This window comes from Pseudotenacibaculum haliotis (assembly GCF_042684245.1).
Classification (GTDB): Bacteria; Bacteroidota; Bacteroidia; order Flavobacteriales; family Flavobacteriaceae; genus Polaribacter; species Polaribacter haliotis_A.
On the sequence record NZ_JBHULH010000003.1, the window covers coordinates 57,672 to 114,305 of the forward strand.

64 protein-coding genes (2 of these 64 running past the window's edge) are annotated in these 56,634 nt (G+C 35.8%); 28 read left to right on the forward strand and 36 right to left on the reverse strand.

Going from position 1 to position 56,634, the window contains the following annotated elements:
- The 5 genes from ACFSRZ_RS05815 to ACFSRZ_RS05835 form a co-directional block, all read left to right on the forward strand.
- Positions 1-209, forward strand: partial view of a hypothetical protein gene (locus ACFSRZ_RS05815; protein ID WP_379665589.1) — the 3' end only. Its footprint begins 742 nt before the window's first position; the window shows 209 of its 951 coding nt (coding positions 743-951); its start codon lies off the left edge, out of view; the stop codon is at positions 207-209.
- 91 nt (positions 210-300) lie between these two features.
- Positions 301-1,842, forward strand: coding sequence for an L-piperidine-6-carboxylate dehydrogenase (gene amaB, locus ACFSRZ_RS05820; protein ID WP_379665590.1), 1,542 nt, complete (start codon positions 301-303; stop codon positions 1,840-1,842).
- Positions 1,843-2,128: 286 nt separating this feature from the next.
- The gene (locus tag ACFSRZ_RS05825; RefSeq protein WP_379665591.1) at positions 2,129-3,901 is read left to right on the forward strand and encodes a DUF6119 family protein; all 1,773 of its coding nucleotides are present in this window, start codon (positions 2,129-2,131) and stop codon (positions 3,899-3,901) included.
- A gap of 50 nt (positions 3,902-3,951) precedes the next feature.
- Complete coding sequence (locus ACFSRZ_RS05830) at positions 3,952-4,200, forward strand: hypothetical protein (protein ID WP_379665592.1); 249 nt, start codon at positions 3,952-3,954, stop codon at positions 4,198-4,200.
- Positions 4,184-4,516: a hypothetical protein gene (locus ACFSRZ_RS05835; protein ID WP_379665593.1), complete on the forward strand. Its 333-nt coding sequence runs from the start codon at positions 4,184-4,186 to the stop codon at positions 4,514-4,516. Before ACFSRZ_RS05830 ends, ACFSRZ_RS05835 begins: the two co-directional genes overlap by 17 nt.
- Positions 4,517-4,595: 79 nt before the next feature.
- Here the strand turns inward: ACFSRZ_RS05835 and ACFSRZ_RS05840 are convergent, their stop codons facing one another.
- Positions 4,596-4,805 carry a helix-turn-helix transcriptional regulator gene (locus ACFSRZ_RS05840; protein ID WP_379665594.1) on the reverse strand — a complete coding sequence of 70 codons (210 nt, stop codon included), beginning with the start codon at positions 4,803-4,805 and terminating at the stop codon, positions 4,596-4,598.
- 145 nt (positions 4,806-4,950) lie between these two features.
- Here ACFSRZ_RS05840 and ACFSRZ_RS05845 point away from each other — a divergent pair, with 145 nt between their 5' ends.
- The 18 genes from ACFSRZ_RS05845 (at position 4,951) to ACFSRZ_RS05930 (ending at position 19,947) form a co-directional block, all read left to right on the forward strand.
- Positions 4,951-5,136: a SymE family type I addiction module toxin gene (locus tag ACFSRZ_RS05845; protein ID WP_379665595.1), complete on the forward strand. Its 186-nt coding sequence runs from the start codon at positions 4,951-4,953 to the stop codon at positions 5,134-5,136.
- Between the two features lie 142 nt (positions 5,137-5,278).
- A complete protein-coding gene (locus ACFSRZ_RS05850) occupies positions 5,279-6,088 on the forward strand; it encodes a helix-turn-helix domain-containing protein (RefSeq protein ID WP_379665596.1) in 810 nt (269 codons plus the stop codon).
- 68 nt (positions 6,089-6,156) lie between these two features.
- Positions 6,157-7,875 carry a serine hydrolase domain-containing protein gene (locus ACFSRZ_RS05855; RefSeq protein ID WP_379665597.1) on the forward strand — a complete coding sequence of 573 codons (1,719 nt, stop codon included), beginning with the start codon at positions 6,157-6,159 and terminating at the stop codon, positions 7,873-7,875.
- Between the two features lie 93 nt (positions 7,876-7,968).
- Positions 7,969-8,361, forward strand: a complete 393-nt coding sequence (locus ACFSRZ_RS05860; RefSeq protein WP_379665598.1) for a helix-turn-helix domain-containing protein — start codon at positions 7,969-7,971, stop codon at positions 8,359-8,361.
- 40 nt (positions 8,362-8,401) lie between these two features.
- Positions 8,402-8,797: a VOC family protein gene (locus ACFSRZ_RS05865; protein WP_379665599.1), complete on the forward strand. Its 396-nt coding sequence runs from the start codon at positions 8,402-8,404 to the stop codon at positions 8,795-8,797.
- A 194-nt stretch (positions 8,798-8,991) separates the two neighbouring features.
- Entirely contained in the window at positions 8,992-9,861 is an 870-nt protein-coding gene (locus tag ACFSRZ_RS05870; RefSeq protein WP_379665600.1) for an AraC family transcriptional regulator, read from the forward strand.
- A 75-nt stretch (positions 9,862-9,936) separates the two neighbouring features.
- Positions 9,937-10,788: a sterol desaturase family protein gene (locus ACFSRZ_RS05875; protein WP_379665601.1), complete on the forward strand. Its 852-nt coding sequence runs from the start codon at positions 9,937-9,939 to the stop codon at positions 10,786-10,788.
- A gap of 6 nt (positions 10,789-10,794) precedes the next feature.
- Positions 10,795-11,625: an ABC transporter six-transmembrane domain-containing protein gene (locus tag ACFSRZ_RS05880; RefSeq protein WP_379665602.1), complete on the forward strand. Its 831-nt coding sequence runs from the start codon at positions 10,795-10,797 to the stop codon at positions 11,623-11,625.
- Positions 11,626-11,707: 82 nt separating this feature from the next.
- Complete coding sequence (locus ACFSRZ_RS05885) at positions 11,708-12,166, forward strand: DUF4440 domain-containing protein (RefSeq protein WP_379665603.1); 459 nt, start codon at positions 11,708-11,710, stop codon at positions 12,164-12,166.
- 27 nt (positions 12,167-12,193) lie between these two features.
- Complete coding sequence (locus ACFSRZ_RS05890) at positions 12,194-13,318, forward strand: hypothetical protein (protein WP_379665604.1); 1,125 nt, start codon at positions 12,194-12,196, stop codon at positions 13,316-13,318.
- A 21-nt stretch (positions 13,319-13,339) separates the two neighbouring features.
- Positions 13,340-13,633, forward strand: coding sequence for a hypothetical protein (locus ACFSRZ_RS05895; protein ID WP_379665605.1), 294 nt, complete (start codon positions 13,340-13,342; stop codon positions 13,631-13,633).
- A gap of 107 nt (positions 13,634-13,740) precedes the next feature.
- Positions 13,741-14,169 carry a hypothetical protein gene (locus ACFSRZ_RS05900; protein WP_379665606.1) on the forward strand — a complete coding sequence of 143 codons (429 nt, stop codon included), beginning with the start codon at positions 13,741-13,743 and terminating at the stop codon, positions 14,167-14,169.
- A 15-nt stretch (positions 14,170-14,184) separates the two neighbouring features.
- On the forward strand, positions 14,185-14,700 hold the full coding sequence (locus ACFSRZ_RS05905; RefSeq protein WP_379665607.1) for a hypothetical protein: 516 nt from the start codon (positions 14,185-14,187) through the stop codon (positions 14,698-14,700).
- A 120-nt stretch (positions 14,701-14,820) separates the two neighbouring features.
- Positions 14,821-15,918: an SPFH domain-containing protein gene (locus tag ACFSRZ_RS05910; RefSeq protein ID WP_379665608.1), complete on the forward strand. Its 1,098-nt coding sequence runs from the start codon at positions 14,821-14,823 to the stop codon at positions 15,916-15,918.
- 3 nt (positions 15,919-15,921) lie between these two features.
- Positions 15,922-17,031, forward strand: a complete 1,110-nt coding sequence (locus ACFSRZ_RS05915; protein WP_379665609.1) for a DNA helicase PriA — start codon at positions 15,922-15,924, stop codon at positions 17,029-17,031.
- Positions 17,032-17,058: 27 nt separating this feature from the next.
- Positions 17,059-17,529, forward strand: a complete 471-nt coding sequence (locus tag ACFSRZ_RS05920; protein ID WP_379665610.1) for a GNAT family N-acetyltransferase — start codon at positions 17,059-17,061, stop codon at positions 17,527-17,529.
- 83 nt (positions 17,530-17,612) lie between these two features.
- Positions 17,613-19,094 carry an NAD(P)H-hydrate dehydratase gene (locus ACFSRZ_RS05925; protein ID WP_379665611.1) on the forward strand — a complete coding sequence of 494 codons (1,482 nt, stop codon included), beginning with the start codon at positions 17,613-17,615 and terminating at the stop codon, positions 19,092-19,094.
- 1 nt (position 19,095) lies between these two features.
- Positions 19,096-19,947, forward strand: a complete 852-nt coding sequence (locus ACFSRZ_RS05930; protein ID WP_379665612.1) for an alpha/beta fold hydrolase — start codon at positions 19,096-19,098, stop codon at positions 19,945-19,947.
- Positions 19,948-19,972: 25 nt separating this feature from the next.
- Here ACFSRZ_RS05930 and ACFSRZ_RS05935 read toward each other — a convergent pair whose 3' ends face one another.
- From ACFSRZ_RS05935 to trxA, 25 genes are all read right to left on the reverse strand, one after another.
- The gene (locus tag ACFSRZ_RS05935; RefSeq protein ID WP_379665613.1) at positions 19,973-21,130 is read right to left on the reverse strand and encodes a hypothetical protein; all 1,158 of its coding nucleotides are present in this window, start codon (positions 21,128-21,130) and stop codon (positions 19,973-19,975) included.
- Positions 21,111-21,632 carry a hypothetical protein gene (locus ACFSRZ_RS05940; RefSeq protein WP_379665614.1) on the reverse strand — a complete coding sequence of 174 codons (522 nt, stop codon included), beginning with the start codon at positions 21,630-21,632 and terminating at the stop codon, positions 21,111-21,113. The genes ACFSRZ_RS05935 and ACFSRZ_RS05940 overlap by 20 nt, the downstream gene beginning before the upstream one ends.
- On the reverse strand, positions 21,604-22,170 hold the full coding sequence (locus tag ACFSRZ_RS05945; protein WP_379665615.1) for an RNA polymerase sigma factor: 567 nt from the start codon (positions 22,168-22,170) through the stop codon (positions 21,604-21,606). The genes ACFSRZ_RS05940 and ACFSRZ_RS05945 overlap by 29 nt, the downstream gene beginning before the upstream one ends.
- 66 nt (positions 22,171-22,236) lie before the next feature.
- Positions 22,237-23,376 (reverse strand): ATP-binding protein, encoded by a 1,140-nt coding sequence (locus ACFSRZ_RS05950; protein ID WP_379665616.1) that lies wholly within the window; start codon positions 23,374-23,376, stop codon positions 22,237-22,239.
- Between the two features lies 1 nt (position 23,377).
- Positions 23,378-24,004, reverse strand: a complete 627-nt coding sequence (locus ACFSRZ_RS05955; RefSeq protein ID WP_379665617.1) for an HD domain-containing protein — start codon at positions 24,002-24,004, stop codon at positions 23,378-23,380.
- Between the two features lie 23 nt (positions 24,005-24,027).
- Entirely contained in the window at positions 24,028-25,482 is a 1,455-nt protein-coding gene (locus tag ACFSRZ_RS05960; RefSeq protein ID WP_379665618.1) for a TlpA family protein disulfide reductase, read from the reverse strand.
- A 32-nt stretch (positions 25,483-25,514) separates the two neighbouring features.
- A complete protein-coding gene (locus ACFSRZ_RS05965; RefSeq protein WP_379665619.1) occupies positions 25,515-26,381 on the reverse strand; it encodes an aldo/keto reductase in 867 nt (288 codons plus the stop codon).
- 2 nt (positions 26,382-26,383) lie between these two features.
- Positions 26,384-27,139 carry an SDR family NAD(P)-dependent oxidoreductase gene (locus tag ACFSRZ_RS05970; protein WP_379665620.1) on the reverse strand — a complete coding sequence of 252 codons (756 nt, stop codon included), beginning with the start codon at positions 27,137-27,139 and terminating at the stop codon, positions 26,384-26,386.
- A 175-nt stretch (positions 27,140-27,314) separates the two neighbouring features.
- Positions 27,315-28,238: a hypothetical protein gene (locus ACFSRZ_RS05975; protein WP_379665621.1), complete on the reverse strand. Its 924-nt coding sequence runs from the start codon at positions 28,236-28,238 to the stop codon at positions 27,315-27,317.
- Positions 28,239-28,341: 103 nt separating this feature from the next.
- Positions 28,342-28,818 (reverse strand): hypothetical protein, encoded by a 477-nt coding sequence (locus tag ACFSRZ_RS05980; RefSeq protein WP_379665622.1) that lies wholly within the window; start codon positions 28,816-28,818, stop codon positions 28,342-28,344.
- A gap of 103 nt (positions 28,819-28,921) precedes the next feature.
- Entirely contained in the window at positions 28,922-29,782 is an 861-nt protein-coding gene (atpG, locus tag ACFSRZ_RS05985) for an ATP synthase F1 subunit gamma (RefSeq protein ID WP_379665623.1), read from the reverse strand.
- 20 nt (positions 29,783-29,802) lie between these two features.
- A complete protein-coding gene (gene atpA, locus ACFSRZ_RS05990) occupies positions 29,803-31,380 on the reverse strand; it encodes a F0F1 ATP synthase subunit alpha (RefSeq protein WP_379665624.1) in 1,578 nt (525 codons plus the stop codon).
- A gap of 21 nt (positions 31,381-31,401) precedes the next feature.
- On the reverse strand, positions 31,402-31,959 hold the full coding sequence (gene atpH, locus ACFSRZ_RS05995; protein ID WP_379665625.1) for an ATP synthase F1 subunit delta: 558 nt from the start codon (positions 31,957-31,959) through the stop codon (positions 31,402-31,404).
- A 7-nt stretch (positions 31,960-31,966) separates the two neighbouring features.
- On the reverse strand, positions 31,967-32,467 hold the full coding sequence (locus ACFSRZ_RS06000; RefSeq protein ID WP_379665626.1) for a F0F1 ATP synthase subunit B: 501 nt from the start codon (positions 32,465-32,467) through the stop codon (positions 31,967-31,969).
- A 93-nt stretch (positions 32,468-32,560) separates the two neighbouring features.
- Entirely contained in the window at positions 32,561-32,755 is a 195-nt protein-coding gene (gene atpE, locus ACFSRZ_RS06005) for an ATP synthase F0 subunit C (protein ID WP_379665627.1), read from the reverse strand.
- A 44-nt stretch (positions 32,756-32,799) separates the two neighbouring features.
- A complete protein-coding gene (gene atpB, locus ACFSRZ_RS06010) occupies positions 32,800-33,879 on the reverse strand; it encodes a F0F1 ATP synthase subunit A (RefSeq protein WP_379665628.1) in 1,080 nt (359 codons plus the stop codon).
- 105 nt (positions 33,880-33,984) lie between these two features.
- Positions 33,985-34,383, reverse strand: a complete 399-nt coding sequence (locus tag ACFSRZ_RS06015; protein WP_379665629.1) for a hypothetical protein — start codon at positions 34,381-34,383, stop codon at positions 33,985-33,987.
- Positions 34,384-34,611, reverse strand: coding sequence for an AtpZ/AtpI family protein (locus ACFSRZ_RS06020; protein ID WP_379665630.1), 228 nt, complete (start codon positions 34,609-34,611; stop codon positions 34,384-34,386). It abuts the gene before it with no gap.
- The gene (locus ACFSRZ_RS06025) at positions 34,574-34,984 is read right to left on the reverse strand and encodes a bactofilin family protein (protein WP_379665631.1); all 411 of its coding nucleotides are present in this window, start codon (positions 34,982-34,984) and stop codon (positions 34,574-34,576) included. The genes ACFSRZ_RS06020 and ACFSRZ_RS06025 overlap by 38 nt, the downstream gene beginning before the upstream one ends.
- Positions 34,985-34,990: 6 nt before the next feature.
- A complete protein-coding gene (porW, locus tag ACFSRZ_RS06030) occupies positions 34,991-37,198 on the reverse strand; it encodes a type IX secretion system periplasmic lipoprotein PorW/SprE (RefSeq protein ID WP_379665632.1) in 2,208 nt (735 codons plus the stop codon).
- A 92-nt stretch (positions 37,199-37,290) separates the two neighbouring features.
- Positions 37,291-37,986, reverse strand: coding sequence for an ABC transporter ATP-binding protein (locus ACFSRZ_RS06035; protein WP_379665633.1), 696 nt, complete (start codon positions 37,984-37,986; stop codon positions 37,291-37,293).
- An 11-nt stretch (positions 37,987-37,997) separates the two neighbouring features.
- A complete protein-coding gene (locus tag ACFSRZ_RS06040) occupies positions 37,998-39,476 on the reverse strand; it encodes a DUF5687 family protein (RefSeq protein WP_379665634.1) in 1,479 nt (492 codons plus the stop codon).
- A 52-nt stretch (positions 39,477-39,528) separates the two neighbouring features.
- On the reverse strand, positions 39,529-40,236 hold the full coding sequence (locus ACFSRZ_RS06045; RefSeq protein ID WP_379665635.1) for a hypothetical protein: 708 nt from the start codon (positions 40,234-40,236) through the stop codon (positions 39,529-39,531).
- A 1-nt stretch (position 40,237) separates the two neighbouring features.
- Positions 40,238-40,576, reverse strand: a complete 339-nt coding sequence (locus tag ACFSRZ_RS06050) for a PadR family transcriptional regulator (protein WP_379665636.1) — start codon at positions 40,574-40,576, stop codon at positions 40,238-40,240.
- 110 nt (positions 40,577-40,686) lie between these two features.
- On the reverse strand, positions 40,687-41,046 hold the full coding sequence (gene trxA / locus ACFSRZ_RS06055; protein WP_379665637.1) for a thioredoxin: 360 nt from the start codon (positions 41,044-41,046) through the stop codon (positions 40,687-40,689).
- Between the two features lie 136 nt (positions 41,047-41,182).
- Here trxA and ACFSRZ_RS06060 point away from each other — a divergent pair, with 136 nt between their 5' ends.
- From ACFSRZ_RS06060 to ACFSRZ_RS06075, 4 genes are all read left to right on the forward strand, one after another.
- Entirely contained in the window at positions 41,183-41,554 is a 372-nt protein-coding gene (locus ACFSRZ_RS06060; protein WP_379665638.1) for a DoxX protein, read from the forward strand.
- Between the two features lie 93 nt (positions 41,555-41,647).
- Positions 41,648-43,807 carry a prolyl oligopeptidase family serine peptidase gene (locus ACFSRZ_RS06065; RefSeq protein WP_379665639.1) on the forward strand — a complete coding sequence of 720 codons (2,160 nt, stop codon included), beginning with the start codon at positions 41,648-41,650 and terminating at the stop codon, positions 43,805-43,807.
- A 16-nt stretch (positions 43,808-43,823) separates the two neighbouring features.
- Positions 43,824-45,902, forward strand: a complete 2,079-nt coding sequence (locus tag ACFSRZ_RS06070) for a M13 family metallopeptidase (protein ID WP_379665640.1) — start codon at positions 43,824-43,826, stop codon at positions 45,900-45,902.
- A gap of 142 nt (positions 45,903-46,044) precedes the next feature.
- Positions 46,045-46,980 (forward strand): ABC transporter ATP-binding protein, encoded by a 936-nt coding sequence (locus ACFSRZ_RS06075; protein ID WP_379665641.1) that lies wholly within the window; start codon positions 46,045-46,047, stop codon positions 46,978-46,980.
- Here ACFSRZ_RS06075 and ACFSRZ_RS06080 read toward each other — a convergent pair.
- The 10 genes from ACFSRZ_RS06080 to gdhA form a co-directional block, all read right to left on the reverse strand.
- Entirely contained in the window at positions 46,936-47,385 is a 450-nt protein-coding gene (locus tag ACFSRZ_RS06080; RefSeq protein ID WP_379665642.1) for a 3-oxoacyl-ACP synthase, read from the reverse strand. The genes ACFSRZ_RS06075 and ACFSRZ_RS06080 overlap by 45 nt on opposite strands.
- Positions 47,386-47,432: 47 nt before the next feature.
- Positions 47,433-47,912, reverse strand: a complete 480-nt coding sequence (locus ACFSRZ_RS06085) for a hypothetical protein (RefSeq protein ID WP_379665643.1) — start codon at positions 47,910-47,912, stop codon at positions 47,433-47,435.
- Positions 47,909-48,301, reverse strand: a complete 393-nt coding sequence (locus ACFSRZ_RS06090; protein ID WP_379665644.1) for a hypothetical protein — start codon at positions 48,299-48,301, stop codon at positions 47,909-47,911. Before ACFSRZ_RS06090 ends, ACFSRZ_RS06085 begins: the two co-directional genes overlap by 4 nt.
- Positions 48,302-48,381: 80 nt before the next feature.
- Positions 48,382-49,083 (reverse strand): phytanoyl-CoA dioxygenase family protein, encoded by a 702-nt coding sequence (locus ACFSRZ_RS06095; RefSeq protein ID WP_379665645.1) that lies wholly within the window; start codon positions 49,081-49,083, stop codon positions 48,382-48,384.
- 152 nt (positions 49,084-49,235) lie between these two features.
- Complete coding sequence (locus ACFSRZ_RS06100; RefSeq protein WP_379665646.1) at positions 49,236-50,651, reverse strand: MBL fold metallo-hydrolase; 1,416 nt, start codon at positions 50,649-50,651, stop codon at positions 49,236-49,238.
- 55 nt (positions 50,652-50,706) lie between these two features.
- The gene (locus ACFSRZ_RS06105) at positions 50,707-51,819 is read right to left on the reverse strand and encodes an NAD(P)/FAD-dependent oxidoreductase (RefSeq protein WP_379665647.1); all 1,113 of its coding nucleotides are present in this window, start codon (positions 51,817-51,819) and stop codon (positions 50,707-50,709) included.
- Positions 51,816-52,268, reverse strand: coding sequence for a GNAT family N-acetyltransferase (locus ACFSRZ_RS06110; RefSeq protein ID WP_379665648.1), 453 nt, complete (start codon positions 52,266-52,268; stop codon positions 51,816-51,818). Before ACFSRZ_RS06110 ends, ACFSRZ_RS06105 begins: the two co-directional genes overlap by 4 nt.
- On the reverse strand, positions 52,268-53,350 hold the full coding sequence (gene dinB, locus ACFSRZ_RS06115; RefSeq protein ID WP_379665649.1) for a DNA polymerase IV: 1,083 nt from the start codon (positions 53,348-53,350) through the stop codon (positions 52,268-52,270). The genes ACFSRZ_RS06110 and dinB overlap by 1 nt, the downstream gene beginning before the upstream one ends.
- Before the next feature lie 24 nt (positions 53,351-53,374).
- Positions 53,375-53,992 carry a LysE family transporter gene (locus ACFSRZ_RS06120; RefSeq protein WP_379665650.1) on the reverse strand — a complete coding sequence of 206 codons (618 nt, stop codon included), beginning with the start codon at positions 53,990-53,992 and terminating at the stop codon, positions 53,375-53,377.
- Positions 53,993-54,102: 110 nt separating this feature from the next.
- Entirely contained in the window at positions 54,103-55,446 is a 1,344-nt protein-coding gene (gdhA, locus tag ACFSRZ_RS06125) for an NADP-specific glutamate dehydrogenase (RefSeq protein ID WP_379665651.1), read from the reverse strand.
- 204 nt (positions 55,447-55,650) lie between these two features.
- On the opposite strand from gdhA, the gene pheS reads away from it, so the two are divergent.
- On the forward strand, positions 55,651-56,634 hold the 5' portion of the coding sequence (gene pheS, locus ACFSRZ_RS06130) for a phenylalanine--tRNA ligase subunit alpha (protein ID WP_379665652.1). 36 nt of this gene lie beyond the right edge of the window; only the first 984 of its 1,020 coding nucleotides appear in the window; its start codon is at positions 55,651-55,653; its stop codon lies beyond the right edge, outside the window.

A 56,634-nucleotide genomic window follows, 5' to 3' on the forward strand; every position in this document is an offset into this window, starting at 1 on the left:
ATACGATGAATAATGTTTACAATAATCTCTTTTGGATGCTTCGAAACAGTCCAAATAATGCAACACGTTATGTAATTTCCAATGAAAGTTCAACCACAGAAACAATCTATGAAAATGTATACGAATACAATGATGAAGGATATCCGATTTCTAAAGAAGTTTTCATCAATGGAGTAAGTTCGTACACGTATTCTTTCACCTATCATTAGGAGTTAAACATTTCCGTTTTTTAATCCTCTTTTTTACAAAACTTTATTTGTACTTTTGAGCCGCAAATCAAACCAAAAAAAGAAACGAAAAATGACAGATTTCGGAATTCAAGAAGCCCTAGAAAAATTAGGAGTCAAAGAACTAAACGAAGGTTCTTCTACAGGCTCTCAATGGTTTTCTAATGGAGATATTATAGAAAGTTATTCTCCTGTTGACGGAAAGTTGATCGGGAAAGTAAAAACTACTACAAATAAAGACTACGAAACGGTAATGACAGCTGCTACATCGGCTTTCAAAACTTGGAGAACAATGCCGGCTCCACAACGTGGAGAGATCGTACGTCAGTTTGGAGAGAAATTACGTGAGTTGAAAGAGCCTTTAGGAAAGCTAGTTTCTTACGAAATGGGAAAAAGCTACCAAGAAGGTTTAGGTGAAGTACAGGAAATGATCGATATCTGTGATTTTGCTGTTGGATTGTCACGTCAGTTACACGGATTAACAATGCACTCAGAAAGACCGGGACACAGAATGTACGAGCAATACCATCCGTTAGGAGTGGTAGGAATTATCTCTGCGTTTAACTTCCCTGTAGCTGTTTGGGCATGGAACACTGCTTTGGCGTGGATCTGTGGTGATGTATGTGTATGGAAACCTAGTGAAAAAACTCCATTGTGTGGTGTTGCTTGTCAGAACATCATTGCTGAAGTATTAAAAGAAAACGATTTACCGGAAGGAATCTCTTGTTTGATTCAAGGTGATTACAAAGTAGGTGAAATGATGACTACTGACAAACGTGTTCCTTTGGTTTCTGCAACAGGATCTACCAGAATGGGTAAAATTGTTGCCAAAACTGTTGGTGAGCGTTTAGGAAAATCGTTATTAGAGTTAGGTGGAAACAACGCTATTATTGTAACTCCGGATGCAGATATTAAAATGACTGTGATTGGAGCTGTATTTGGGGCTGTAGGAACTGCAGGGCAACGTTGTACATCTACCAGAAGATTGATCATTCACGATTCTATCTACGACAAAGTGAAAAATGCATTGGTAGCTGCTTACGGTCAGTTACGTATTGGAAATCCATTGGATGAAAACAATCACGTAGGTCCGTTAATTGATACAGATGCTGTAGACATGTACAAAGCTGCTTTAGATAAAGTAATTGCTGAAGGTGGAAACATCGTAGTTGAAGGAGGAGTATTGTCTGGAGAAGGATACGAAAGTGGTTGTTATGTAAAACCGGCCATTGCTGAGGCAGGAAACTACTACGAAATTGTACAACACGAAACATTTGCACCGGTATTGTATTTATTAAAATATACCGGAGATGTTGAAAATGCTATCGAATTACAAAACGGAGTTGCTCAAGGATTGTCTTCTGCAATTATGACTAACAACTTACGTGAAGCAGAGCGTTTCTTATCACATGCCGGATCTGACTGTGGAATTGCCAATGTAAACATTGGAACTTCTGGAGCTGAGATTGGTGGAGCTTTTGGTGGCGAAAAAGAAACCGGAGGTGGACGTGAGTCTGGTTCGGATGCTTGGAAAGTGTATATGAGACGTCAAACCAACACCATCAATTATACAACAGATCTTCCTTTAGCACAAGGAATCAAATTTGATCTATAAAAATAAAAGTTCGTTTATATTTTAAAAACCTATCTCGAATGAGATAGGTTTTTTTGTATTTTAGAGCTGTTATTGTTGAAAAATGAAAGAAACTTACATATAACAATTGCTAAAGAAGAATTAAAAAGAAAAGAATTGCGGATTTTAAAAACATAAATACAAAACGAAATGGCTGATTTCTACTGCGCGCCTTTTCCTGCCGACTTGCCTTCGGCGCCTCGCAGTTTGAAGTCGCAACGAAATCATAGCCGAGACCGTTAGCAATAATTATGACACAAAATTGTAAATGACACAAAATCCTAAAATATATAGGATTGACCAAGCACATAGACTCTTAAGAAAGTTACCGACTTGCGAACTGATTATTGAAAAAATAATCAATACTTCTTTTGCTAAACTTGGAATTAAAGGAACTTTTAGTTCAGCTACATTAAAAAAGGTTTCAAAAGATGAAATCACCTATTATCTGTATCTCTATGACTCTAATGAAACAGTATCTGATTGGAAGGATTTCCTACCAAAGGAATTAACTAAAAATGAAGGGTTCATTCAGCAAAAATTATCACTAGTATTATTTGTTGAAACTGAATTTGACATTTTTTGCATTATTGGAGGTAATGCCTTTCAAATAATATTACCTTTTATTGATAAATCTTTTGGTCTAAATGTTTACTCAAGGATAATGCAACCTGAATATGATGAAATTGCATCTATAAAATCAAGAGGAATAACAGGTTCAAGAGCTGGTCTAAGCGAACAGTTTAGAGATAATTATAGAATAATTGACTATATAAAATTTGGGAAAGTAACTAAAGAAATACATTTAAAATTAAGTCAAGAAACTTCCGATTTACATTTTGGGTTTCTTAAAAACAAAGAAAATGATAGAATTCAAATTTATGTAAGTAAGGCATTCAAAATAAAAAAGAACTTAGATTTTAATGAACTACATAAGGTCATTTTGGAGTTAGTTTTAATATCAGAACTTGCGCCATCTGACTATTTGGATTCCTATAAGGAAATAACGGACAAAAATTTAACGGATAACATTCTTCATCAAGAATTAATTACTCATTTATTCAATGACACTGAAAACTTAGGCAGAAGAATCTCTAATGCTCATAAATCATTTCAACACGATTTTTGTAATCCAAATAATATTGAAAATTTCTATGAGGCCGACGAATTTCGACTAAAAGAAAAGACAGAAAACAATGGATATACTGTTTTTAAAATTGTCTATGACAGAAACGAAATTTACGATGCAGTTTTAAATAGAGCAGTGGAAAGATTTGGAGTAAATGACCGTTTTAACTTTATGAATTTTGTTAGAAGTGCTTATGTAACTTGCTATCAAGATGGTAAACATTCAATGGGTTCTGGTTTCATATTCCACATATCTACAGAATTTCCTTACGATGGAACACCAATATTTTTAGTTGATACTAAGTGGTATAGACTACAAGATTCTTTTGTTGAGGACTTAAAATCAAATACCAAACACGTTTTAAAGACATACAAAGCATCAAATAAAATATTAACTGAACCTTGGGATAAAAATGTAATTCGAGTTGAAGGAGATTATAATTTCAAGTATGATTCTAAACCAAATTACATAGTGATTGATACTATCATTGCGGATGGCCTTGAGCTATGTGATATAATTCATTACGACGACAATAATATTTACTTGATACACGTAAAGTATGGTTTTCAATCCAAAATACGTGAATTGACGAATCAAATTACAATTTCAGCAAGGCGTTTAAGGGAAACACTAGGCACGAAGGATAAACCATTGCTAGAAAAAATTTATAAAAGATTAATCGAAAAAAAACATAATATTGATAGTTTATCACTGGAGGGTTTTAAATCACTTTTTGATAAAAAAATATCTTTTGTTTTTGCTTTCACATCACATTTGAACTCTGATTTAATTGTTGAAGAAAATATTGAAAAATATACTTCTAACATAGCTAGATACTCATTAATTCAATGTTCGAGTGAAATGAGAGCATACTACTACGATTTATTGAATTATCAAATACCAAGAAAATAACTATTGCTAACAAAGGCTATAACTTGCCTGCTGCAAGCAGGCTCATTGCTATGAATAAACTAAAAGAAAATAAAGATAGAGTGATAATCACAAGTGACGTAAATGAACGTGACGGAATCGGAGTTGAAATTTATCAAAATGATGAATTGATTGCAGAAATTTTCAGAGACGACACAGAAAGAATTAGGACAATCCGAGTTTTTAAAAAAAATATTTCACTTGAGTTAATGGAGAAATGTATTCAAGCCTTCAAAAAAGAAATTCCTTGGGAATTTATAGAACATGACAACACTGATTAAAATATTACTGACAATTCCATCAATTGTAGGAATTGCTTATATGTTGACTTTTTGGAATGATGATTTTTTCAAATGGATTACAAATAACGTTATCAATTTTGAATATCAAGCATTAATAGCTAACGGACTAATTTTAATACAAATTGGATATCTAATTTATCGAATTTGGAATTATAAAAATGTGGAGAAAAAAGTAAAAACTGAATGGACTTGGCTTTTAGTAATTTTCAATTTCGTTTCAAGTTTATTTTTCATTTGGAAAAAAGATGCTGAATTAAATAAAATGAATGAAAATACTGTACCTAACATTGTATAACTTCAATTATAACCAGTTTAACAATGCTTTTACAGTTAATAGCAATTTACTCCATAAAACGAGTAAGCCTCACAGAATACTATTTTTTGGTTGCCACAAACAGCTCTCTTACCTCAATATCCAACACCTCTGCAATCTTATAAAAGGTTTCAATAGAGGGTTGCATATCATTAGTACACCAACGCGAAACTGTAGATTTATCTTTTTGTAATTGCTCTGCCAACCACTTAGCTGATCTTTCTTGTTCAGCCAATACTACTTTAATTCTGTTGTACTTATGTTTAGACATTTGGTCAACTAATTTTCGTTTCGCGCAAATATAATGGTTCTCAAATCAACTGATTTTTAAAATTATTTTCTACATTTGCTTATAAGTTTTCGTAAAACGAAACTTTATTTTTATTATTTGAAAACTAATAAGCTTTTTATTATTTATGAAAAAAATTAAAATTCAACCAAAGCAACGCAAAAGAACTTATGATGAAATATGGGTTCCAGAAATTAGATTAGAAGGAAAATGGTTAGAAAATTTGGGGTTTACTATAGGCAACGAAATCCACATACAACAACAAAAGGGCAAGCTTATTCTTACTATACTAGAAAAGAGTAGTTCACAATAATTTTGAGAAAAAAGAAACACTGCTTGTAACTCATCCCTGCTTTTGTCGTTTTACATACAAACAGCATTCAACAATTGGAAGTATCGTACATGATACTAAACCTTTGTTTTTGTTGTTTTTATATATAAGCTCTCAATATAACATGAGAATTCTTACTTCTGGAACATACTACGGAACAAAAAAATCTAAGGTCGATGTAAATGGGATCATTCTCTCGCAATACGATTATTTAGGACCTCGTACCGATTGGCATTACCATGAGAATCCTTATTTCATGTATGTCTTACAAGGAAACATGATGGACTCCAATAAAAAGATCAAAACCCAATGCCCTTCCGGAAGTTTGATGTTTAACAACTGGCAAGAGCCTCATTTTGGGTCTAAACATTCTGAGAACGCTTGCGGTTTTCATCTTGAGTTCCAAAAAGAATGGTTTGCCAAAAACGGAATCTCTTTAGACTTATTAGAAGGGAGTCAACTCATCCAAAATCCGCTGTTGCACCTTCATTTTGCAAAATTATACCACGAGTTTTTACAAATGGATGCATACAGTGAAGTTTCTGTTGAAGTTATCTTATTGGAAATTTGCGAGGCATTGAGCAATGTAAAACAGCAAAGTGTTCAAAAGAACCCTCTTTGGGTTGACGATCTGAAAGAATTACTGCATTACGATACATCCAACCTCAGCCTTCGCTATTTATCTGACGAATTGAATGTGCATCCTGTGCATATCTCACGAGCAGCATCGAAATACTTATCAGTAAGTCTTGGAGAATACCTAAGACAACAAAAAGTTAAAGATGCTATTCCTTTGTTATTCGATTCCAACAAATCCCTAACAGACATTACCTATGAAGTTGGATTCTCGGATCAGAGTCATTTTAACCGTGTTTTCAAGTCTTTTTTTCAAATGAACCCAAGCTCTTTTCGCAAAAAAATAAAGAACCCTTAGAAATGTTAATCTCATACAATTTCTTACAATTGTTACGAGCTACTTTTACCACCTAAACCATTTGAACAATGCAAAGACTCTTAACAATTTTAGTATTTCTATCCTTAACCATGATGAGCTGTGCTCAAAATACCCAACAAGATTACCAAGGAGAATGGATTGGTTTTTTACCCGATAAAAGTAGTTTCAACTTTCAGGTGTCATTAGAAAAACTAGCTTCCAATCGCTATCATTTAACCCTTAGCAATAAAGCAGCAACCCTCATCAATACAAACGTAAAATCTTCAGATGATCAAACCATACAATTTCATATAGATCAACAATTGTTTTTCAACTTAAAACACGATCAAAAAGAGCAAATGTTAGTCGGTTTTATCAAAACAGGAAGATTCCTCTACCATGTCAGCTTTAAAAGCAACGGAGCAAACGCTTTTGCTGGAGCGTGGAATCCTTTTATGGTAGACAATGGCTTGCAATCTGATGATGTGATGTTGTACATGGAAACCAACCGAGCTGGAAATCTGGTTGCTTATCCTTTTTTTGGTGATCAACGATTTAGAGGAACCTGGACCGAAGATTTTAAACAAAAAGGAAACGTTCTCTCTTTTACAGATGGCAATACAGGATTTAATTTTAGAGCTACTTTGTTAGGTGATAAAGTAGATCTGGAGATCTTACTTACGGATGTGTCTCTAACAAAAACCCGCTTAACACATACCAATGATGGTTGGGAATATAATTCGGATCCGGTTGCTAAATCTCAAGACACGAAAACTCCCAAACAACTACATGACGGCTGGAACACAGCCAATATTGATGCTTATGGAATTGATAAAAATGAATTGCTTCGCTTGATCAAAGACATTCACAACGGAACATTGGTCAACACCCACAGTGTTCTTATAAGCAAACAAAACACCTTGGTGTTCGAAAATTATTTTGACGGTTTTAATGCCCATATTCCGCACGATCTGCGTTCTGCTTCCAAGAGTATTTCTTCTGCGATCATAGGAATTGCTATTGATGACAAAATCCTAAAAGGTGTAAATGAGAAGCTATATGATTTTCTTCCTCAAGAATACCAGTCTACCAAAGATACTTTAAAGGCTAAGATTACCTTGAAAGACTTGCTAACCATGAGTTCTGGATTGGATGTAAACAAGCTGGCATCAGAGGACTTTTATCAAAACCCCGAGAACCCAAAAACGTGGCTTCAAACTGTGTTAGATGCTCCTATGGTAAAAGAACCAGGAACCTATTCTGATTATGGGTCTGCAAACCCTTTTCTATTGGGCGTATGTTTAGATCAACGATTAAAGATGCCTTTGGAAACTTATATGGATGAAAAGCTATTTAAGCCTTTAGGAATTACCAATTATATCAATCAAACCGATGACACAAAAGCAACTCCTTATTTTGGTGGAGGTATGCTGTTAACGCCTAGAGATCTTCTCAAATTTGGTCAGTTATTTTTGAACAAAGGTGAGTGGAAAGGAAAACAGATCGTCTCAAAAGAATGGGTAGAAGAATCTTTTGGAAAGTATCACCGATTGCAAGATTACAAAGACAAAAATGAATATGGATATCTGTGGTGGCACGATACATATACTGTAAAAGGAAAAGCCATTAAAACAATTGAAGCAAGAGGTGCCGGCGGTCAGTTTATCTTTATCATTCCGGAGTTAGAATCAGTTGTTGTAATCACTTCTGGAAACTTTAGAAATAGAAAAGGAAATCAATCAAGAGATATTCTCAGAGATTACATTCTTCCGGCATTGATAAAATAGCTGCTACAAAACTGTTGGTTGTCATTTCTCAGAGGTGTTTCATTAGAAAATTACGTACATTTATCATAAGCAGTATCGTAAGAAATTCTAAGAATGACCTATTTTGAGAGAGAGTTTAACAGAATTAAAGCACTCATTTTTGCAAATGAGGAGCAGATACAAACTATTGTAAATGTTCGGAATTATATTGACAATAATTACGAAAAGGAATTGAACTTAGATAAGTTGTCTCGGGTTCAATTTGTTTCCAAGTATCATCTATTACGACTGTTTAAAAGGTACTATGGTATTACACCCAGGCAATATTTAATTCAGAAACGAATTGAAAAAGCTAAAGCCTTTTTAAAATCGGGGACATCTGTATCCGACACTTGTTATGCCGTAGGTTTTGAAAGTATTCACTCGTTTTCAAATTTGTTCAAAGAGAAAACCGGAATGTCGCCTTCCGTGTTCAGAAGAGCAACTTTCGATAAGTCAAACCCCTGAATTTTAATCATATTGCAGGCCTATTATTAAAATTTAAATTATGAGAATCAAAATCACGGGAATTATGGTATTGGACCAACAAAAAGCATTGGATTTTTATACCGATGTGTTGGGCTTTGTTAAAAAGGTAGATATTCCTTTAAGTGAAGGGAATCGTTGGTTGACAGTAGTTTCTAAATACGAACAAGATGGTACTGAATTATTACTGGAGCCTGCACCTCTTCATTTCGAACCTTCAAAAGTGTATCAAGAAGAATTAAAAAAAGCAGGAATTCCTAGTTTTCAGTTCTATGTAGATAGTGTTCAGGAAGAATTTGAACGATTGACCAAATTAGGAGTCGAGTTTAGCGTAAACCCTACAGACGTTGGTACCGTAATCATAGCCGTATTTGATGATACCTGTGGAAACAACATCCAATTGGTAGAAGAAAAATAAAGCTTCTCTATATCTGAAAATCATCATAAAACCACTTCTTACTGAGGTGGTTTTTTGTATCTTAGAAACGCTATTTTTACTGTCTTTTTAACATAAAAATTTGCTCAGTGATTAAAGATTTGATTTTAAAAACGTACTCTATACTAACAATGCTGCTTGTAACATTCTCTAAAAAGACTTCTCTAATATAAAGAATGAACAACCCAACCCAATTAGAGCGCTATAAAAAACTGCTTTCCTTTATTGATGCAAACTTTAAAGAAGACATCAATATTCCGAAAGTAGAAGAGATCTGCCATTACTCCTACCGAAACATCAATCGGATCTTTGAAGCACTGCATAATGAGACTATTGGGAAATATGTAAAACGTCTTCGATTGGAAAAAGCAGCTCAGTTTTTAAAATATTCTGAAATGGAAGTTTCCGACATCGCCTATGAAGTCGGGTTCGAAGATAGAGCCGCTTTTAGCAAAGCCTTTAAGAACAAATACAACAGCTCTCCTTCTGCATTCCGTAAAAGCAATGAAGCCGTTCTTGAAAGCCTACAACAGTCTATGCTTCCCAAAGAAGGTACAGAAAGAGAAAAGCTTCAGTTTGAAATCGAGTATTTGCCTAACTTCACCTCTCTTTTTTTGGAATATAGAGGGCATTATGATGATGTAAAATCCATAGAAACCGCCTGGGATAAATTGATCTCTTACGTTTCTAAAAAAGAGCTGCTCTCTGAGAATTCTATTTTAATGACCGAGATCATTGATGACAACGAGGTTAGCGATCATATTCATTCCCGGTACTATTTCTCTCTAATACTGGAACAACCTTTAAGCTTCAAGCCAGAAGGATTGTTTAGAACCAAAGAACACAAACAGCAGAAATATGCAAAGTTTAGCTACAAAGGTTCTGATAGAGATAGTGCCGACTTCTATAAAAAGATCTATGCCTTTTGGTTCTACGATGTAGGATTGGAATTGATCGATCTTCCTACGCTCGAATTCTATCCAAACTACGACGAAAACCTTCCTGAAAGTGAACTGATCACTGAAATTTACATTCCTGTGAAGTAGATTGTCCAAAAAGGACACACCGCCAATTGCTTCCGTCTTTAGTTTTGTCTCATAGACATTTAACAGAGAAAGTACATGGAAGAATTGATTCAAAAAATGGAAGATGATATTGGTTTGGTGGTCCTCATCATCCTTACCTTTTCAATAGGTTTGGCCATCGTTGAGTTTTGTTACGAACTCTACAAAAAGAAGATCAATAAATGGCGATTGGGAGAAATGTGGGCCAGTTTTTCTGTCTACATCGTAGCACAGTTAACCGAAAAAATTAGTGTGGTTGGTTTTACCGCTGCCTTTTATTTTTTGGCAAAATACATTCCGTGGCAAATCCCAATCAATATTTGGACAACCATCCTTTGTATACTTTTGATCGACTTTCTCTACTATTGGGAACATCGAATAGAACATCAGGTAAGAGCTTTGTGGAGTTATCATAGCATTCATCACAGTTCTCCCATTTACAATTACACAACTGCGCTTCGCGTTTCTTTTATCGATTCATTCATCACTTGGATTTTCTACATTCCGGCTATTCTGATCGGTTTTCATCCTTATGTGGTTTTAATCGCTGTGCTGTTTATGCTCACCTATCAATTTTGGTTACATACAGAGATCATTGGAAAGTTGGGTTGGTACGAAAAGATCTTTATGACACCATCACAACACCGTGTACATCATGGGTCTGACAGGATCTATCTCGATAAAAATTACGGAGCCGTATTATCGATCTGGGATCGTATGTTTGGTACATTTCAGGAAGAACTGCACACGCCTAACTATGGTTTAACAAAGCCTATAAATACCATCAACCCTATTAAAGTGCACTTTATTGAATATGTAAACATTTTTAAAGACTTGAAAAAGGCTAAAAATTTTAAAGAAGCTTGGGGTTACTTGGCTAAACCGCCGGGCTGGGAACCTAAAAAATAATTCGTCATGCAAATCACAACCATTTTAAAACAATACAAAATACGATTAGGGTTTACCCTTTTCTTACTGCTGATAGAAGCCGCAACTGCCCTCTTGTTTCCTCTGTTCATAGGATACGCCATAGATGGTGCTATTAACGAGGATTATTCCGGTGTTACTCAATTGGGGGTTTTAAGTTTGATCGCCTTGGTAATCGGAGTGGGAAGAAGAGTTCTTGATTCCCGATTTTACGCAAAGATCTATCAGAATATCGGTTTAAAAGTGATTAGCAATATGCAAGACGATCTTTCTTCGGTAAAAACAGCAAGGTTGAGTATGATTCGAGAGTTTGTGGAGTTTTTAGAAAACTCACTCCCAGAACTCATTAGTAACATTATTGGATTGGCGGGTGTGATTGTGATCATCGCTTCTTTAAATCTCTCTGTTTTTTACGGCAGTCTTTTGGTAACACTTGTTGTTTTTTTGATCTACTGGATTACCAGCAAACGAACGATGAGACTGAATAAATCTTCTAACGACGAATGGGAAAAACAAGTAGATATCATTGCTACAAACGATAAACAACAATTACGAGTTCATTTAAAAGAGATGATGAAATGGAACATCAAACTCTCAGATTTAGAAGCGTTGAATTTCTCCATTTCCTGGATTGCTTTGTTTCTCTTTTTAATTGCCTCCATCGTCATTGCTGTTGGCGATGGAATTACGGCTTATGGTGCTTTATTTGCCTTGGTCATGTATGTGTTTCAGTACATGGAAAATGTGATGAACCTTCCTTTGTTCTATCAGAACTGGTTGCGATTGAAAGAGATCAAAGAGCGACTAAAACAATTCTAGGTTTTAGAGAGATTTAACGTTGTTTTAAGTCGAAAACATCTTCTTTTTAGATACATTGGGGCATCCATAAAATCAACATCAAATGAAAAAGAGGATCGCACTTATCCTATTCTTTGCATTCTTTGCTTTGAGCATTCCTGCACAAGAAGTTACAAAAGCCCACAAAGACTCTTTAAGCACTATGGTAGAAGCTTATTACAAGCAAAATGTCAAGATCTTTCAGGCAAACTCAACCGTAAAAGACATTGATGAAATTTTCGAGCTTTTTACAGACGATTTTACCTACATACATCCCAAATATGGAGGAACCTATACACGCAAAAGCTTATACGGCGGCTATGTAAGGAATCAGAAAAATGGTGGTTATGACGGATCTGTTGCTGATGTAAAGATCATCAACAAAATTATCGGACTCAATGCTGTAGTGGTAGAACGAATCTATATCGAAAAAGTAGACGGAAAGCTTAAAGACGGCGAGCGTCGTATGACATTGTTTGAGTTTAAAAATGGTAAGATCTCTCGAATATTTGAGTATTGGTAACCCTTATTTTATAGTCAACTAATCTTTATGAAACGAACGCTTTTATTTGCTTTGCTATTTATCAACTCATTTTTTATTTGGGGGCAAATAGTTAACATCATCATTGATAAAAATGTTGAAAATGCAGAAGACCCAAACGAAAAAGAAATTATCAAAGTTTGGAGTGAGTATTTACAATCTGGAGAATACAAAAACCCGGAAACAAAATTCTGGGATCAAAGTCAGTATCAAATTCCCGATTACTTTTTGTGGCCGGTTGGAATGAAGACTTTAAAAGACAGAACACCCAAGGTACAGTGCACCATTTTGGGTGTGTTTTCTGTAGAAAATGATCATTACGCCATCAAAACTGCATTGACGCATATAAACAAAGAAGGAGATTCTGTCTTGGAGGCTATTTTATCTGTCTATGCCAAAAAGATCAACGGAAAATATTTGTTGGTCAACAGTTCTCAGTACCATAAAGGTGTTTGGCAAAAAGAACAAGTAGGAAACATTACCTACTATGTGCATCCCAATCACCCATTTGATCTGAAGGCTGCTCAAAAAATGAATGCTTTTAACGAAAAGATGGCTAAAACATTCAAAACCAACCCTATCTCTTTCGATTATTTTGTAAGCAATTATTCCAGAGAAATCGTTCGTTTGTGGGGATACGATTATATGGCCAAAATATACATTCCAGGACAAACCGGAGGTCTTGCCGATATCAACAACAGTATTGTCTATGCAGGCAACAACTCTGAGTATTATCCACATGAAGTAGTCCATCTGTATACTCACCAAACCTATGACAACGGCTATCATTTTTGGTTGGATGAAGGTTTTGCCACATTTATGGCCGGAAGTGGCGGACATGATTTAGCATGGCATACACAAAAATTGAAAGAATTCTTAGCCAAAAACCCTGACTTTATTATCTCCTTTAAAAAACTAAGGGGGTATATTCCTAACGGATTGCACAGTACCGAGTTTCGTTATGTGATTGGTGGTTTGATCTGTAAAAAGATCTATGAAAAGAGAGGTATGACTCGTTTGTTAGAGGGATTGAAAACAGTGAAAACAGATGAAGAGCTTTACGGGTTTATCGAAAAAGAATTGGGTATTAAAGCGAAAGATTTTACCGATTATATTCGAAAAACAGCTAAGTAAGAATAGCTACTTTTATAGATCATGAAGAACAAAAAATGGGAATCCTATAATCCTCAATGGTTAGTTGCTATTGCACAAAAGCATATTCCGGATGAACCGGAAATAATCGCAGCTTTGTCTAAATGTGTCAAAGCCAAAGTAGAGAGTAAGGCGTACATTTATTTTGTGGATCCCGATAATGCGAATCAGCCTAATTCTGAATGGCAGTTTGAAAAAAACATTGTACTTGAAGACAAAAAGCATGGAACAATTGTTCTTGATCTGCTAAAAGGGAACAAAATTGGTGGGGTCGAATTTTTAAAATTCTTAGCGTAATTCTAATAAAACCCCCACTCAACAGAATGAGGTTTTTTTGTATCTTGGTTTCGCTATGAGTTTTCCCGTCTTAGCGGTAAAAAACAACACACAACTTATATACAGTTATGAAAAGAAAGTTGACTATCCTTTACAATACGTTTTCATTTTTTTTAGTAATTCCTATTCTGCTAATAGTAAAGCTCCTATTCTCTATTGATATAAACATTGGGTTTATCATTGGTTGGATCATTGCATTTATCATCTCTAAATTTTGGATAGAGCCGTTGTATGTGGATCACTTAACAATTGACAATTCTAAGCTTAAGATCGTGTTTACAACTCCTTTTTTGAAAAAGGGGTTTGTTGAATATGATATCTGTACTACTTCTAATTTTAGCATAAAGAAGAAAAATTTCTTCACGAAATACTCTAGAATCCGATTCTATGTTGATGGTAAAAGGGAAAGTTTTGTCTTCTTAAAAATGGATGAAGAAGATATTATGCATAAAGTGGGTATACTTAAGCAGAAAAAAGAATTACTACATTCATTTTAAAACTTGGTACAAGACATGAGAGATATAAATCGAATTCCTAAAATATTAAATGAACTTGAACGAATTTGGAAAGCAAATCCTGATTTTAGATTAGGGCAGCTAATTGTTGTTGGAGCAAGACCAAAAGGGTCTTGTCCTGAAGTATTCTATATAGAAGATGAAGAGCTCTTAGATGGACTTTTGGCCTTCGAGAATGGAACAGAAACCAAAAAGCTCAAAACGATTCCCGATTGGGAAAAATATTTAAATGTTACTAGGATTGACCCGAAGGAATTAACAGTCGAGTTATTAGCACAATTGATAAATGAGCTTAAAACAACCAATAAAAAAATTGTTATTACTCCTATAAACTTAATGAAATTAAATGGAGCTCCTGTTTCTGACCAATCTTGGTTATTAAATCAAAAACCAAGAATTAAAAAATTAAAAAAACTACTAGCTGAGTTAAAAGAAAACGGAATACTAAGTGAGAGAAGATCTAAACAAGACTTTCTAGGGGTAAAGGAAACTGGATATAATATTGTGGAATAAGAAATTGATAATCCTTTTTCACAAAACTCACCCCACCAAACAATCTTTTTTATTTCCTCTCTGTAACAAAACCTGTATCTTGTACACATATAAGTAAAACTGCATTAAAAACTTATTTACATGGGACTTTTTGATAAAATTCGCGGAGAATTTATAGATATTATTGAGTGGACAGACCAGTCTAACGATACGCTTGTATATCGTTTTGAGCGTTATCAGAACGAGATCAAAAACGGAGCAAAACTAACGGTACGTGAAGGACAAGCCGCTGTTTTTGTAAACGAAGGGCAAATTGCCGATGTATTTACACCCGGAATGTACACCTTAACCACTCAGAACCTTCCCATTCTATCTACCTTAAAAGGATGGAAATATGGTTTTGACAGTCCGTTTAAAGCAGAAGTCTATTTTGTAAGCACACGAAACCTAACAGATCAAAAATGGGGTACCCGAAATCCGGTAATCCTAAACGATCTTCGTTTTGGAATGTTGGAGATCCGCGCGTTTGGAACCTATGTGATCAAAGTAAAAGATGCACCTGTATTCTTACGTGAAATTGTAGGAACCGACGGGCATTTTACCACCGATAAGATCTCTGAGCAGCTAAAAAGTATGATCGTAACTCGATTTACAGATGCTGTAGGAGAAGCCAAATTACCCGTAGAGAATTACGCTTCTAATGCCAATGAGATCTCAGAATATGTGCAAACCGTCATGGCTCCGGAATTTGAGCAGTATGGTTTGGAACTCACCAAGTTCTTGATCGAGAATGTATCTATGCCGGAAGAGATCAAGAAAGAAGTATTTGAACTGAGTCGTTTAAATGCTATTGATCTGAATAAGTTAGCACAATTAAAAGCTGCCAAAGCCTTGGAAAAAGCTGCCGAAAATGATAGCGGAACCGCTGGTGCCGGAATGGGAATGGGTATGGGATTTGCCATGGCCAATCAAATGGGACAAGCGTTTACCGGACAACAAAATACCGGCGGAGCCACGCCACCTCCAATACCGTCTGCAGCAGCTACATTCTTTGTAGCGCTAAACGGACAACAAGCCGGGCCTTTTGATATGGGCGCCTTAAAAGAAATGGCTTTAAAGAACGAATTGACTCGCGAAACGCTGGTTTGGAAACAAGGAATGGCCAATTGGACGGCTGCCGGACAAGTAACTGATTTAGCTTCTGTTTTTGGAAGCGTTCCGCCACCAATTCCGCAATAATCCATGGAAGAAAATTTGGAAAAAGAAATTGAAGTAGGAAAGTTTGCCTGCGTTAACTGTGGTGGCGATCTTAAATACAAACCCGGAACACACTCGCTTTCTTGTGAACACTGTGGTACCGAAAATGAGATTCCACAGATCGAAGACGATTTTGAAGAATTGGATTTTCATCAATATTTGAATGACCAATCCAATGCCGCAGAAACTATAACCGAGCGGTTTGTAAAGTGTACAAGTTGCGGAGCAACTTCGTCGTTGGAGCCACACGTAACCTCATCCAATTGTCCCTATTGTTCAACCGCTTTGGTTATCGAAGAATCTCAAGAAGAAGCCATCATCAAACCCAAATCTTTGTTGCCTTTTGCACTGGATAAGGAAACGGCTAAAAACCGTTTTAAAAAATGGGTAAGCAAACTGTGGTTTGCTCCGGGCGATCTGAAAAAGGCATCCTTGAATTTCGATCATTTTAAAGGCGTATATATTCCTTATTGGACCTACGATACAGATACCTATACCAAATACACAGGGCAACGCGGTGTGCATTACTACGTAACAGAAACCTATACTGCTGTAGAAGACGGAAAATCTGTAACCAAAACCCGTCAGGTACGAAAAACCCGTTGGTATCCGGCTTATGGAGATGTTAGCAAATTCTTTGACGATGTTTTAGTAACAGCAAATCAATCGTTACCTCGTAAATATATTTACAAGTTAGAACCTTGGGATCTGCAAAACCTGGTACCGTTTGAAAAAAGTTACCTCAGCGGATTTATTACAGAGAAATATCAAATTGATCTGGAAGCAGGATTTGACGTCGCTAAAGACATCATGGATCCTGAAATCCGTTCTTTGATCCGAATGGATATTGGTGGTGATGAGCAGCGTATCATTTCAATGAATACGAATTATGATGACATTACTTTCAAACACTTGTTGCTTCCCGTATATGTAAGCGCGTATAGATACAAAGACAAGCTCTATCAGTTTTTGGTAAACGGACGAACCGGTGAAGTACAAGGACAACGTCCGTATAGCTGGATCAAGATCACTGTTGCCGTCTTATTAGGTTTAGGAATCATTGCTTTGATTGTTTTTTTGGCACAGAACTCTTAACTTAGAGCAGCTCAAAAAAAACACTCTATGAAACTAGAACTCAAAGACACAAATTCGTCAGATTTAGACACTTTATTCTCTTTTCAACTAGATAAAGAAGCCAATTATCTGGCTGCTTTTACCTCTAAAGACCCTACAGATAAGGACGCTTTTCTGAAAAAATGGACAATGATTTTGTCTGAACCTACCATCAACTGCAAAACCATCTATGTAGACGGTGAAATAGCAGGAAGCATTACCAAATATGTCATGGAAGGAGATGCAGAGATCACCTATTGGATTGGAAAAAACTTTTGGGGCAAAGGAATTGCTTCTAAAGCGTTGCAAGAGTTTCTAAACATAGAAAAGACCAGGCCTTTATTTGGCAGAGTTGCTTTTGACAATTTTGGCTCACAAAAAGTTTTGGAAAAAAGTCATTTCTCTAAGATTGGAACCGAAACAGGTTTTGCCACTGCACGAGAAGAAGAAATCACGGAATTTGTGTACAAATTGAGTTAGATCGTATCTAATCTCGCTAATATCCTCTTACATATAACTACTGATTTATTTGTAAATTCGTATGTTCACCATACCTTTATTTCATGTTTGGCCTGCGAAAAATCATATCGGCAAAGCAGACAAGATTGGCAGATGCATATACCATCGAAAACGAGCCTGTTTCTTCTATCGACTTGATGGAAAGGGCTTCTACGGCATTTGTAAATGAAATACTACAGGAAGATCTTAGTAACAAAAAGATTGCTGTGGTTTGCGGTGTTGGAAACAACGGAGGTGATGGGCTTGCCGTAGCCAGAATCTTACAATCTCACAACATAGAGGCTCAACCATTCTTAATTCAATTCAAAGACAAACTATCTGATGACTGTCAGATCAATTTCAATCGTTTAGAACAGGTAACGGTGATCTCTTCAGAAAAAGAGATTCCCGATCTCTCTTCGTTTGATCTGATTATTGATGCTTTATTGGGAACCGGCTTGCAAAGAGAAGCCGAAGGCTTTGTTGCTCAAACGATCAATGCCATTAATGCTTCCGGAGCAACAGTTTATGCTATTGACATTCCTTCGGGTCTGTTTTGTGATGAAATAACCAACGCTTCAAGCGTTGTACAATCCGATCTTGTAGTGAGTTTTCAACGGCCTAAAAAGGCGTTTTTCTTTCCAGAAAACAACGCCTATATACAACAATGGAGAGTTGTAGATATTGGTTTAGATGAAAAATTTATTCAACAACAAGAATCACATCAATATGTGCTTGACGAAAAGGTTTCTCTCCTAGTAAAATCTAGAAAACGATATTCGCACAAAGGAAGCTATGGTCATGCTTTGATGATCTCTGGAGCTTACGGAATGATGGGTGCCGCGGTATTGACTTCTGAAGCGTGCTTGCGAAGCGGTGCAGGTTTGGTAAGTAGTTATGTTCCAAAATGCGGCTATGAAATTCTGCAAACTTCTTTGCCGGAAGCCATGTGCCTAACGGATACACAATACGAACATATTACCTCTTTACCGGAACTGGAAAAATACAATGCTATAGGAATTGGACCCGGCTTGGGAACCAATCCGGATACCATACATGTGGTTTCAGAACTCTTTGAACGCATAAACGTTCCTGTGGTGTTGGATGCCGATGCTCTAAACATTCTTTCAACCAAACTGGAATTGATTGCTGAGATTCCAAAAAACGCCATTCTTACTCCGCATATCAAAGAGTTTGATCGTATGGTAGGATTTTCTGTAAACGCTCAAGAGCGGTTTCAAAAACAGCAACAATTTTCCAAAGAACATCAATGCATCGTGGTTTTAAAAGATGCTCATACCAGCATTTCTGATGCACAAGGAAATTTGTTCTTTAATACTTCCGGAAACCCGGGAATGGCTACAGGTGGTAGTGGTGATGTGCTTACGGGAATTATTACCGGATTGTTGGCACAAAGCTATTCGCCTATAGAAGCTGCTTTGATTGGTGTGTATCATCATGGTTTGGCAGGAGATGTGGCTGCATGGCAAAAAGGGCAATACAGTATGATTGCTTCAGATATTATAAACAACCTAAGGATCGCTTAATATGTATACATATCAGGAACATCTAGACAAGCTTCACTACTACACAACTCCGGAAGGTAAAATGGCCTATTTAGATGAAGGTAAAGGCGAAGTCATCTTATTGCTACACGGTGTACCTACCTCTTCTTGGTTGTACAGAAAGATGATTCCTCTGCTAACGAATTCCGGTTATCGAGTAATTGCTCCGGACATGTTGGGATATGGTGCCAGCGACAAGCCAAATGAGTATGAAGTATATTCTGATGAGCACATGGGACGTCGTTTGCTTTCGTTGATGGACCATCTGAATATTCATGAATGGACACATGTTTTTCATGATGGTGGTGGTTTGTATACCTGGGCAATGCTTCAGCAAGACCCGTCGAAAGTAAAGCAGTTGATCATGCTGAATACTATTGTATATCAAGAAGGTTTTAGGCCTCCTTTAAAGTTTGCTCCCGGTAGATTGGCAAAAGTGTTTGCAAAACAATACAGTACTTCTTTAGGGCAAAAGATCGTGTTGATTCCAACTTTTAAAAATGGGATTGATGACAAATCTGTGATTACCGAAGAGATGCTGGAAGGGTATAGAATTCCTTTCTTATACAACGGGCAGCATGGTTTGTACTATTTCTTTACACAAACCTGTAGAAAGATCACAGATTATCGTCCGCTTCACCAATCGTTAGATATTCCTCTAACAGTTATTTGGGGAAAACACGATACTATGTTGGTGTGGAAACACCTTGAGAAGGAAGTGATGTCTATTTTTAATATACAACCCGAAGATATTCATCTCTTAGATGCCAAGCATTTCATTCAGGAAGAATGTCCGGTAGAAATTGCCGAGATCATTTTAAACAAAATGAAATAAGCCGGGCAAAGCCCGACTTTGTTTTTTACTTTTCTGTAATTATGCGTAGTACTCCTTTTTCTAAAAGTACATCAACAGTTCCATAAGTGTTTTCTTTTGCTTCTTCTTCCAGCTCCAAGGTCAAGGTTTGAGGTTTTACTCCTTTAGAAGAGTTTGAAGATGAAATAGTGCTAAATCCGTCATACATTAAGGCAACCTTTCCTTTGGCTTTCATTTGAATCTTATCATCATAATCAAAAATATAAAGGTCTGTGTACTCTCCTCTAAACTTTAACTCTTCAAACTTCTTATCAAAATTGTAGAAAAAGATCTTGCTGTTATAGTCTTGTACTTTTACTCCTTTGCCAATAAAACCTAACTCTACTTTAGATCCCATAAAATGGCAATGGGTATCTTTTATAGAGCCAAATAAGCTCTTAGAAACATTTTTTAATCCTAAGTTTTGTACAGCAATGCTTTCTACATAAACATTGGCATCTATTACGTTTAAGAATGATTTGCTATTTTCAATTTTTTTAGCTCTTAGCAATCCTTTTGTTAGGTTGATATCTACTTTCTGATACAAATCATCTTCTATGAAAACTTCTGTTTCCATCCCTTTTATTCTTACATAAATGTGCTTAGGAATTTTGATTACAAAGTGGTTCTTCATCAATTGAAGAGTCTTCTTGTCTATGTCTTGTTTTTTTCCATTCTCGTCCAATACTTTTACTCTGTCTAAAAATCCTTTGCCTCCTTTTTTGTATGACTGAACTTCTTTTAGAATAGAGGCTTGTGACTTATGTATATCCTTTTTCTCTCTCTTTTTCTTAATACCAAATTTAAAATCATCTAATACAATTCCATTCTTAGAATTTAGAACATAATGTTCTCTAGACAATTTTGTTTTGCTAAAAACACGCAGCTCCACGATGTCATTTCTAGTCATTGCTGCTATATCAATCTCATCAATGATTTCATTTCTCCTCTTTTTCGGATAGTTTTGAAAATCTGCACTAAATTCTACATGAATTTGATTGTCTAAAGATGTTTCTATAGAGATTGTAGAATTGGTAAGGTCTAGATTAAGCATTGTTTTCTCTGTAGTAGGAAAACTCTTCTTATAGATGTTTTTTTTCTGTGCAGCAACGGCTGTACCAATTAATAAAAATATAACTGTAACCTTAAATAATAATGGTCTCATAATGTTTACTCTTTTTATTCACTTTGATGTGTTCTTGAATGTTTTTTAGAAGGTCTAACCTTCTCTGTAAATTCTTGATTAACTCTTCGAGAATAGGAATGTTGTTGGGCTCTTGAGAAAACTGGATTGAGATCTTATCGTAATCTTCTTTCAAGTCGTCCAATGTTTCTTTATAGTATTTCACTAAATCTTGATCGTTTGTAGTTTTTACAAACGCCTCCCATTCTTGATCGATCTGTTTGAGATAGCTTTTTTCTATCTCGGCAACCTGCTTTTGTAATTCTGTGGGTTGGGTACCCTTATCCATAGAATTTACCAAAACATATCCTAGTGTAAAAATAATGGCAACTGAAGCTGCTACCTTCAAGAAAAACAAATTAGATCTCCTCTTTTTAGGTGCTTGCAACTTTAATTTTTGTGCAAATTCATCTTCATGATTTGCCGGCAACTTCTTTGTAGGAAACTCGTCAGTTTCAAACAATTTTCTGATGTCTTGTTCCATTTTTATAGGATTTAAGTTGTTCTTGCAATAGCATTTTTCCTCTCCTTAACTGGGTTCTCGATGTTTTTACCGGAATCTTTAAGATCTCAGAGATTTCAATATGATCATAACCTTCCATCAAGTAGAGTTTTGTAACCCATTGATATCTGTTGGGAAGTTCTTCAATTGCTTTTTCTACCTGTTCTCTTGTGATTTTACCATCAATATTCCAGTTGTTATCATCGTCCGCAACATGTTCAACGGATTGATCTTCCATAGATATTGTATCGATCTTTTTCTTTTTTAATCGATCCAAACATTGATTGATAATGATCTTCTTTAACCAGGAACCAAAAGCTTTTGCTTCAACATTTTTATGGATGTTCTGAAAGGCTTTTAAAAACCCTTCTTGCATAATGTCTTTAGCCTCTTCTTCATCCTTTATATACCTGTATGCCACAAAGTACATTGCCTCACTATACAGCTTGTATATCTGTAATTGCGATTTTTGATTTCCTCGACGGCAGCCTTGAAGTAGGATTTGAATATTTCCTCCCATTTCTAACAGTTGGTTCTGTTTATAAAAACGTAAGAAAAACAACAGGGTTTCAAATTGAAGTATTTTTTATTGATATTTTACCTTACGCAACACCCGCATGGCTTCTTTATACTTTACGTAGGCAGTCTTGTCTTCAATACTTTTGATATAGTTCTTTATTTTTCTCAATTGCTCTCCTGCATCTGCATAGCCATGTAAAAAGCAGATCAAGTAATTGGTGGGCATGCGCAATACATCTTCATGTTCTAAAACAGAAAGCGGAAGTTCTTTTTCTATTTTGGCCACAATGGCATTGTTGTTTTGGTAGATGTGTTGCACTCGTATCTCATCAAATGTAGGGGGTTCAAAAAGGAATTCGGTAGCGATATCGTGCTTTCCGTTGTCTTTAAAGTTGATGATGGTTTTTTCTAAGGGATATCGTTTTTCCTCTTTATCAATTCCCAACAAAATATACTCTGTGATGATAAATGCCTGATTGTTGTAACTGATCTGTACATCATCTAAATACGAAAAGAACAAACGTACTTGTTCATTGATCAATTCGATATCAACCCGACTGTAAAATTCTTCTCCGTTGATCTCTTTTTTCTCTCCTGCCCAGCACAATACAAACTGCTCGTTAAAAACTTTGTATTGCGGGTTGTACTCAGGTTTGTGATTGTTGAAAAAGTCGAAGACTCCATCCAGCGTTAATTCAATGTTGTTGTTCGCATTCTTTTCAATGGCTTCAACAATGGGTTTGTTGGTGTTTCTAAGTTCAAAGGTTTTAGAGGCCGGCATAGAGTTGCTTCCTCTTCTGTAAAAGATGGTGCCTCTCCTGTATTTCCAAGCGTGTTTGGTAAGTGATGCAATCCTATTGTTGGCATGAATGGTAACCAATCCCACTACTTTGTGCCTTGGCAATCTTGGAAACGGAACGTTCTCATACTCGATCTTAGGCGGATTGTTCAAATAGGCATTGACTAGATTTTGAATCTTACTATCGTCGTAAAAATCGACTCCCAAGATCTTATTTTCTTCATCTTCTATTCCAATTACAATGTAAGAGTTGTTCTCCGGGTTTGAATTGGATAAGGCACAAACGTGTTTTAAGAATTTGGCTTTTCCTTCTTTGCTACCCAATGATAGTTTTAACTTTTTGTCATAAAAACTATTCTCGCCTGTATGGCTGAGTAGGTTTTTAATTAAAAGTCGCTTGTTAATCATTTTACGATAGCATTTTAATTTCCTTTTCTAAGTTTTTACGAGCCTGATCTTCATATAAAACTCGATATTTTTCTGTAAAGTATAACACTTCTCTTCTTAAAAAACTCTCTAGCACTTTTTTTCTCCCGGGGTTGTATAAAAACGAGGGATAAATGCTATACTCTTTTCGAATGTTCTGAATGTACTCTTCATAGACATTCCACGGTTGACCTAAAATAGAAAGATCAAAGTCCAATAAAAAATCGTTGTCTATAGAAGGATTTATGATTTCATGTTTCTTGGTTGAAAGAATCAAGTCATAAACCTTGTCAACTCTTTCCTTTTCTAACTCTGTATTTTCGAGTGTTCTTCTAGCAAATTCTGCACTTTTCTCTTCGTTGTCTTTTTTTGAAGATTTGTAGATAATATCATGGAACCAAATAGCAAAAGAGACAACTTCTGCATCATCAACTTCTGCTTCACATTCTTTTGCTTGCCTTAGCATATGATAGATATGATTCAGGTTATGATAGTGTCTTTTTTTACCTGTATACTTTCTCTTTACTTCTTTCCAAACAGATTCTATATATTGCTCATCATCAGAATATTTCCTTCCGAGTTTTAACCAATCTGTATGCAGTTCTTTCATTAAAATCCTATGTTGACTACTTTCTATTTACTGTTTTTCAAAGCCCTTTCTAAATCTTTATACTGGCTGGGTCTTGGTGCGTTTTTAGTTACAATAGTTCCTTTTTCATCAATAATAAGGTATTGAGGCAAAGAGACTCTTCCTTTCTTTGTATTGGTATAATTATTGGCAAAATGTTTAAAAAATGCCTTATTTGCCAAATGATGATACCCTGCAAGGTCATAGAATTTGATCAGTTCTATCCATTTGTCTTTCACTGAAGCTCTATCTACAGAAATGTATAGTTTTTTATAACCGTTATCTTTTAGAAGCTTGTCTATTTTATGATTCACTTCAAACTCTTTTTTACACGGACCACACCACGTTGCCCACATATCTACATAGAGTTTTTCTCCTTTGAATTTGCTTAATAGATCTTTAAACGTGTTCACTTTCTCATCCTCAATAATATTGACATCATCAGAAAGACCTCTGGCAATTTTATCTTGATACTCTTTAATTTCCTGAATATCTGCTTCTAAATATTTTATATAACTACTCTTTGGATATGTTGTTTTGAAATCATCAAAAATCTTGATCAGACTTTTTTCATGCCTCTTTTGCTTAACGCTGTTGATAATGTAATAGGCAAATATTGGCTCTTTGTATTGTTCTTTTATTTCTGTTTGTATGGTTTGCGCAAATAAGAAATGAATACTGTCTTTGTCGTAATAATCGTCTAATTGATCTCTAGAGTAACTATTATATACATTTCTGCTAACAAAATTCTCACTTACATAAGATTGCCAACTATAAGGGATTAAATCTGGTTTGCTATATGGGTATTGTTCTAGTGTTTTTTCTATGAAAGCAACATAGTCATTTTTTAATGCTTTATTTCGTCTCGATTTGAAATCTGCTACACTCACGGCTGCATTGGCATAATAGAAATCTGCTTCTTTTTGCAAGTACTTGTAAAAACTTTCATCGATCTCTTTTGTTGCCAATAAGGAATCCATTTTAGAGGTTTCTTTACCCTTTAAAACCGCTATCTTTTTTGAAACCAATTCAGGTGTAGAGTCCTTTGTGAATCTATTTAAAAATACAAAGGTCTGTGCCGGAATTCTATCTGCATTATTAAGAATCTCTTGTCCTTTTGCATTGTCTAGAGAAAACTCTTTTGTTTTCTCAGTAAAATGAACTTTGTATTTCTGTCCCGGGAAAACAGCTAGGATTGCTCTGTTATCTCCTGCTTTTATTCTGGCATATTCTGCTGTGTCTATAATTAGCTTTAGTACAAATTCTCCTTGGTCATTTTTCTTGAGCTTGGTTACTTTGTTAGACCATAAATCTATTCCTTGTTCTGATCTGTATATTTCTACGTCTTCAATAGTTTCTCCTGCCGTAGTAATAATAATTTCTGTTTCTTGATAGCTATCTTGTTTTTTACAAGAAACGATCGTGATAAGCAGTAAGAGTAGTAAGGTGATTCTTTTCATTTTCATTTTTTTGTGATTTTATGATTTCGAGTTTATGGTACTTTATGTCCTTGATACGCTACCAACATCGTAAACCAGTCTTCTAGGTCTACATCTATCTCAGTAGCTTTTACAGCATTGGCAATTCGTTCTTGATTGGTTGTTCCAATGACCGGGTGAATTTTTGCCGGATGCTTTAAAATCCATGCTAGTAACAATTGATCTTCTGTGGCATTGTATTTCTCTGTCAGTTCTTCCAACACTTTTTTGACTCGGAAGTTGGCGTCTGTTTCTTCTTTAAAAACCGACCCTAGAGGGCTCCAACACATAGGAGTGATCTCATGCAGCGTCATATGATCCAAAGAACCATTGTGCATAGCACTATGTTGCGTTAAGGAAAATTCTATTTGATTTGCCTGCACTTTTACTTTGGATTGGATTAAATCTACCTGAGAAGGTGTAAAGTTAGAAACTCCAAAATCTAAAATCTTTCCATCTTCTTTTAGGTGATGTATGGCCTCTGCAATTTCATCGGCTTGCATCAACGGGCTTGGCCTGTGCAATAACAATAGATCTAAATAATCTGTTTGTAGGTCTGACAAGGATTTTTCTACACTCCAAATGATGTATTCTTTGGAATAATCGTAGTGCTTGATCTTATTGTCTCTTGTCTTTCCGATGTATTGTATTCCGCATTTTGAGATCAATTGCAGTTGTTCTCTTTCAATTCCGCTTTGCGAAAATGCTTTTCCAAATTCAGATTCAGTAGTATAGTCTCCGTAAATATCAGCATGATCAAATGTGGTGATTCCCGCTTCTAAGGTCAAGTGCATTTGATCGATCATCTGCTGGGTATTCATTTGCTTTCCCCAAGCTCCCCACGACATGCATCCTGCTATAACTCTTGAATACCTACTCATCCTTATTGGTTTTTATTGACTAGTGTTGCCGTAGCTTGCGCTGTGGGAAACACAACCAGGTCTTCTATGTTTACATGGTATGGCCTTGAGATTACAAAGTGAATGATGTCTGCAATGTCTTCTGCTTGTAGTGCTTTGTATCCTTGGTATACTGTTTTGGCTCTTTCTGTATCGCCTTTGAAACGTACATCTGAAAATTCGGTTTCTACCAATCCGGGATGAATGGCACTAACACGAATGTTGTATTGATTCAGATCGATGCGCATTCCCTTGTTAATGGCGTTTACAGCAAACTTTGAGGCACAGTATACATTTCCGTTAGGGTATACTTCTTTTCCTGCTGTAGATCCAATATTGACAATAAACCCATTGTTTCTTTCGATCATTTGAGGAATAATGGCTTTAGACATGTACAACAATCCTTTTACATTGATATCCATCATGGCATCCCAATCATCTAAACTTCCATCTTGAATAGGATCTAGTCCGTGAGCATTTCCTGCATTGTTGATCAGTACATCGATTTGCTGAAATTCTTTAGGGAGGTTTTTAACAGCCGCAAAAACATCTTCTCTACTCCTTACATCAAATTGTAGCGTTGTAAGCTCTGTGAGTTTCCCTAGGTCTTCTTCGAGTTGTTTTAGCCTTTCTTCTCGTCTTCCGCATAGAATTAATCGGAAGTTGTTCTTGGCTAATAATTCGGCTGTAGCTTTCCCAATACCTGAGGTGGCTCCTGTAATTAATACAGTTGAATTCATGGGTGTGGTTTTGCCATTAAAGATAGCTGATTTTGCTTACATCTCATATTAAGATTCAGTGAATTTAGAGCAAGAAAAAACCGCTCTACCTCTAGAGCGGTTCCCTTTCAATTGGTTATTGAGAATAACCAACCAAAAATCAACTAACCAAACTTTATTTTTAGATAAACATCTTTTACTTGATGCTTCTTCTTTCTTTTACTTTTCTTATAATCTTAGTACGTTTTCTACCGTTATTCCTTACAGATGTCTTTGCTTTTTCACCATTTTTTAAGAATTGAATGAATCCTCTTCCTGTAAATCCGTAAGTTGTTTGTGAACTTAGGTGAAATAACTCTACTTTTTGATCATTAACAACGCTTAATTCGAACTCTTCTATATCTCCGCCATCATAATTAAGTGTTAAAATTTTCAGGTTGCTGTTTCCTTGAACGTCAAAGACCTCGTAACTCCCTGTAAAATCCCACATTATACCACCAATATTCGTGCCAAATTCATCGTGAGAAGAGTAAAAAGTTGTATTGTTTTCAGGCGTAAATTGCAGATAATGTTCATCATCAAAAGCATTTGCAGTTCCTGAAGCACTTATGTCTGTTCTTTCCCAAGCATCGTACTCTTGCAAGAAATATTCAATATTGTCATAGAACAATCTATCGTAATCAAAATGACTTCTTTGATATCCTACCAAAATGTAGCTTACATTGTGAAATCCGTTGTAGATTTCGATCTCATTTGACGATAATTGGGTTACTATAAAATCGTTTCTTCCGTCTACATCGTGAAAGGTTTCTAACCTTGTTCCGAATGTATTATAATCTCCTACAACAATTCCTAATCCGTTTCCTGTAAAACCAATTCCAGCAATATTGTTGTTAGCATATAGGTTTCCATTAAAGAATGATAACGTAAATGCTCGGGTAACAAAAGGAATTTCTCCTGTTCCGGTTGTTCTGTGTATATCTACATACCACAGATCGTAGCTTGACATCAATTCATTTAATGTAATTGAGTCATCAACTACATCTTCAATAAATACAGAGCATGAACTAAAAAGTGCTCCGGTAAATAATGTAACTAATAGTAATTTTATGGCTCTCATACGCTTTGGGTTTTTGGTTATGTTTATGGAAAACCAAATTGCGTGCCAAAAAACAAAAGCACTTCATTTCGAAGTGCTTTTGTTTTGATTATCAACAGATTAATTATGGATAAAAATCTGTTTTTGTTTGTTTCATTTTTGTGACTTTATAGAATCTTTGCTTCCCTTTGTATGTGTAAGCAATTACTGCTTCGTTCTCTTTTAGCTCAAAAGGAATCTTCTTTGTTTGTTCCGGTAATTTGTTGTTGATCTCTTTCGTAGGGTCTTTATCTAAGATCAAATCCCCTTTTTCATTTCTTGATTTAGAGGTGTTGATCTGTCCAATCAAATAACTCTTACCTTCCTTTTTGGAAATCGTTATTGTTCCTTCTTTTTTAGCAAAATAGATCTTATCAAATGTAATATCATTTGCTTTCGTCTCATACGAAATGATCACTCTAATTCCGCTTACTCCTTGCTGACCTCCAAACCAATAATTGTATGTGGCTCCGCTTATTGTAAAAGGTGGGTTCTTTTCAATTTTAGCAGATTTACAGGTCATCAGTCCTATGAACATGAATAAATAGATTGCTGTTTTCATATGTTTTTTGGGTTTGTAAGTTTGGTTCCAAGAGTTATGCCAAAATACAAAAAAAGAGCGCAACCCTTGGGTTGCGCTCTTTATATATTTATGAACTTATCTTCTAGTTGTTCAATGCTTCTGCTCCTCCTACGATCTCTAAGATCTCGTTGGTAATAGCTGCCTGACGTGCTTTGTTGTAAGTTAATAACAACTCGTCTCTTAACTCTGTTGCGTTGTCTGTTGCTTTGTGCATTGCAGTCATACGAGCTCCGTGCTCTGCCGCAAAACTATCTCTAACAGCCTTGAACAATTGAGTTTTTAAAGACTTAGGAATCAATTCTAGAACGATCTCTTCTTTTGTTGGTTCAAAAATGTAATCCATATTGGTGTTTGCATCTCCTTCTACCGGTTTGATCGGTAAGAATTGCTCTACCTGAGGAATTTGAGTTGCTGCATTTTTGAATCTGTTGTAGATGATTTCTATCTTATCGTAAGATCCATCAACATATAAATCCATTAATTTCTGAGCAACTTCTGCTACATTTTCAAAGGTAAGATCATCAAAAATGTCGTTTCTGTTTTCGATAACAGTGTGACTTTTCGATAAGATATCGTTTCCTTTTTTTCCTATTGTTAGTAATTCTACTTCAACTCCTTGATAATTGTTTTCGATGTTTTGGATGGTTTCTTTAATTACAGAAGAATTAAATCCACCACACAAACCTCTGTTTGAGGTTACAACAACGATCAACGCTTTAGAAACTTCTCTTTGTTTAGAGTAAGCTCCTCCTGCATCGCTATCAAGAGTTGCACTTAAACTTTGTAACAGTTCTGTCAATTTAGATGAATAAGGGCGCATTGCAGTAATTGCATCTTGAGCCTTCTTCAACTTTGCAGCAGATACCATTTTCATGGCACTGGTAATCTGCATGGTAGAACCAATTGAAGTAATTCTGTTACGTATTTCTTTTAAATTCGCCATTGAAATGGGTCTTTAATTAATTAAGCATATTTAGAAGAGATCTCTGAAGCAGCGCTTTCTAATGTAGCAATTGCATCATCAGTAAGCTTTCCAGATTTTAAAGTATCTAAAACACCTCTGTGTTTTGCATTTAAATACTCGATATAATCTCTTTCAAATTCTTTTACTTTTTCTACCGGTACGTCTTTTAATAAATTCTTAGAACCTGCGTAGATGATTGCAATCTGATCTTCTACTGTAAATGGATCGTTTTGAGATTGCTTTAAGATTTCCACGTTACGCTTTCCTTTTTCAATTACGTTCATGGTAGCAGCATCAAGGTCAGATCCAAACTTAGCGAATGCTTCTAATTCACGGTATTGTGCTTGGTCTAATTTTAATGTTCCTGATACTTTCTTCATAGACTTGATCTGGGCAGAACCTCCTACACGAGATACAGAGATACCTACGTTAATCGCAGGACGAACCCCTGAGTTAAATAAGTCAGACTCTAAGAAGATCTGTCCGTCTGTAATCGAAATTACGTTTGTTGGAATATAAGCAGAAACGTCTCCCGCTTGTGTTTCAATAATTGGAAGGGCTGTTAAAGATCCTCCTCCTTTTACTTTTCCTTTTAATGAATCTGGAACGTCATTCATTTGAGCAGCAATAGCATCATCATTGATCACTTTTGCAGCACGCTCTAATAATCTAGAGTGTAAATAGAATACGTCTCCTGGATATGCCTCACGTCCTGGAGGTCTTCTTAACAATAACGATACCTCACGGTAAGCTACTGCTTGTTTTGATAAATCATCATAGATAATTAATGCTGGTCTACCTGTATCACGGAAGTACTCTCCGATCGCAGCTCCTGCGAATGGAGCATATACTTGCATTGGTGCAGGGTCAGAAGCGTTTGCTGCTACGATAGTAGTATACGCTAAAGCTCCTCTTTCTTCTAACATGTTAGCAATTGCTGCTACTGTAGAAGCTTTTTGACCGATAGCTACGTAAATACAGTAAACTGGCTCACCTGCATCGTAAAATTCTTTTTGATTTAAGATGGTATCTAACGCAACTGTAGATTTACCTGTTTGACGGTCTCCAATGATCAACTCACGTTGTCCTCTACCGATTGGGATCATTGCATCAACTGCCTTGATTCCTGTTTGTAACGGCTCAGTTACAGGCTCACGATAAATTACCCCTGGAGCTTTACGCTCTAATGGCATTTCGAAAGTTTCTCCTTCGATTGGACCTTTACCATCAATTGGAGTTCCTAAGGTATCAACTACACGCCCTACAATTCCTTCTCCAGCTCTTAAAGAAGCAATTCTTTCAGTACGCTTTACAGTAGATCCTTCTTTGATAGAAGTAGAAGCCCCTAATAATACCACACCGGCATTATCTTCTTCTAAGTTCAATACGATTCCTTCTAATCCGTTATCAAATTCTACTAATTCTCCGTATTGTACGTTTGATAAACCATACACACGAGCAATACCGTCTCCTACTTGTAAAACAGTACCTACCTCATTTAACGTAGCTTTCGCTTCGAAATTTGTTAATTGTTGCTTTAAAATTGCTGATACTTCAGCGGGTTTAATTGCTGCCATCTTTTCTAATTTGATGTATAATTAAATTTTTGGAATGAAATCGCTGTGATCAAATTCCTTTCTTAATTCATTTAAATAATTGGAGATACTAGCATCGTATTGCACGTCTCCTACACGTAAGATAAATCCTCCTAAAATATCTGGATTTACAATATTTTCTAAACTTGCCTTGTTTCCTGTAATTTCAACAATCTTAGCCATTACTTGCTTTTCAATTTCTGCAGTTAATGGTACAGCTGTGGTTACTTTGGCAATATCAATGCTTTTTAGGTGATCGAAAATAATGGTGTATTGTTTTGCAACCGACTCTAAAAGGCTTAAACGCTTATTTTCTTCTAATAAAAGGAACAAACCTGTTGAGATGTTTGTTACTTTCCCTTCGAAAAGCGCTTTTAATACGTTTTTTTTATCTTCTGCTTTAATTACAGGGCTCTTTAACATTACATCCAAGTCACTGTTTTCAGCAATGGTAGATGCAACCAAGATCATATCATTGTTAACATCAGATTCTTTTCCAGAATCTTTTGCTAAGTTTAAAATAGCCTTTGCGTAACGTAATGCAGCTCTAGTGTTTCTCATACAACGATTACTTTAACGTAACTTCTTGTAACATTCCTTCTACTAACTTCAACTGGTCATCTTTAGAAGCCAATTCTCTTTTCACTACAGATTCTGCAATTCCAATAGAAAGTTCTGCTACTTGGTTTTTTAATTCAGATAACGCTGCTTGTTTTTCTTGCTCAATAGAAGCTTGTGCATTCTCGATTAATTTAGCGGCAACTTCTTTCGCTTCATCTTTCGCGTCAGAGATCATTTTGTCTTTGATCTCACGTGCTTCTTTCATTAACGCATCTCTTTCTGCTCTTGCTTCTTTTAACAACTGCTCGTTGCTAGCTTGCAAGTTTTCCATTTCCTTTTTTGCGTCTTCTGCTGAAGCTAATGCATTTTTAATTCCTTCTTCTCTCTCGTTAACAGAATCTAAAATTGGTCTCCAAGCAAACTTTCTTAACAAGAATAGTAATGCTAAAAAAAGCACTGCCATCCAAAAAAACAATCCTAACGAAAAATCTTCAAGTAACTTCTCCATGATTTTAATATTATATCTCTAATGTTTTCTGTTTAATTCAAATTGTAAAAGAACAGCTATAACCAACCGTTATAGCTGTTTCTTTGTTTAGTTTTAGCTTACTGCGAATAAAGCAGCAAATCCAATACCTTCAATTAAGGCAGCAGCAATTAACATTGCTGTTTGGATCTTACCTGTAGCTTCTGGTTGACGAGCAATAGCTTCCATTGCTTTTCCACCAATTTGTCCGATACCGATACCAGCTCCGATTACTACTAATCCTGCACCTACGATGTTTGGAATTGTCATAATATATTTATTTAAAAATTAAACATTCAAAATTTATTCACTCCTTAGTGGTGATCGTGTTCCTCCACTGCTGCTCCAAAATAAAGCGCTGATAACATTGTAAAAATATAGGCTTGTAAAGCTGCTACTAACAACTCTAAGATTCCTAATACAAATGCTAATAAAAATGAAAGTGGAGTTCCTAACCAGTTCTTAAAAATGAACATCATTCCAATTAAACTCATTAATACAATGTGACCTGCTGTAATGTTTGCATACAAACGGATCATTAATGAAAATGGTTTGATGATCGTTCCTAATAATTCAATAGGAGCTAATATGATTTTCATTGGGGCAGGCACTCCTGGCATCCAGAAGATGTGCTTCCAATAGTCTTTTTTTGCTGTGAAAGTGGTAATCAAATACGTTAGCAACGCTAAGAAAAATGTTACCGCAATATTGTTGGTGATATTTACACCTAGAGGTGTTAAACCAAATAAGTTTACGATCCACACAAAGAAGAATACCGTTAATAAGTAACTCATATATCTCTTATAGTTCTTCTCTCCAATGTTTGGCTTGGCAATATCGTCACGGATATACAAAACGATTGGCTCTAATAAACGACCCATTCCTGTTGGCAATCCGTTGTTCTTCTTGTAAGACTTTGCCATTCTTTTGAACATAAAGAACATGATCAAGAAAACAACAAAAATCATTACAACGTTCTTTGTAATCGAAAAATCTAATGGCTTTTCATTTGTTGCGTGGTGATCTGCATCATAGTTAATGGTACCTGCAGCATCTGTCTTATAGATTTTCCCGTGGTATAACTTATAGTAGTTTCCATCTACCTCTGCAACTGTTTCTCCGTGGTGAAACTTAGAAGATGAGAACACTTTCAAACCACCGTCCCATAAAATTACAGGTAATGGAAATCCGTAATGAGTTACATGTCCTTTCTCGTCTGTGCTTGAGAAAAACCCGAAATCATACGTGTCTTGTAAGTGGTGCTGAATGTACTCCTTAATGTATTGTTCTTTGTCTTGAGGCTTACCATCTTTTTTGTCGCCAGAAGCAAAAGAAGTAAATGAAGTTAGTAGGAATATTAGGGCTAACGCTTTTACAGTTATTTTTCTACGCATATCACTCGTAATAATAGTGGCTTAAAAATCGCTGCAAAGGTAAGTTTTTATCTTAAAACCAAAAACTATTTTAAACTTTATTTTTAAGGCTTTTTGCGTTGAGTTTCAGGAGGGTAATTCATCCAATTTATTTAGCCATTTAGATAAGCTAAAAATCTCTATAACAAGTGTTAAAAGATATGGAATGAAAAAAGCAAAAAATTCGGTTTCAGAAATCGATCCATCTTTCTTGTAAGCCCCGTAAAATAAGGTGAAAAACAAGGCAAACTTTATCATACTTCCTGAAATAAAAATGAAACCTAACTGATTTTTAAATCTTTGCCTAAATACAAACAGAAAAACAAAGACAATAATAGCCAGCGCTACATTTACTATATAAGCCAATACGATCTTATCGGCAAACAAAGGCAATTCCATAAGTTTTAAAACCAAAAGATGTAACCCAAAAGTTACTCCTGTAAAAAAAAGAATTCGAATGACGAAATTTGAAATTGTCTTGCTCATTTAAGAATTCAGTCTGTTCAATTGTTTGATCACTAGATATAAAGATACGCCTACTCCGGCCAATGTAGTGATGATAATGTATAGTTTCTCTCCTTGATTATAGGTTGAGTCAAGCCATTTCCCTAACAAAACAAATAGGTAAATGGTTGCGCCCATTTGAAATGCAACTCCGGTAAGAACCAGTGCGTTCTTAAGCTGTTTTTTCTTTGAGGGCTCTTTGTTGCTCATGCTGATTCAGTTCTTTTACAGTTCCTTTCATAGCACATGTTGCATTAAATGTGGCTCCGGGCTCTACAGATAGTTTTCCAATGATCACATCTCCTGATATATGGGCAGATGCTTTGATGGTTAATGTTTCTTGCACCAACAACTCTCCGGAGAACTTTCCTTCTATATCTGCATGGGTAGATTCTACTTTTCCTTTGATAAATCCGTCAACTCCAATAATAACCTTTCCGTCGGTTACTAAATTTCCTTCCAGAGTTCCGTCAATTCTAAAGTCTCCTTCAGATTTAATATCTCCTACAATGGATGTGTTCTTTGCTACAACATTTCTTTCCATCACCTTGGGTTTTTGTGTTTTTTCTTTGCTACTAAACATGGGGGATCACTGTTTTAGTCGTTTAATTAATTCTAATGCTTTTTTACCTTGTTCTGTTTGCGGATATGCTACCGCAACTTTTTCAAGGGCTGCAATATAAGATTCTTTTCTTTGATACTTTCCTATAGCATAGGCTTTTAGAAGTGTAAACTTAGGAATTAGTAAAGAATCTTCAAGGGTTGGTAAGACTTCAGTAATAAAACAAACCGTTTCTTCAAAAGATTCATCTTTATACAATCTGTATGCTATTTTATACAATTCTGACACCTCATCAACTTCTTTATTCTCCTTCAACTCACTTTCTGGATTTAAAATAATCTTTGCAAAAGGAGTATCGGCATAATCTGTTAAAACAACATTCTTATACTTCTCTGATTTTCCATCTCCTAGTTCTGAATAGATCTGATATAAGTGATAGTTTGCTGGTAAGATCAATTCTTTATCCGGGTTAACACTCAACAGTCTTTCTAGGTTTGAAATAGCTTTAGGTGTATTTTTAAATTGTTCTTTATAGATCAACCCCAACTCAAAAAGAGCTTTATTTCTGTCATACACCAAAGAATCTATTTCTTTAGGTTTTGACGGAATTGTCTTTAAGTAGGTTTCTAATTCGTATCTGGCTAGCTTCTGACTGATCTTTACATTGTCTTTGGCATCTTCCTTTCTAGTGGTTTTGTCAGACCATCTCCAATTATCTTCTAAAGATCGGGTACCCCACACTCTTTCAAATTCTCCTTTTCCGAATCCCAAAGATTGAACATTGTAGAAATACCATTTTCCTTTGTTATCTCTTGCTTGAGCACTTCCGCCTCCAAAAGCATTTCCAAAAGAAATCGCGTTGAGCTTCTTTTGAGCTTCTTCTTCATCTGCTTTTTTGATCTTGTCTATATAATCCTGAAAGAGCTTTCTTCTTTCTTCGCCAGACATTCCAACCAACTTAAGAACACTATCATTTCTTTGCAGTACTTCTTCATACTTTCTCAAAGAGGCCAGATTTTTTGCTTTTCGTTCTATTCTTTTAATTCGAAGTGTCTGCTTGTCTTTTGCAACCAGTAAAACACTATCGTAATAAGAACTTGCGGTTACATAGTCCAAATCTTTAAAGTAGATATTGGCCAGTCTTTCGTAACTGAAAGTTTTTTGCTTGGGCTTTGCCTCTTTTGCGCGTAGAGAATAATTGTAATATTCTTTAGCTCTGTCTATACTATCTCTTCCTTCTTCCAACGTACCTACTTGGTAGTACAAAGCATCTAAATAAGGTCTGTTATCTCTGTTCTTGATCAATTTTTTAAATCGATCTAACAATGCTATTGTAGAAGAATCTGATGGCGAGTTTTTTGCCAACTCTATGTTTGCATGGATTCTAAATTTATACGGCGCTTTTTTAAAGTCGACCAAATTTTGAAATACCAATGTCGCCGAGTCTTTGTTTTTTTCCATAGCATACAACTGTCCTAAAACATACATATTTCTAGATCGTTGTACCTTGTTTTTAGAGGTTTCAGTTGCCAGCCAAAGATGTTCTTTAACTCTGTGAATGCTGTCCATCTTTAAATAGGCCATTGCCATTGCCGTATGTGCCTCTTCTTTGATCAACTCTGGAAGTTCCGGTTGCCTTAATAAGATCGACAAGGTTTCAATAGCCAATTCTACATTGTCAATTCGAATATTGGCTTTTGCTCTCCAAATTTTGGTCTCATTAATAAGGTTTGCCTTTGGATAGTTGGCAATGATGTAATTAAAAGCTTCTATCGCAGGAATAAAACGTTCTGTATAGTATCTGGATTTTCCTAAAAGAAGATAAGCATCGTCAATTTGCTTGTTGCGCTCTTTTCCATAAATATTCATGGAGTGTTTTTGAATGGCTTTTACTGCTTTTTCTTCTGCTTTTTCAAAAGGAGGTAATGCTTTCTGATTGTCTTGCTTTTTAATAGGCGCTCCCGGGCCACCAAATCCTGAGTTGAATTTAGGTGCGGCAACAATATTTCCTTTGAACTTGATAGGCTCAATTGGAATCAGCTCCCAAAAATCATCTTCGTATTTCGAATTGATGTCATCAATCCCTTGCTGAAAGGCCACTTTTCCATTGTATAAGACATTGTACTTTGTGGTTACAGAATGGAAACTTCTGTTTAAAAATGCATCCTTTCTTGTACTACAGGAAGCAATCAAAAACAGTAACCCTAGAAATCCTATTTTTTGAATGTTCTTCATTAGCATGTAAAAACTCTTATTTACAACAGTTTCAAAGTGAAAATATTGCAAATAAGAGCGTAAAAATAGGAATAAAACTTAGATATAGTTGGCTAAACAGAAAAATAGCTCTCCAACTCTTTTAAGGTTTCCTCTGAAGTTTGAATGTCTTTTACTACGATTCCTTTGTCGAGAACCACAATTCGTTCACATACTTCGGTAACGTGACTCAAGTCGTGACTGGAAACCAAAACAGTTACTTCTCTGTCTTCCGTTAAGGTTTTTAAAATCTTCTTTAATCGGATCTGAGTAGTTGGATCTAGGTTTGCAAAAGGCTCATCTAGAATAACCACTTGCGGATTTCCCATCATAGCAGCAGCAATTCCTGCCTTCTTCTGATTTCCTTTACTTAAATCTCTTAAGTATTTTTTCTTCCCGATGATCTCTCCGTTGAAGAATTCATCAAATTGTGCAAGAAATGCTTTTACATCGGCTGCTGTCATTCCTCTTAGATCTCCAATGAAATCAAAATATTCTTCTGGTGTTAAATATCCAATTAGAAAAGTCTCATCAATAAATGATCCTGTAAAGGTTTTCCATTCTTCACTTTCGTTAACAACTACATCGTTATTGGTAATTCCTCCTGTAGTAGGTCTGATCAAATCCAATAATAAATTGAAGTACGTAGTTTTTCCGGCTCCATTATTCCCTACCAATCCAAAACTCTGTCCTTTTGGAATTTCAAGAGAATCAATATTTAGCACTTCTGCTTGTCCGTATTTTTTTGAAATATTTTTTGTTTGTATCATGGTATTCGATATTAGTTGTCTTGATCAAAAGCTCCGATCATTTTGTATTTAGATTTGATGTATTTTTTGGTAATCGTTTTCATAATTTTTGTATGAAAAACGATTCCTAAAAGTCCTAATGCTATTAAGACAGTAACGGCAACTTCAAAGTTGATGAAGTAATTTAACGCAGCAAAAAGCCCCATTGGTATTACCATTAAAGGAATACCTATTAACCATTGAACGGCTCCTGTTCCTTGGTAATTAAATGCTGCTTTTTGGTCTAGATTGATCTTCTTTCTATTAAAAGACCCTCCATACATAATTACGTGAGTATTTACTCCAATATTGTAGATCATGGCAGCAAAATGTACCAATAGTATTTTCCACCCAAAGTATACGTATGGAATTCCAAAAACAAATAAAAGAACCACACTCATACTCATAAGAACAAACTTTGACTCCAGGTATCTTTTATACTCAAAGTTCTGACTCATAAGCATTTTATAGTAGCCACTATCCCAAGCAGGAATAAATTGTCCGAAATTAATTAAGAAAGATCCTGTAGAAAAAATTCCTATAAACGAATAGAAAAACTCCATATCTCTATATACGGGTTGTGGATAAAAAAACAGTCCATAAAGCAATCCAATGACCAGGATAAATAATGTACTTTTTGTTCTCTTATTTCTCATGATCAATCGTAAATCCAATTGCATAAATGGAGCAATATCTCCAAACCTTCTTGTCCAAGACAAGTCAGATGTTTTTGCTTCTTTTATTTTTACCTGAACTGCACTATCTACATATAGTTTGTTTTTTAAGCTTCTATAATTAGAGATATACAATACCACTAACATTCCAATGACAATTAATAAATACACAGGTGTCTCAAGGATTGCTGTAATTCCAGATGCAGTTAGATCTGATAATGGGATCACTTGATAATGATTCAATCCCGACAACAATCCTAAAATCCCAACAATAGGGAGTATGGATAATTCAGATTTTGCCATTAAGTTTTCTAGGAAGAAGTTTAACATGTTTATGACATGCGTTACCAAGAAAATAAACCCAAACCATGTCCAAACTTGAGTAGGGTCATATCCCTTCCCTATCAGAACAATGGAAAATGGTATAGCAAAAAATAAGGGTAAAAAATTAAAGAATGAGAAGATCGATTTTGTTAGTACAAAATTTACAATCTTACTTCTTTTCACTGGAAGTGTCAAAAAAGGCTTCACGGTCATTACAGGTAATTTTTGTAGGAAAAAGCGAACTGCTAAATCAGCAGAAATCCAATAAAACAGAGCCTGGTTTACAATCGTAAATGGATCTTGATCTGGATATGCTTTTTTAAGTACTGGAAATAATCCAAACCCCATTCCTAAAAACATAGCAATGAAGTAAAGAGCAAAGAATCCCATAAAGATTTTTATTCCAATGCTCTTTTGCCAATAAGGAGCTCTAAAATATTGCTTCCATTCTAGGCGTAAAAAGTGTGCAATCATTTTGTTAGTGAATTAGTTTGATAACGAATAAGTATCTAAAAGTTGGTTTTTGTTACAAATTCTTCTGCAATTTATATTCTGGATAAACTTCTTCCAACAGTTCTTCTGCTTTGTTAGGAATTGTAAAATGGGTCACATAAAAGCTTATTAAAAGTAGGGTTAATAGAAAAGAAACCAACCCAATCCAATATACTGATAATGAGAAAAAGTCGATATCTAAAAAGTTCAGTGCATTCCATATGTTTATGAGATAGACAAAAATTAACCCTCCTTTTGTTTGATGAATCATTTCTTCCAACAAAAAAATCTTTTGCTCTTTCTTCTTTCTTGATCGGACTTTGTATTTAATGATGATTTCAAAAACTATTGAAGACAAACAGAAAATTATAAAGGCTGTAACTAAAATTATCGGGCCTACTCTTATCTGTAATAAAAAGAAAAACAAACTAAAAATAGCAGCTGTTCCAATGATCTTGGGAATGTCAAACCATTCCTTAACAAACCTCCACAGGATTCTCCAATATTTCTTGGTCATCTGTTTTTCTTTCTGACTCACAACATCAGAAAACCCAAAAACTCCAAACTTTTTAAATGATATATCTCTTGCTTCTCTAAATGATAAGTTTGGTTTTTCTAACCATATCGTTTCAATATCATTTGCTAAGTGGTCTACCAGCTCTGTTTGTAAATCATAATGAATTACATAATGCTTTCTAGTGAATTTGTATAACTCTTCTATTTCTTTTTCAGTCAATTCCATATTATTCCAAGCTTAATTTAGGATTTACCAACTTTTGCATTGTGTTTAAAAACTCCTGCATTTCAGAAAGTCTATTTGTTGTTTCTCTTAGCCCTTCCTCTGTTAATCTGTAGTATTTTCTTAGGCGGTTTCCTACTTTAGAAACCTCAACTTCCAAAACACCTTCAGCTTCCAATTTGTGTAACGCCGGATACAATGCTCCTTCTGTAATTTGAAGTTCTCCTTTTGTGAGTTCTTTTACTTTCTGAGTGATCTCATAACCGTACATTCTTGTGTTCTCTTCAAGGAGTTTTAAAATGATGGTTTGCAAAGATCCTTTATATAGTTTTTGATTTCCCATACTTCATGTTTTCACTGAGGTCAAATGTATACATAATTTTCTTATGCATAAAATTCAAAGGTATTGTTTTTTTGAGCATAAAAAAACCCGAGTAAAAACTCGGGCTTATCTTAGGCTTCAACTTTTAAAACTTGTTGAATGATTTCTTTTAGGTTTTGCTTGGGCAGTGCTCCCGTTGCCATTTGTGGTTGCTCATCCATAGGAATAAACAACATAGAAGGAATACTTCTAATCGCAAAGGCAGCTGCTAATTCCTGCTCTGCTTCTGTATCTACTTTATAGATATTGATCTTGTCTCCATACTCTTCACTTAATTCCTCTAAAATTGGAGCGATCATTTTACAAGGCCCACACCAATCTGCATAAAAATCTATAATAGCAGGAACCTTTCCTTCAAAGGTCCACTCTTTATTTTTCTCGTAATTGAAGACCTTTTCTAAAAAGGTTTCCTTCGTTAATAGCTCTGTCATATTATACTTTCCTTATTGTGCGAAGTTAGACGTTTTATCTTCAAACAAATTACATCATCTAAATCTTTCAAAAAAAGCATCAATTTTATTTTTCTTAAATTTAAACCTAACTAATTATTAACTAATACCTTACATTATGAATTCCATTGCAATGATTGCTCGTTACCTTTTAGGTTTAGCGATGTTAGTTTTTGGAGCTAACAAATTTTTCCATTTTATGCCCAACCCCGAATTATCGGAAACTGCTGGTGCATTTATGGGGGCTTTAGGCGGAAGTGGTTACATCTTTCCTACCTTGGGAGTGATTTACATTTTAGCTGGTTTACTCTTAGTGATAAACAAGGCTGTGCCTTTCGCTTTGATCCTGTTAGTACCTGTTTCTTTTAACATCGTAGCATTCCATTTAAAGTATGCTCCTGATGGGATTTTATTTGCAGCCATAGTTGCAGTATTGAACTTATTCTTGATCTATACAAACTGGGATCGATTCAAGTCGCTCTTTGATTAAAAATAAACGTTAAATTCTGTTAAAACCTCCTGTTTCTGTAACATAGGAGGTTTTTTTTATACTAATTTAGAAGCCAATTAATTACGTTTCACAATGAAAAAACTAATCATTCCTATTCTTTGCGCTGCGACCGTTCTGACTGCATGTAAAGAAGAATCTAACAAAAGAGAGATTACCGTGAATTATCCCGAAACAACAAAACAACCGGTTTCTGACACATATTTTGGAACCGAAGTAGTAGACAATTATCGTTGGCTGGAAGATGATAGAAGTAAGCAAACAGAAGATTGGGTAAAAGCTGAAAACGAAGTTACTTTCGATTACCTCAGTAAAATACCTTATCGAGATCAATTGAAAGATCGATTGTCTGAATTATGGAATTACGAAAAAATAAGCTCTCCTTTTGTTGAAGGTGATTATACATATTATTATAAGAACGACGGGCTACAAAATCATTCTGTTGTGTATCGTAAAAAAGATGATGCAGGAACAGAAGAAGTTTTCTTAGACCCTAACACCTTCTCTGAAGATGGAACAACCTCATTAAGCGGAATCAGTTTTTCTAAAGACGGAAAAACTGCGGCTTACTCTATTTCTGAAGGGGGAAGCGATTGGCGAAAGGTCATTGTAATTGATGTAGAAAGTAAAAAGATCAAGGAGGATACTTTAGTCGATGTAAAATTCTCAGGAATTAGCTGGAAAGGGAACGATGGTTTCTATTATTCAAGTTATGACAAACCTAAAGGTAGTGAGCTTTCTGCAAAAACGGATCAGCATAAACTATACTATCATAAATTGGGAACTCCTCAAAAAAACGATCCTGTGATCTTTGGAGGAACTCCTGAAGAAAAACATCGTTATGTCTTTGCTTATTTAACAGAAGACAATAGATATCTTGTCATACAAGCTCAAACTTCCACTTCAGGAAACAAGCTTTTTATCAAAGACTTAACTCAGAAGAACAGCAAATTAATTACAGTTGTCGGTAACTTTAATAGTGATACGTTCGTCATAGATAATAAAGGAAGTAAATTATACTTGGTAACCAACTTGAATGCTCCAAATCAAAAGATCGTAACAGTAGACGCTAGCAACCCTACTCCAGAGAACTGGACGGATTTTATTGCTGAAACTGAACATGTATTAAGCCCTTCTACCGGAGGAGGATATTTCTTTGCTGAATACATGGTAGATGCTGTTTCTAAAGTTTTACAATACGATTTTGATGGAAAATTAGTGAGAGAGATCAAATTACCTGGCGTAGGAAATGCCGGAGGGTTTGGCGGTAAGAAAGATGCAACAATTGATTACTTTACTTTCACCAATTACAACACACCGTCTAGCATTTATAAATTGGATATAAAAACAGGAGAATACGAACTATACTGGAAGCCTGATATCGATTTTAATTCTGCTGATTATGAAAGTAAGCAAGTATTCTATACTTCTAAAGACGGAACCAAAGTTCCTATGATCATTACCTACAAAAAAGGAATTGAATTGAACGGTAAAAACCCGACCATACTGTATGGTTACGGTGGGTTTAACATTAGTTTGAACCCTAGTTTTAGCGTAACAAGAGCTGTTTGGATGGAGCAAGGCGGAATTTATGCTGTTCCTAATTTACGTGGTGGTGGAGAATACGGAAAGAAATGGCACGATGCAGGAACACAAATGCAAAAACAAAATGTGTTTGACGATTTTATTGCTGCTGCCGAATATTTGATCGAAAACAACTATACATCCTCAGACTATTTAGCCATCAGTGGAGGATCTAACGGAGGATTATTAGTAGGAGCAACCATGACGCAACGTCCGGATTTAATGCGTGTAGCACTGCCTGCTGTTGGAGTTTTGGATATGTTACGTTATCACACATTTACAGCCGGAGCCGGATGGGCATATGACTACGGAACTGCTGAACAAAGTAAAGAGATGTTTGAATACTTAAAAGGGTATTCGCCTGTACACAATGTAAAAGAAGGCGTAGAATACCCGGCAACAATGGTAACCACCGGAGATCATGACGATCGTGTGGTACCTGCTCATAGTTTTAAGTTTGCTGCTGAATTGCAGGACAAACAAATCGGTAGCAATCCTGTTTTGATACGAATAGACGTTAATGCAGGTCATGGTGCCGGAAAATCATTAGAACAAATAATAGAAGAGTCTTCCGATGTTTTCGGATTTACACTATTCAATATGGGTTATGAGAAATTACCAAACCCGCCAAAATCAAAAATCAAATCATAAACAAAAACCAAAACAAATGAACTCAATTAAAAAGGTTTTCCTCTTTTCTGCAATTGCTGCATTTGGAATTGTAGCATGTAAGAAAGATACCGACGAAAAAAGTGCTGGAATTGTTCTAGAAAATATGGATACTTCTGTACGTCCTAATGACGATTTCTTCCGTTATGTGAACGGAAATTGGCTGGACAAAACAGAAATTCCTGCAGACAGAACTTCTTGGGGAAGTTTTGGAGAGCTTCGTAAAATGACAGATCATGATGTATTAACCATTTTAAATGAAGCTATTGAAACCGGAGATTTCCCAAAATTAAAAGATGCTGAAGGAAATCTAAAAACTTCCGATCAGCAAAAAGCTGTATACTACTACCAGTCTATCATGGATACTGTAGCTAGAAATAAGCAAGGGATTGACCCTGTAAAACCATTCTTAGCAAAAATTGATGAAGTAAAAAACTTAAAAGATCTTGAAGAATTGTTAATAAACTTCACTCCGTATGGTGGAGCTGGATTCTTCAATTTCGGTGTTTTCAACGATTTAAAGGACAGTAAAATGAACGCAGGTTATTTAGGAGCTGCAGGATTAGGTTTGTCTAGAGATTACTATGTAGATCAAGATGAAGACACAAAAGGAAAAAGAGAAAAATACGAAGCTCACATTGCTAGAATGTTAGCAGAGTTTGGTAGCGACGAAGCAACTGCTAAAAAAGACGCTGCTAAAATCTTAGCTTTTGAAACTAGTTTAGCAACTCCTCGTTTGACCAAAGAAGAGCAAAGAGATACGCGTAAACTATACAATCCAATGACCTTAAAAGAATTGTCTGACTTGGTTCCTTCTATCAACTGGCCTGAATACTTTAAAGGAATTGGTGTAAACGAAATCGACAGAGTGATCGTAACTCAGCCGAAATATATGAAGGCGATGAACGACATCATGAAAAACAGCTCTATTGAAGACATCAAATTATACTTACGTTGGTCTTTGATCAATACGGCTGCAGGAATCTTAACTACAGATCTAGAAAAAGCAAACTGGGAGTTCTACAGCAAAACATTAAGAGGAGCTAAAGAACAACGTCCTAGAGAAGAGCGCGCTTTAGGAAACGTAAACGGAGCAATTGGTGAAGCTTTAGGGAAGTTATATGTTGATAAAAAGTTTCCGCCGGAGGCAAAGAAAAAAGCTGAAGAAATGATTGCCAATGTAATGCTTGGATTCGAAAAAAGAATCAAAGGATTAGAGTGGATGAGTGAAGAAACTAAGAAAAAAGCTATCGATAAGTTAAACAAGTTAACCGTTAAGATCGCTTATCCTGATAAGTGGAAAGATTACTCTGCTTTAGAAGTAAAAGGTCTTGAAGAAGGTGGTACTTACTTTGACAATTCTGTGAATATTTCTAAGTGGGGATTCGAAGAAAATATGAGTAAACTTGGAAAAGAAGTAGACAGAACTGAGTGGGGAATGTCTCCTCAAACAGTAAATGCTTACTTTAATCCTGTAAACAACGAGATTGTTTTCCCTGCGGCTATTTTACAACCTCCTTTCTATGATTACAAAGCAGACGATGCTGTAAATTATGGTGGTATCGGAGCTGTAATCGGACATGAGATCTCTCACAGTTTTGACGACTCTGGATCTCGTTTTGACGGAGATGGAAACTTAAACAACTGGTGGACTGAAGAAGACTTAACTAAGTTTACTGCTTTAGGTAAAAAATTAGCAGACCAATACAGTCAGTTTACTGTAATTGATGATGTTAAGATCAACGGTGAATTTACACTTGGAGAAAACATTGGTGACCTTGGAGGAATCCGTGCTGCTTATGAAGGATTGATGATCAGCTACGAGAAGAACGGAAAACCAGAACCAATAGATGGGTTTACTGCTGAGCAACGTTTCTTTATGTCTTGGGCTACTATTTGGAGAATCAAGTCTAGAGACGAGGCTTTAAAGAATCAAGTAAAAACAGACCCACACTCTCCTGGAATGTTCAGAGCATTCGTTCCATTACAAAACGTAGATGCTTTCTACAAAGCATTCAATATTGTTGAAGGAGATAAAATGTATATCAAACCAGAAGACAGAGTTGCTATCTGGTAATTAGATTATAAACTGTCTTTGCGATTGCGTGTTAGTGCAAGAAGCAAACTCATTAATTTCGTGAGATTACTTCGAGATAAATCTCTCGTAAAGACATTTTTCACCTTATTTTTGCCGTAGGTTTAACGCCTACGGTTTTTTTATGCTGCACGTTAAGAACATATCCTTTCAATACAACAACCACAAAGAGGTTTTGAAAAACCTTTCATTTCAGTTGGCTCCCGGAGAACACTTGTGTGTAATGGGAGAAAGCGGTAGCGGAAAATCTACTTTATTAAAAGCCATTTATGGTTTGTTGGATGTAAAATCAGGAGAGCTCTATTGGAAAGATCAGCAAATTTTAGGACCCGCTTTTCACTTGGTTCCGGGAATGGAATTCTTCAAGTATGTTGCTCAGGATTTCGATTTAATGCCGTATACTTCGGTAGAAGAAAATATTGCAAAATTCTTGTCTCGTTTTCACCCTGAAGAATCAAAACACAGAACAAATGAATTGTTAGAGGTAATCGAAATGAAAGCCTTTGCCAAACAACGAGTTAAAGACCTTAGTGGCGGACAACAACAGCGTGTTGCTATAGCTAGAGCATTGGCAAAAGAACCCGAAATGATCTTGTTGGATGAGCCTTTTAGCCAAATCGATAATTTTAAAAAGAACTCGCTACGAAGAAAGCTTTTTTCTTATTTGAAAGAAAAGAACATTGCTTGTATTGTGGCTACACACGACGGAAATGATGCTTTGTCTTTTGCTGATAAAATGATTGTGATCAAAGATCATCAGATCTTAGCACAAGGAGCTCCAAAAGAGCTGTATCAGCATCCGAAAGAACATTATGTAGCTGCATTGTTTGATGATGTAAATGATATTATGATTGACGGGGAAAACCGATTGTTATACCCACATCATATTAAAGCCGTAGATACTTCAGAATACCATGCGGTTGTAAAAAATTCCTATTACAAAGGGTTTAGTTGGCTAATCGAAGCCGAATTAAAAGGGCAATCTATTTTCTTTCAGCATTCACAAAGGATTGGGTCAGGAAATGTAGTGTATCTCAATTTTTCTACCATTCCAAACTAACGCATCTCCTTCTTTTTTTCCCAACAACAATTTTCCGATCGGAGAAGAGGCAGAAATAGCGAAAAACACATCCTTGTCCACTTGCAGTTGACCTGCGCTTATGCTTAAAAAATACGTTCCTAAGCTTGTATTGACAATCGCGCCCAGACTGACAATTGAAGAGGGTTTTGTAGGGTCTATCTTTGCCAAGATCTCTTTCATTTGTTGAACCGATGCCAATTGTTGCCCTGCTTTTTCCATTTCCAATTGCAACATCGCTCGTCCGGTTTCGTGCTTGTCTCCGGCAGAACTTTTGGTTTCTGAGCTCAATGCTTTTTGATGCGACTGAATGGTGTTTTCAATGGTGTTTAAGCGTTGCTGTACATACTCGGCGCAGTGTTGATAAAGTTGTTGTTTAACTGTCATTAATCTTAGTACATCGTGTTATAAAATGCTATTGTTTTGCTCTAGGTTTATTCTCTATAATAATCTTTTCTTCCTATTGCTATTGTCCAAAAATATTTTCCTTCATCACCAGAAATTATCTGCCTCCACAATGATAAATCAATATTTCTAAAAATGACTGTATAGGGTAGCTCCGTATGCTCTGAATCATACTTCTCTTTTGTTAATTCAGAAATCTTTGATATTAATTCTGTTGCTGTATTGGAAAACACATCAATATTTTTAAAAAAGACATCTGTTTTCTCTCTTTCTTTTCCATAAAACTCAATAAAATCTACGCCTCTTTCTCCGTCTATTGTAATCTGAAGTTCATTTTCAAAATACCCTAATTGCTCTGGTGATTCTATTTGTTCTCCCTCGTATTCAAACACAGATTTTTTAGAATGATTTTCTGGTTCTCCTAAAATACTAATAACCTCTTTCTTAGTCATACCAAACCTTATATCTCTAGCCCCTACATGAGGTATTAATTCAAAATGCTTTTTCATTTCAATTTAAATTTTTCTCCTTTTTTATACCCAATGGGTAAGTTCGGGCTTTTAATTCCAAAAGGTTTTGAGCCTCCTTCTGTATAATACAAATCTTCTTTCTTTTTTGAGTAATCCTTAGAGCACAAGAGGTTTATTATTGTTTCTTTCTTCGTTACTTTTGAAACACTAATATCTATCCATGTCGGAACTTTTCCTTCTTTAAAAATTAAATCTACTGCTTCATTCTCTTTTATTTCAGAAAACTCTTTTGAACGATTTTCCGGTTCTATCAATGTAACATCATATCTAAATTCTGTGTACAGTTTATTCTTTACATAGTTTTCAGCAAACTTCATTGCTAAAAAACTAGCTCCTTGCAATCTAAATAAGAATTCTTCTTTTGTCATTTCTCTATTTAGTCATTACGATGAGCGAAGCGAAGAAGTAATCCCCTTGTTAAGATTCCTTCACTTTGTTCGGAATGACATTAATTTAGGCTTACTTTCTCCAACCAACACAATGGTTTCTTTAATTCTTTATTACTAAACTCTAAGTGGATAACTCTTCTATTTCTGTCTTCAATTGATTTCTTAGAGCTATGAAAAGTCAAAGGCTTCATCAACATTACACCTCCTCTTTTAACCACACATGTAATAGTTCCTTTCTCTTCTAACTCTTCAATTCTCTTGACCCCTAAGACATGTGATTTGGGGATAACAGACAAAGCTCCATTCTTATCATCTGTATCATCTAAATGAACTCGTATTGTAATGCTATTTTCTAGAATTTCTTCCGGAGGAATCACTCCGTGTTGTCCTCTTTTAAATGTCCAATTTGTATAGCCTGCTACATCATATCTTTCATCAACAGAAATACTAATATCTTGGTGTAGAGACACAAACCAATTGGATTTTCCCGGCTTATCAAAGTAGATGGATTTTGTTAAAAAATACCCTTCAGGAAGCAGAGATCTTAATTGTTCATTAAATAATACTTCTTGTAATTCCGGTATTTCTTTCAACACTTGCCTTATAGCAAACAGATCTTTATTTCTCATAAAAGAACTTCCTTCTTCTGATGCTGCTGAAAGAATATTGCTCATCTTATTAATTTCTTCATCAGAATAGAAATCATCAACAATACTAAAGCCTTGTTTCGTTAATTCTTCTATGTTTTTTTCGTAGTTCATTTTTCTTACTTAAGCAATTTTTCAAACCATGGAAAGATACACAATAAACTAGATTCATCATAGACCTAGAAACTCTCTTAAAAAAAGCAACCCGAAGAACAGGGGGAATTCTTCGGGTTACAAAAGTTCAACTATCTAAAGTTTAATGAAGATTATTGTTTATGGCACTCACATTGAGGACAACTCTTAGGGCACCTTTTTAAAGGAAGGTTGTTCTTTGCAATTTCAGCAAACCCTCCTTGAATATTGATGACACTTGTAAATCCTAATCGCTTTAATATAGATAAGGCAATTAAAGAACGGTAGCCTCCTGCGCAGTATACATAATATGTTTGTTTCTTTTTTAATTCTGCTACTCCCTCAAAGATCTCACTCAACGGAACGTGAATAGATTCGTTGATGTGATTATCTTCATACTCTCCTGCTCTTCTTACATCCAAAAAGAAAGGGGCTGTTTTTAAGGCTTCTGAGCTTGCCAAAACATTAGGAACTTCTTCTGTTGCATACCCGGCTTCTTCCCAATCTAGAGCGCCTTCCTTAACATATCCAATCACATTATCGTAACCTATTCTAGAAAGACGAGTTACTGCTTCTTTTTCTTTTCCTTTAGGAGCTACCAAAATTATAGGTTGATCTATGTCTTTGATCAATGCACCTACCCATGGTGCAAAAGCACCTTGCAATCCAATGAAAATAGACTTTGGAATGTGTTTTTCAATATACTCGTCTACAGATCGTACATCTAAGATCAATGCTCCTTTTTTGGCAACCTGATATACTACTTCATCTGCTTCTAATGGCGACAAGCCTTTTGTGATCACTTCATTTACATCCTTATTGATCTGCTTGTTCATCATCGCGTTTTTTGGGAAATATTGTGGTGGTGTAGACAAACCTTCCAATACTTTTTGAACAAACTCATCTTGAGATAAACTAGGGTCCAATGCATAGTTTACCTTTTTCTGGTTTCCTAATGTATCATAGGTTTCTGAGCTCATGTTTTTACCACAAGCAGATCCTTTTCCGTGATTAGGGTATACTATAATTTCATCGGGAAGTTGAGTAATCTTGGTATGCAAAGAGGTGTACAGTTTTGCTGCTAAATCTTCCTTAGAAATAGAAGAAGTAACAGCTAGATCCGGCCTTCCTACATCACCTATAAATATGGTATCTCCGGAGAATAGACAGTACTCTTTTCCTTCCTCGTCAAGTAGTAAAAAACAAGATGATTCTAATGTATGTCCCGGAGTGTGTAGCAATTTCAACGTAATGTCTCCAATAATAAATTCTTCGTTGTCTTTTCCTTGGTAAAAATTAAAATCGGCTTGAGCTGTAGGTCCATACACAATGGTAGCTCCGGTTTCTTTTGCTAAGTCTACATGACCGGAAACAAAGTCTGCATGAAAATGGGTTAAAAAGATGTATTTTAAACTTGCCTTATCTTCTTTCAACTTCTTCAAGTAAGGCTCTGTTTCTCTTAAAGGATCTATAATAGCCGCTTCATTTCCAGATACTATATAGTAGGTTGCTTCGGCTAAGCATTGGGTGTATAATTGCTGTATTTTCATGGTTCTTAAAAACAACAAAATAACCCTCTATCTCGCAGAAATAATATGATATTTATCAGGTCTCTATGAGGTCTGCCAATTCTTTCCCTACCTGAGAACCAATAGCTACTCCCATTCCTCCTAGGCGAATTCCACAAAAGACCTTATCAGAGATTTGTTTTACAATTGCTTTTTTCTGGTCTCCAACCCCCATGATTCCACTCCATCGCTGATCGATCTCAAAAGGAGTATCGGGCAAAATGGTTTCTTTTAAAACCTGTTCCAATTTCTTCTGAACCAATTCTGTTTGTCCGAATTCGGTTGTCTCTTCTGCTTGGAAATCTAGGTTTCGCCCTCCTCCAAACAAGATTCTATTATTGATATTTCTGAAGTAATAATAACCCTCATCTAGGTGAAAGGTTCCTTTGATATGTAAATTTTCTATTGGTTTTGTAACCAATACTTGTGCTCTGGCCGGCTGTACATTTTCTGATAATAGTTGTTTTGAAAAACCATTTGTAGCAAATAGAAGATGGCGGCTTATAAATTCTCCCTGATCTGTATTCACTACAACTTTCTCTCCATTTTCAACATACATTTTAACCGTTACATTGTTTATTATTTTGATGCCTAAGCTCAATGCTTTTTTCAAAAGTTCTGCCATCATTTTTCCGGTATCGATCTGTCCTTCAAAACGATTTACAATGTAATTTGGCGTTACTTTTTGGAATCGGAACTGATTTTCTACCACCTCATAAACATCTTGTTGAAAGATTGGTGATAGCAATGTATTCAACCTTGGAATTTCTGCTCGGCACGCTTCGAAAAATGTTTTTTCCTGAAAGAGTTCATATCCATAATTGTGCTGGTAATCGATATGTTCATCTCCAAGGGTTTTACGAAGCAATTGCAATCCGTTCCATCGCTTTTTTACCAGTTGAAGAACTTCTTCTTCTGTATGACTTTTCAGGTCGCTCAGTAGCTCTGACACACTACCAAAGCAGGCGAAGCCTGCATTTTTTGTGCTGGCTCCCTGAGGCAGCAAGCCTTTTTCTAAGATCAAAACTTTCGCTCTTGGAGAGCGTTTTTTGAGTTGAATGGCACAATTTAGTCCAACAATTCCGCTTCCGACAACAATAAAATCGTTGTTGGCAAACCATTCTTTGTATTCCCAATAACTATACTTCATGAAAGTTGCTTCTCAAAACAATAACTATTTTCAACTCCTGCATACTGACCATAATTAGGGATTCGCTTGTACCCTGATTTATGGTAAAACTTCACCGCTTCTACCTGACGTTCGCCGGTTTCTAATATGCATCGCTTGTTTCCTTCTTCCTTTGCCCAAAGTTCTAGAGCTTCTAGAATTTGCGTAGCAGATCCGGTTCCTCGGTGACTAGGCTTCACATACATTCGTTTGACCTCTACAGATTCTTCATCAAATTGTTTAAAAGCGCCACACCCCACAGCACTTTCACCATCGTATAAAACCACCGCATGATGGATGTTCTCCAGCCCGTTGTACTGATTGTAAAAGCTGTGATCGTCTCCATCGGTAATCTTTAAATAAGCGTCTAACTCTGCAACCAGTTTTACAAAATCGCTACTTGAATTGTCTGTTCTTTTAAGTGTAAGCATCAAAAATCAAACTTTAGTTGTACCCAAACGGGTTCTTTTTTTTCTGTGTCTAAGTTACCAAAAGAAATGCCTAGTAAACGAACAGAATTCTTTAATGTGTCTTGATACAACAACTCTTTTACAATAGGCATAAAATCGTCTTTCTTTTGAATGAATTCTGTAATGGTTTTGCTACGTGTTTGTTGAGTAAAATCGCTGTATTTGATCTTAAGTGTAATGGTCTTTCCTTTCGTTTTAGATTTGATCATTCTTCGTTCCAATTCTTCTGCGATCTTATCTAGTTTTTCCAGCATGAAAATCTCTGAAGAGATATTTTCAAAGAAGGTTCTTTCTGCAGCAATAGACTTTCTAATTCGGTTTGGCTTTACCTTGCTATGGTGAATTCCCCGAACAATATTGTAATAGAAGTTCCCTGACTTTCCGAAGAGTTTTACCAGCTCTTCCAAGGTTTTCTTTTTCAGATCCATTCCGGTAAATATTCCCAAGTTGTGCATTTTGGCAGCGGTTACTTTACCTACTCCGTAAAACTTATTGACAGATAGTTCTTCTAAAAAGGGAATTACTTCTTCCGGAGAAATGGTTTTTTGCCCATTGGGCTTGTTGATGTCTGAAGCTACTTTCGCTAAAAACTTGTTGACTGAAATTCCCGCAGAGGCTCTCAATTCCAATTCGTCCCAAATTCGATCTCTGATCTCCTGAGCAATCATACTTGCCGATGGATTTCCTTTTTTGTTTTCCGTAACATCTAAGTAAGCTTCATCCAAAGACAGAGGTTCTACCAAATCGGTATAATCATAAAAGATCTCTCGGATTTTGGTTGAAATTTCCTTGTACCGATCATAGCGAGGTCTGACAAAAATTAGCTGCGGGCATTTTTGCTTTGCTAATAATCCGCTCATAGCGGATTTGACGCCAAATTTTCGTGCTTCATAGCTCGCCGCAGATACTACCCCTCTTTTTTCGCTTCCTCCTACAGCCACCGGTTTTCCTCTTAGATCAGGATTATCCAGCTGCTCTACAGAAGCATAAAAAGCATCCATATCTACATGAATGATCTTTCGGTATTGAGGGTTTTCAGACACTCAATAAAATTACAAAACTTCTCTTTATGTCGTGAGGTCTATCAGGTTGAAAATAGCAACCAATGCAGTTACAGTTCCTAGGATATAATCCATTTTGTTTGCCAACCAAAGCATTCTTTTTTCGATTCTTTTTGCCAATCGAACGTACAGAGATAATAAAGAGAATGTTCCTAGTGAAGAGCCTAGTACAAAACACAGGTTGTTTAACGGTAAAAATTCATACCAATCCATCATAGCCAAAGAACTGGTAACTCCAAAGTAAAAAGGAATAGCAAACATGTTTAACAATGAAAAGAGCATTCCGGAAACCACTCCTTTGATCTTTCTTTCTTGTCCTTCTTTCTTTTTTTGAACTTTGAATGCCTGGTAAAAAAAGAAGATGGTTAATCCTGTAAAAACAACAGTTCCTATTTTCTGTAGCGTATGTAAATAAGCTGGGTTGCTTAGTAAAATTTTAGAAAAGGCAACAGCAACGTAAGCTTGTCCAATTACAATAAAAGACACTCCAAAAGCAAAGGAAACGGCCTTTTTTTTGGTTTCTCTAATGCTAATTTTTACCGTAGTCATGCTAAGCATACTTGGAAAGATCGTTCCTAAAAAGGAGGTGATAAAACCCAGTAAAAAGTGAAATAAAATTCCCATGGAGTTTTTTGGTCGCTACTTACTAAAAGCTATTACAAAGATGTTATTTTTTGACAAATAAAAAAGGCGCCTGTAAAAAGCGCCTTTTTTTATGGTAATGAAATTGTTATTTATACAACTCCTTGTGCTAACATAGCGTCTGCTACTTTTACAAATCCTGCAATGTTGGCTCCTCTAACATAGTCGATAGATCCATCATCATTGGTTCCGTATTTTGCACATGATGCGTGAATGTCTGCCATGATTTGCTTCAATTTAGCATCTACTTCTTCTCTTGTCCAGTTGTAACGTAAAGAGTTCTGGCTCATCTCTAATCCAGATACTGCTACACCTCCTGCATTTGAAGCTTTTCCTGGTGCGAATAAGATTCCATTTGCGTGGAATGCTTCGATCGCTTCCGGAGTAGAAGGCATGTTTGCTCCTTCACTTACACAAGTACATCCATTTGCTATTAATGCTTTGGCAGCATCTCCATCCAATTCGTTTTGAGTAGCACATGGTAATGCGATATCACATTTTACAGTCCAAGGCTTTTCTCCTTTTACGAATGTAGCATTCGGATATTTTTCTACATATTCGTGAATTCTTCCTCTTCTTACATTCTTAAGATCCATAACGAATTCTAACTTCTCAGTATTGATTCCTTCTTCGTCATAAATGTATCCTGAAGAATCTGATAATGTAACTACTTTAGCTCCTAATTCAATTGCTTTTTCAGCAGCAAATTGTGCTACGTTTCCAGAACCGGAAATAGTAACAATCTTCCCTTCAAAAGAATCGTTCTTAGTTGCCAACATGTTTTGAGCAAAGTATACGTTTCCGTATCCTGTTGCTTCCGGTCTGATTAAAGACCCACCCCAAGAAGCTCCTTTTCCGGTTAATACTCCGGTAAATTCGTTTCTTAGTTTCTTATACATTCCAAATAAATAACCGATCTCTCTTCCTCCTACTCCAATATCTCCGGCCGGTACATCTGTATTTGGTCCAATATGTCTGAATAATTCACTCATAAACGCTTGGCAAAAACGCATGATCTCGTTGTCTGATTTTCCTTTAGGGTTAAAATCAGAACCTCCTTTACCTCCTCCCATTGGAAGAGTTGTTAATGAATTTTTGAACACTTGTTCAAAAGCCAAGAATTTTAGAATACTTAAGTTTACACTCGGGTGAAAACGCAATCCTCCTTTGTAAGGTCCAATCGCAGAATTCATTTCAATTCTATACCCTCTGTTTACTTGGATTTCTCCAGAATCGTCAACCCAATTTACTCTAAAAGAAACTACTCTTTCCGGCTCTACCATTCTTAAAAGAATGTTTTTCCCGTCGTAGATTTCTTGAGTAGAAATGTAAGGGATTACTGTTTCAGCAACCTCTTGAACAGCTTGTAAAAACTCTGGTTCATGGTGATTTCTTTGTTTCACCAACTCCATAAAAGCATTGATTTTTGCTTCCATTTTTATGTATGATTATTGGTTTAATTATTTATAAGACGCAAAGATAGTTTTTTTCATACATGGATAGATGTTTTTTTATCTTTTGTTTCTGTCTTAAGGCATTCATTTCAAACGTTTTCGTAAACAATAAAGGTTTCTTGCATTTTCGGTAACTCAATCGTTTGAAAAAATGTAAATTTGCCCTTTGATTATTGAAGGATTAACATGCTTGATAAGGTAAAAGAACTTTTAGGAGAGGTAAATGCGTTCCAATCGACTTCAAGAGAAGAGATTGAGGCATTCAGAATTAAGTATTTGGGAAGCAAAGGATTGTTGAAAGGTCTGTTTGCTGAATTCAAAAACGTAGCTCCTGAGTCTAGAAAAGAATTTGGACAAGCTTTGAACAGCTTGAAAAATGCTGCTGAAGAAAAAGTAGCTTCGTTAAATGAAGCTCTTGAAAATGCTCAAGAGGACTCTGGTATTTATGGCGATCTTACTCGCCCTGCCGAGCCTATTCAATTAGGTGCTCGTCATCCTATTTCATTGGTAAAAAATCAAATTATTGAGGTTTTTAACAGAATCGGGTTTACGGTTTCTGAAGGACCTGAAATTGAAGATGACTGGCATAACTTTACCGCATTGAACTTACCGGAATACCATCCGGCAAGAGATATGCAAGACACCTTCTTTATTGAAAAGAACCCTGACACTTTGTTAAGAACTCATACTTCTTCGGTTCAGGTTCGTTATATGGAAAACAACAAGCCTCCTATCAGAACTATTTCTCCGGGAAGAGTGTTTAGAAATGAAGACATTTCTGCCAGAGCACATTGTATCTTCCATCAGGTAGAAGGGTTGTATATTGATACAGATGTTTCTTTTGCCGATCTAAAACAAACCTTGCTATACTTTACCAAGGAGATGTTTGGAAAATCTAAGATTCGCTTGCGTCCTTCTTACTTCCCATTTACAGAGCCAAGTGCTGAAGTAGATATTTACTGGGGATTGGAAACTGAAACGGATTACAGAATTACCAAAGGTACCGGATGGTTAGAGATCATGGGATGCGGAATGGTAGATCCAAACGTTTTGCAAAACTGTAATATAGATCCTTCTGTGTACAGTGGATATGCTTTTGGTATGGGAATAGAACGTATTGCCATGTTGTTGTATCAAATTCCGGACATCCGTATGTTCTACGAAAATGAT

Bases quoted from the DNA above. Each gene is read 5' to 3' on its own strand.
- ACFSRZ_RS05910 (WP_379665608.1), top strand. From the start codon at position 14,821: ATGGGACTTTTTGATAAAATTCGCGGAGAATTTATAGATATTATTGAG.
- ACFSRZ_RS05900 (WP_379665606.1), top strand. From the start codon at position 13,741: ATGAAAAGAAAGTTGACTATCCTTTACAATACGTTTTCATTTTTTTTA.
- ACFSRZ_RS05840 (WP_379665594.1), bottom strand. From the start codon at position 4,805: ATGTCTAAACATAAGTACAACAGAATTAAAGTAGTATTGGCTGAACAA.
- ACFSRZ_RS05970 (WP_379665620.1), bottom strand. From the start codon at position 27,139: ATGAATTCAACTGTATTAATTACAGGAGCCACCTCAGGTATTGGGAAA.
- ACFSRZ_RS05960 (WP_379665618.1), bottom strand. From the start codon at position 25,482: ATGAAAAGAATCACCTTACTACTCTTACTGCTTATCACGATCGTTTCT.
- ACFSRZ_RS06105 (WP_379665647.1), bottom strand. From the start codon at position 51,819: ATGAAGTATAGTTATTGGGAATACAAAGAATGGTTTGCCAACAACGAT.
- ACFSRZ_RS05835 (WP_379665593.1), top strand. From the start codon at position 4,184: ATGACAACACTGATTAAAATATTACTGACAATTCCATCAATTGTAGGA.
- ACFSRZ_RS05850 (WP_379665596.1), top strand. From the start codon at position 5,279: ATGAGAATTCTTACTTCTGGAACATACTACGGAACAAAAAAATCTAAG.
- ACFSRZ_RS06110 (WP_379665648.1), bottom strand. From the start codon at position 52,268: ATGCTTACACTTAAAAGAACAGACAATTCAAGTAGCGATTTTGTAAAA.
- atpB (WP_379665628.1), bottom strand. From the start codon at position 33,879: ATGCGTAGAAAAATAACTGTAAAAGCGTTAGCCCTAATATTCCTACTA.
- ACFSRZ_RS05945 (WP_379665615.1), bottom strand. From the start codon at position 22,170: ATGGGAGGAAATATTCAAATCCTACTTCAAGGCTGCCGTCGAGGAAAT.
- atpG (WP_379665623.1), bottom strand. From the start codon at position 29,782: ATGGCGAATTTAAAAGAAATACGTAACAGAATTACTTCAATTGGTTCT.
- ACFSRZ_RS05875 (WP_379665601.1), top strand. From the start codon at position 9,937: ATGGAAGAATTGATTCAAAAAATGGAAGATGATATTGGTTTGGTGGTC.
- ACFSRZ_RS06090 (WP_379665644.1), bottom strand. From the start codon at position 48,301: ATGACAAAAGAAGAATTCTTATTTAGATTGCAAGGAGCTAGTTTTTTA.
- ACFSRZ_RS05855 (WP_379665597.1), top strand. From the start codon at position 6,157: ATGCAAAGACTCTTAACAATTTTAGTATTTCTATCCTTAACCATGATG.
- ACFSRZ_RS05955 (WP_379665617.1), bottom strand. From the start codon at position 24,004: ATGAAAGAACTGCATACAGATTGGTTAAAACTCGGAAGGAAATATTCT.
- ACFSRZ_RS06095 (WP_379665645.1), bottom strand. From the start codon at position 49,083: ATGAACTACGAAAAAAACATAGAAGAATTAACGAAACAAGGCTTTAGT.
- ACFSRZ_RS05870 (WP_379665600.1), top strand. From the start codon at position 8,992: ATGAACAACCCAACCCAATTAGAGCGCTATAAAAAACTGCTTTCCTTT.
- ACFSRZ_RS05865 (WP_379665599.1), top strand. From the start codon at position 8,402: ATGAGAATCAAAATCACGGGAATTATGGTATTGGACCAACAAAAAGCA.
- ACFSRZ_RS06045 (WP_379665635.1), bottom strand. From the start codon at position 40,236: ATGGAATTGACTGAAAAAGAAATAGAAGAGTTATACAAATTCACTAGA.
- ACFSRZ_RS06120 (WP_379665650.1), bottom strand. From the start codon at position 53,992: ATGGGAATTTTATTTCACTTTTTACTGGGTTTTATCACCTCCTTTTTA.
- ACFSRZ_RS06065 (WP_379665639.1), top strand. From the start codon at position 41,648: ATGAAAAAACTAATCATTCCTATTCTTTGCGCTGCGACCGTTCTGACT.
- trxA (WP_379665637.1), bottom strand. From the start codon at position 41,046: ATGACAGAGCTATTAACGAAGGAAACCTTTTTAGAAAAGGTCTTCAAT.
- ACFSRZ_RS06025 (WP_379665631.1), bottom strand. From the start codon at position 34,984: ATGTTTAGTAGCAAAGAAAAAACACAAAAACCCAAGGTGATGGAAAGA.
- ACFSRZ_RS05890 (WP_379665604.1), top strand. From the start codon at position 12,194: ATGAAACGAACGCTTTTATTTGCTTTGCTATTTATCAACTCATTTTTT.
- ACFSRZ_RS06060 (WP_379665638.1), top strand. From the start codon at position 41,183: ATGAATTCCATTGCAATGATTGCTCGTTACCTTTTAGGTTTAGCGATG.
- ACFSRZ_RS05935 (WP_379665613.1), bottom strand. From the start codon at position 21,130: ATGAGACCATTATTATTTAAGGTTACAGTTATATTTTTATTAATTGGT.
- atpE (WP_379665627.1), bottom strand. From the start codon at position 32,755: ATGACAATTCCAAACATCGTAGGTGCAGGATTAGTAGTAATCGGAGCT.
- atpH (WP_379665625.1), bottom strand. From the start codon at position 31,959: ATGAGAAACACTAGAGCTGCATTACGTTACGCAAAGGCTATTTTAAAC.
- amaB (WP_379665590.1), top strand. From the start codon at position 301: ATGACAGATTTCGGAATTCAAGAAGCCCTAGAAAAATTAGGAGTCAAA.
- ACFSRZ_RS05975 (WP_379665621.1), bottom strand. From the start codon at position 28,238: ATGAGAGCCATAAAATTACTATTAGTTACATTATTTACCGGAGCACTT.
- ACFSRZ_RS06080 (WP_379665642.1), bottom strand. From the start codon at position 47,385: ATGACAGTTAAACAACAACTTTATCAACACTGCGCCGAGTATGTACAG.
- ACFSRZ_RS05980 (WP_379665622.1), bottom strand. From the start codon at position 28,818: ATGAAAACAGCAATCTATTTATTCATGTTCATAGGACTGATGACCTGT.
- ACFSRZ_RS05940 (WP_379665614.1), bottom strand. From the start codon at position 21,632: ATGGAACAAGACATCAGAAAATTGTTTGAAACTGACGAGTTTCCTACA.
- ACFSRZ_RS05920 (WP_379665610.1), top strand. From the start codon at position 17,059: ATGAAACTAGAACTCAAAGACACAAATTCGTCAGATTTAGACACTTTA.
- gdhA (WP_379665651.1), bottom strand. From the start codon at position 55,446: ATGGAAGCAAAAATCAATGCTTTTATGGAGTTGGTGAAACAAAGAAAT.
- ACFSRZ_RS05930 (WP_379665612.1), top strand. From the start codon at position 19,096: ATGTATACATATCAGGAACATCTAGACAAGCTTCACTACTACACAACT.
- ACFSRZ_RS06040 (WP_379665634.1), bottom strand. From the start codon at position 39,476: ATGATTGCACACTTTTTACGCCTAGAATGGAAGCAATATTTTAGAGCT.
- ACFSRZ_RS06075 (WP_379665641.1), top strand. From the start codon at position 46,045: ATGCTGCACGTTAAGAACATATCCTTTCAATACAACAACCACAAAGAG.
- porW (WP_379665632.1), bottom strand. From the start codon at position 37,198: ATGAAGAACATTCAAAAAATAGGATTTCTAGGGTTACTGTTTTTGATT.
- atpA (WP_379665624.1), bottom strand. From the start codon at position 31,380: ATGGCAGCAATTAAACCCGCTGAAGTATCAGCAATTTTAAAGCAACAA.
- ACFSRZ_RS05905 (WP_379665607.1), top strand. From the start codon at position 14,185: ATGAGAGATATAAATCGAATTCCTAAAATATTAAATGAACTTGAACGA.
- ACFSRZ_RS05965 (WP_379665619.1), bottom strand. From the start codon at position 26,381: ATGAGTAGGTATTCAAGAGTTATAGCAGGATGCATGTCGTGGGGAGCT.
- ACFSRZ_RS05950 (WP_379665616.1), bottom strand. From the start codon at position 23,376: ATGATTAACAAGCGACTTTTAATTAAAAACCTACTCAGCCATACAGGC.
- ACFSRZ_RS05830 (WP_379665592.1), top strand. From the start codon at position 3,952: ATGAATAAACTAAAAGAAAATAAAGATAGAGTGATAATCACAAGTGAC.
- ACFSRZ_RS06085 (WP_379665643.1), bottom strand. From the start codon at position 47,912: ATGAAAAAGCATTTTGAATTAATACCTCATGTAGGGGCTAGAGATATA.
- ACFSRZ_RS06070 (WP_379665640.1), top strand. From the start codon at position 43,824: ATGAACTCAATTAAAAAGGTTTTCCTCTTTTCTGCAATTGCTGCATTT.
- ACFSRZ_RS06000 (WP_379665626.1), bottom strand. From the start codon at position 32,467: ATGGAGAAGTTACTTGAAGATTTTTCGTTAGGATTGTTTTTTTGGATG.
- ACFSRZ_RS06035 (WP_379665633.1), bottom strand. From the start codon at position 37,986: ATGATACAAACAAAAAATATTTCAAAAAAATACGGACAAGCAGAAGTG.
- ACFSRZ_RS06020 (WP_379665630.1), bottom strand. From the start codon at position 34,611: ATGAGCAACAAAGAGCCCTCAAAGAAAAAACAGCTTAAGAACGCACTG.
- ACFSRZ_RS05860 (WP_379665598.1), top strand. From the start codon at position 7,969: ATGACCTATTTTGAGAGAGAGTTTAACAGAATTAAAGCACTCATTTTT.
- ACFSRZ_RS06050 (WP_379665636.1), bottom strand. From the start codon at position 40,576: ATGGGAAATCAAAAACTATATAAAGGATCTTTGCAAACCATCATTTTA.
- ACFSRZ_RS05845 (WP_379665595.1), top strand. From the start codon at position 4,951: ATGAAAAAAATTAAAATTCAACCAAAGCAACGCAAAAGAACTTATGAT.
- ACFSRZ_RS06015 (WP_379665629.1), bottom strand. From the start codon at position 34,383: ATGAGCAAGACAATTTCAAATTTCGTCATTCGAATTCTTTTTTTTACA.
- ACFSRZ_RS05885 (WP_379665603.1), top strand. From the start codon at position 11,708: ATGAAAAAGAGGATCGCACTTATCCTATTCTTTGCATTCTTTGCTTTG.
- ACFSRZ_RS05895 (WP_379665605.1), top strand. From the start codon at position 13,340: ATGAAGAACAAAAAATGGGAATCCTATAATCCTCAATGGTTAGTTGCT.
- ACFSRZ_RS06100 (WP_379665646.1), bottom strand. From the start codon at position 50,651: ATGAAAATACAGCAATTATACACCCAATGCTTAGCCGAAGCAACCTAC.
- ACFSRZ_RS05825 (WP_379665591.1), top strand. From the start codon at position 2,129: ATGACACAAAATCCTAAAATATATAGGATTGACCAAGCACATAGACTC.
- ACFSRZ_RS05925 (WP_379665611.1), top strand. From the start codon at position 17,613: ATGTTTGGCCTGCGAAAAATCATATCGGCAAAGCAGACAAGATTGGCA.
- ACFSRZ_RS05915 (WP_379665609.1), top strand. From the start codon at position 15,922: ATGGAAGAAAATTTGGAAAAAGAAATTGAAGTAGGAAAGTTTGCCTGC.
- ACFSRZ_RS05880 (WP_379665602.1), top strand. From the start codon at position 10,795: ATGCAAATCACAACCATTTTAAAACAATACAAAATACGATTAGGGTTT.